Source organism: Ideonella benzenivorans, from assembly GCF_020387415.1.
Classification (GTDB): domain Bacteria; phylum Pseudomonadota; class Gammaproteobacteria; order Burkholderiales; family Burkholderiaceae_C; genus Ideonella; species Ideonella benzenivorans.
Map to the genome: position 1 here is coordinate 478,393 of NZ_JAGWCB010000008.1, position 54,441 is coordinate 532,833.

The 54,441-nt window shown below is 68.6% G+C and carries 54 protein-coding genes, 2 tRNA genes, 1 other RNA gene and 1 riboswitch (2 of these 58 cut by a window edge); of the genes, 28 read left to right on the plus strand and 29 right to left on the minus strand.

What is annotated here, in order from left to right:
- Positions 1-256, minus strand: partial view of a Fur family transcriptional regulator gene (locus tag KGA65_RS07855; protein WP_225862584.1) — the 5' portion only. It extends 122 nt beyond the left edge of the window; only the first 256 of its 378 coding nucleotides appear in the window; its start codon is at positions 254-256; its stop codon lies off the left edge, out of view.
- 46 nt (positions 257-302) lie between these two features.
- Here KGA65_RS07855 and KGA65_RS20915 point away from each other — a divergent pair, with 46 nt between their 5' ends.
- The 4 genes from KGA65_RS20915 to KGA65_RS07870 are packed head-to-tail and all read left to right on the plus strand — an operon-like array spanning position 303 to position 2,953.
- The gene (locus tag KGA65_RS20915; protein ID WP_255650470.1) at positions 303-431 is read left to right on the plus strand and encodes a hypothetical protein; all 129 of its coding nucleotides are present in this window, start codon (positions 303-305) and stop codon (positions 429-431) included.
- Positions 421-1,155, plus strand: coding sequence for a zinc ABC transporter ATP-binding protein AztA (aztA, locus tag KGA65_RS07860; RefSeq protein WP_225862585.1), 735 nt, complete (start codon positions 421-423; stop codon positions 1,153-1,155). The genes KGA65_RS20915 and aztA overlap by 11 nt, the downstream gene beginning before the upstream one ends.
- Positions 1,152-2,048: a metal ABC transporter permease gene (locus tag KGA65_RS07865; RefSeq protein ID WP_225862586.1), complete on the plus strand. Its 897-nt coding sequence runs from the start codon at positions 1,152-1,154 to the stop codon at positions 2,046-2,048. Before aztA ends, KGA65_RS07865 begins: the two co-directional genes overlap by 4 nt.
- Positions 2,045-2,953: a metal ABC transporter substrate-binding protein gene (locus tag KGA65_RS07870; RefSeq protein WP_225862587.1), complete on the plus strand. Its 909-nt coding sequence runs from the start codon at positions 2,045-2,047 to the stop codon at positions 2,951-2,953. The genes KGA65_RS07865 and KGA65_RS07870 overlap by 4 nt, the downstream gene beginning before the upstream one ends.
- Positions 2,954-3,003: 50 nt before the next feature.
- Here the strand turns inward: KGA65_RS07870 and KGA65_RS07875 are convergent, their stop codons facing one another.
- The 3 genes from KGA65_RS07875 to KGA65_RS07885 form a co-directional block, all read right to left on the minus strand.
- A complete protein-coding gene (locus KGA65_RS07875) occupies positions 3,004-4,155 on the minus strand; it encodes a branched-chain amino acid ABC transporter substrate-binding protein (protein ID WP_225862588.1) in 1,152 nt (383 codons plus the stop codon).
- Positions 4,156-4,354: 199 nt separating this feature from the next.
- Positions 4,355-4,780, minus strand: coding sequence for a DNA polymerase III subunit chi (locus KGA65_RS07880; RefSeq protein ID WP_225862589.1), 426 nt, complete (start codon positions 4,778-4,780; stop codon positions 4,355-4,357).
- A gap of 17 nt (positions 4,781-4,797) precedes the next feature.
- Complete coding sequence (locus KGA65_RS07885; RefSeq protein WP_225862590.1) at positions 4,798-6,261, minus strand: leucyl aminopeptidase; 1,464 nt, start codon at positions 6,259-6,261, stop codon at positions 4,798-4,800.
- Positions 6,262-6,289: 28 nt separating this feature from the next.
- Between KGA65_RS07885 and lptF the strand changes: the two genes are divergently transcribed.
- From lptF to KGA65_RS07910, 5 genes are read left to right on the plus strand one after another with little or no spacing between them, the layout of a single operon-like run.
- The gene (gene lptF / locus KGA65_RS07890; RefSeq protein ID WP_225862591.1) at positions 6,290-7,396 is read left to right on the plus strand and encodes an LPS export ABC transporter permease LptF; all 1,107 of its coding nucleotides are present in this window, start codon (positions 6,290-6,292) and stop codon (positions 7,394-7,396) included.
- Positions 7,393-8,508 carry an LPS export ABC transporter permease LptG gene (gene lptG, locus KGA65_RS07895; RefSeq protein WP_225862592.1) on the plus strand — a complete coding sequence of 372 codons (1,116 nt, stop codon included), beginning with the start codon at positions 7,393-7,395 and terminating at the stop codon, positions 8,506-8,508. The genes lptF and lptG overlap by 4 nt, the downstream gene beginning before the upstream one ends.
- A gap of 13 nt (positions 8,509-8,521) precedes the next feature.
- Positions 8,522-8,896, plus strand: a complete 375-nt coding sequence (locus KGA65_RS07900) for a sirohydrochlorin chelatase (protein ID WP_225862593.1) — start codon at positions 8,522-8,524, stop codon at positions 8,894-8,896.
- 12 nt (positions 8,897-8,908) lie between these two features.
- Positions 8,909-9,853: a CysB family HTH-type transcriptional regulator gene (locus KGA65_RS07905; RefSeq protein ID WP_225862594.1), complete on the plus strand. Its 945-nt coding sequence runs from the start codon at positions 8,909-8,911 to the stop codon at positions 9,851-9,853.
- Entirely contained in the window at positions 9,843-11,006 is a 1,164-nt protein-coding gene (locus tag KGA65_RS07910) for a pyridoxal phosphate-dependent aminotransferase (protein WP_225862595.1), read from the plus strand. The genes KGA65_RS07905 and KGA65_RS07910 overlap by 11 nt, the downstream gene beginning before the upstream one ends.
- A gap of 1 nt (position 11,007) precedes the next feature.
- On the opposite strand, the gene KGA65_RS07915 is transcribed toward KGA65_RS07910, so the two are convergent.
- On the minus strand, positions 11,008-12,801 hold the full coding sequence (locus KGA65_RS07915) for a hypothetical protein (protein ID WP_225862596.1): 1,794 nt from the start codon (positions 12,799-12,801) through the stop codon (positions 11,008-11,010).
- 282 nt (positions 12,802-13,083) lie between these two features.
- Entirely contained in the window at positions 13,084-13,791 is a 708-nt protein-coding gene (locus KGA65_RS07920) for a hypothetical protein (protein ID WP_225862597.1), read from the minus strand.
- Between the two features lie 141 nt (positions 13,792-13,932).
- On the opposite strand from KGA65_RS07920, the gene KGA65_RS07925 reads away from it, so the two are divergent.
- Positions 13,933-14,009, plus strand: a tRNA-Arg gene (locus KGA65_RS07925).
- 33 nt (positions 14,010-14,042) lie between these two features.
- Positions 14,043-14,214, plus strand: a riboswitch (yybP-ykoY riboswitch).
- A gap of 9 nt (positions 14,215-14,223) precedes the next feature.
- Positions 14,224-14,796 carry a TMEM165/GDT1 family protein gene (locus KGA65_RS07930; protein ID WP_225862598.1) on the plus strand — a complete coding sequence of 191 codons (573 nt, stop codon included), beginning with the start codon at positions 14,224-14,226 and terminating at the stop codon, positions 14,794-14,796.
- Between the two features lie 15 nt (positions 14,797-14,811).
- On the opposite strand, the gene KGA65_RS07935 is transcribed toward KGA65_RS07930, so the two are convergent.
- Positions 14,812-16,053, minus strand: coding sequence for a DUF1501 domain-containing protein (locus KGA65_RS07935; protein ID WP_225862599.1), 1,242 nt, complete (start codon positions 16,051-16,053; stop codon positions 14,812-14,814).
- 17 nt (positions 16,054-16,070) lie between these two features.
- A complete protein-coding gene (locus tag KGA65_RS07940) occupies positions 16,071-17,477 on the minus strand; it encodes a DUF1800 domain-containing protein (protein ID WP_225862600.1) in 1,407 nt (468 codons plus the stop codon).
- 109 nt (positions 17,478-17,586) lie between these two features.
- On the opposite strand from KGA65_RS07940, the gene KGA65_RS07945 reads away from it, so the two are divergent.
- Positions 17,587-17,663: transfer RNA gene (locus KGA65_RS07945), tRNA-Pro, on the plus strand.
- A gap of 45 nt (positions 17,664-17,708) precedes the next feature.
- Here KGA65_RS07945 and rraA read toward each other — a convergent pair.
- Positions 17,709-18,209, minus strand: coding sequence for a ribonuclease E activity regulator RraA (gene rraA, locus KGA65_RS07950; RefSeq protein WP_225862601.1), 501 nt, complete (start codon positions 18,207-18,209; stop codon positions 17,709-17,711).
- A gap of 107 nt (positions 18,210-18,316) precedes the next feature.
- Between rraA and yedA the strand changes: the two genes are divergently transcribed.
- Positions 18,317-19,213 (plus strand): drug/metabolite exporter YedA, encoded by an 897-nt coding sequence (gene yedA, locus KGA65_RS07955; RefSeq protein ID WP_225862602.1) that lies wholly within the window; start codon positions 18,317-18,319, stop codon positions 19,211-19,213.
- Positions 19,214-19,220: 7 nt separating this feature from the next.
- Here yedA and KGA65_RS07960 read toward each other — a convergent pair whose 3' ends face one another.
- On the minus strand, positions 19,221-19,880 hold the full coding sequence (locus KGA65_RS07960; RefSeq protein ID WP_225862603.1) for a glutathione S-transferase family protein: 660 nt from the start codon (positions 19,878-19,880) through the stop codon (positions 19,221-19,223).
- 101 nt (positions 19,881-19,981) lie between these two features.
- On the opposite strand from KGA65_RS07960, the gene KGA65_RS07965 reads away from it, so the two are divergent.
- Positions 19,982-21,259 (plus strand): polyhydroxyalkanoate depolymerase, encoded by a 1,278-nt coding sequence (locus KGA65_RS07965; RefSeq protein WP_225862604.1) that lies wholly within the window; start codon positions 19,982-19,984, stop codon positions 21,257-21,259.
- 1 nt (position 21,260) lies between these two features.
- On the opposite strand, the gene KGA65_RS07970 is transcribed toward KGA65_RS07965, so the two are convergent.
- On the minus strand, positions 21,261-22,523 hold the full coding sequence (locus KGA65_RS07970; RefSeq protein ID WP_225862605.1) for an MFS transporter: 1,263 nt from the start codon (positions 22,521-22,523) through the stop codon (positions 21,261-21,263).
- Positions 22,524-22,603: 80 nt separating this feature from the next.
- Between KGA65_RS07970 and KGA65_RS07975 the strand changes: the two genes are divergently transcribed.
- From KGA65_RS07975 to KGA65_RS07990, 4 genes are all read left to right on the plus strand, one after another.
- Positions 22,604-23,467, plus strand: coding sequence for an AraC family transcriptional regulator (locus KGA65_RS07975; protein ID WP_225862606.1), 864 nt, complete (start codon positions 22,604-22,606; stop codon positions 23,465-23,467).
- Positions 23,468-23,519: 52 nt separating this feature from the next.
- Entirely contained in the window at positions 23,520-24,632 is a 1,113-nt protein-coding gene (gene nadA / locus KGA65_RS07980) for a quinolinate synthase NadA (protein ID WP_225862607.1), read from the plus strand.
- A gap of 20 nt (positions 24,633-24,652) precedes the next feature.
- A complete protein-coding gene (nadC, locus tag KGA65_RS07985; protein ID WP_225862608.1) occupies positions 24,653-25,525 on the plus strand; it encodes a carboxylating nicotinate-nucleotide diphosphorylase in 873 nt (290 codons plus the stop codon).
- An 85-nt stretch (positions 25,526-25,610) separates the two neighbouring features.
- Entirely contained in the window at positions 25,611-25,895 is a 285-nt protein-coding gene (locus KGA65_RS07990) for a late competence development ComFB family protein (RefSeq protein ID WP_225862609.1), read from the plus strand.
- 6 nt (positions 25,896-25,901) lie between these two features.
- Here the strand turns inward: KGA65_RS07990 and nadB are convergent, their stop codons facing one another.
- The 10 genes from nadB to KGA65_RS08040 all read right to left on the minus strand — a co-directional run bounded on the left by nadB (position 25,902) and on the right by KGA65_RS08040 (position 37,536).
- Positions 25,902-27,527, minus strand: coding sequence for an L-aspartate oxidase (gene nadB, locus KGA65_RS07995; RefSeq protein WP_225862610.1), 1,626 nt, complete (start codon positions 27,525-27,527; stop codon positions 25,902-25,904).
- Between the two features lie 177 nt (positions 27,528-27,704).
- Positions 27,705-30,293, minus strand: a complete 2,589-nt coding sequence (gene clpB, locus KGA65_RS08000; protein WP_225862611.1) for an ATP-dependent chaperone ClpB — start codon at positions 30,291-30,293, stop codon at positions 27,705-27,707.
- A 130-nt stretch (positions 30,294-30,423) separates the two neighbouring features.
- Positions 30,424-30,906, minus strand: coding sequence for a flavin reductase family protein (locus tag KGA65_RS08005; protein WP_225862612.1), 483 nt, complete (start codon positions 30,904-30,906; stop codon positions 30,424-30,426).
- Positions 30,903-31,418, minus strand: coding sequence for a molybdenum cofactor biosynthesis protein MoaE (locus KGA65_RS08010; RefSeq protein WP_225862613.1), 516 nt, complete (start codon positions 31,416-31,418; stop codon positions 30,903-30,905). Before KGA65_RS08010 ends, KGA65_RS08005 begins: the two co-directional genes overlap by 4 nt.
- 4 nt (positions 31,419-31,422) lie before the next feature.
- A complete protein-coding gene (gene moaD / locus KGA65_RS08015; RefSeq protein ID WP_310740943.1) occupies positions 31,423-31,677 on the minus strand; it encodes a molybdopterin converting factor subunit 1 in 255 nt (84 codons plus the stop codon).
- Between the two features lie 10 nt (positions 31,678-31,687).
- The gene (locus tag KGA65_RS08020; protein WP_225862614.1) at positions 31,688-32,959 is read right to left on the minus strand and encodes a molybdopterin molybdotransferase MoeA; all 1,272 of its coding nucleotides are present in this window, start codon (positions 32,957-32,959) and stop codon (positions 31,688-31,690) included.
- Positions 32,952-33,491 (minus strand): molybdopterin-guanine dinucleotide biosynthesis protein B, encoded by a 540-nt coding sequence (mobB, locus tag KGA65_RS08025; protein WP_225862661.1) that lies wholly within the window; start codon positions 33,489-33,491, stop codon positions 32,952-32,954. Before mobB ends, KGA65_RS08020 begins: the two co-directional genes overlap by 8 nt.
- A gap of 23 nt (positions 33,492-33,514) precedes the next feature.
- Complete coding sequence (thrC, locus tag KGA65_RS08030) at positions 33,515-34,930, minus strand: threonine synthase (protein WP_225862615.1); 1,416 nt, start codon at positions 34,928-34,930, stop codon at positions 33,515-33,517.
- Between the two features lie 17 nt (positions 34,931-34,947).
- Positions 34,948-36,258, minus strand: coding sequence for a homoserine dehydrogenase (locus KGA65_RS08035; protein ID WP_225862616.1), 1,311 nt, complete (start codon positions 36,256-36,258; stop codon positions 34,948-34,950).
- A gap of 51 nt (positions 36,259-36,309) precedes the next feature.
- On the minus strand, positions 36,310-37,536 hold the full coding sequence (locus KGA65_RS08040; RefSeq protein ID WP_225862617.1) for a pyridoxal phosphate-dependent aminotransferase: 1,227 nt from the start codon (positions 37,534-37,536) through the stop codon (positions 36,310-36,312).
- Positions 37,537-37,638: 102 nt separating this feature from the next.
- On the opposite strand from KGA65_RS08040, the gene KGA65_RS08045 reads away from it, so the two are divergent.
- From KGA65_RS08045 to moaA, 5 genes are all read left to right on the plus strand, one after another.
- Positions 37,639-38,007, plus strand: a complete 369-nt coding sequence (locus KGA65_RS08045; RefSeq protein WP_225862618.1) for an Mth938-like domain-containing protein — start codon at positions 37,639-37,641, stop codon at positions 38,005-38,007.
- An 84-nt stretch (positions 38,008-38,091) separates the two neighbouring features.
- Positions 38,092-38,568, plus strand: a complete 477-nt coding sequence (locus KGA65_RS08050; protein ID WP_225862619.1) for a peroxiredoxin — start codon at positions 38,092-38,094, stop codon at positions 38,566-38,568.
- Positions 38,569-38,705: 137 nt separating this feature from the next.
- Entirely contained in the window at positions 38,706-40,364 is a 1,659-nt protein-coding gene (locus KGA65_RS08055; protein WP_225862620.1) for a PhoH family protein, read from the plus strand.
- A 118-nt stretch (positions 40,365-40,482) separates the two neighbouring features.
- On the plus strand, positions 40,483-41,193 hold the full coding sequence (locus KGA65_RS08060) for a C40 family peptidase (protein WP_225862621.1): 711 nt from the start codon (positions 40,483-40,485) through the stop codon (positions 41,191-41,193).
- Positions 41,194-41,241: 48 nt separating this feature from the next.
- Positions 41,242-42,381, plus strand: coding sequence for a GTP 3',8-cyclase MoaA (moaA, locus tag KGA65_RS08065; RefSeq protein ID WP_225862622.1), 1,140 nt, complete (start codon positions 41,242-41,244; stop codon positions 42,379-42,381).
- A 21-nt stretch (positions 42,382-42,402) separates the two neighbouring features.
- Here moaA and rnhA read toward each other — a convergent pair whose 3' ends face one another.
- Together rnhA and KGA65_RS08075 are read right to left on the minus strand one after the other, a co-directional pair.
- The gene (rnhA, locus tag KGA65_RS08070; protein WP_225862623.1) at positions 42,403-42,843 is read right to left on the minus strand and encodes a ribonuclease HI; all 441 of its coding nucleotides are present in this window, start codon (positions 42,841-42,843) and stop codon (positions 42,403-42,405) included.
- Positions 42,840-43,742 carry a class I SAM-dependent methyltransferase gene (locus KGA65_RS08075; RefSeq protein ID WP_225862624.1) on the minus strand — a complete coding sequence of 301 codons (903 nt, stop codon included), beginning with the start codon at positions 43,740-43,742 and terminating at the stop codon, positions 42,840-42,842. Before KGA65_RS08075 ends, rnhA begins: the two co-directional genes overlap by 4 nt.
- On the opposite strand from KGA65_RS08075, the gene gloB reads away from it, so the two are divergent.
- Together gloB and KGA65_RS08085 are read left to right on the plus strand one after the other, a co-directional pair.
- On the plus strand, positions 43,741-44,514 hold the full coding sequence (gene gloB, locus KGA65_RS08080) for a hydroxyacylglutathione hydrolase (protein WP_225862625.1): 774 nt from the start codon (positions 43,741-43,743) through the stop codon (positions 44,512-44,514). The two genes, KGA65_RS08075 and gloB, sit on opposite strands and share 2 nt — an antisense overlap.
- A complete protein-coding gene (locus KGA65_RS08085; protein WP_225862626.1) occupies positions 44,511-46,367 on the plus strand; it encodes a transglycosylase SLT domain-containing protein in 1,857 nt (618 codons plus the stop codon). The genes gloB and KGA65_RS08085 overlap by 4 nt, the downstream gene beginning before the upstream one ends.
- 18 nt (positions 46,368-46,385) lie before the next feature.
- Here KGA65_RS08085 and recR read toward each other — a convergent pair whose 3' ends face one another.
- From recR to dnaX, 3 genes are read right to left on the minus strand one after another with little or no spacing between them, the layout of a single operon-like run.
- Positions 46,386-46,973: a recombination mediator RecR gene (gene recR / locus KGA65_RS08090; protein ID WP_225862627.1), complete on the minus strand. Its 588-nt coding sequence runs from the start codon at positions 46,971-46,973 to the stop codon at positions 46,386-46,388.
- Between the two features lie 10 nt (positions 46,974-46,983).
- Positions 46,984-47,310, minus strand: a complete 327-nt coding sequence (locus KGA65_RS08095; protein WP_225862628.1) for a YbaB/EbfC family nucleoid-associated protein — start codon at positions 47,308-47,310, stop codon at positions 46,984-46,986.
- Between the two features lie 32 nt (positions 47,311-47,342).
- Positions 47,343-49,355, minus strand: coding sequence for a DNA polymerase III subunit gamma/tau (gene dnaX / locus KGA65_RS08100; protein ID WP_225862629.1), 2,013 nt, complete (start codon positions 49,353-49,355; stop codon positions 47,343-47,345).
- 61 nt (positions 49,356-49,416) lie between these two features.
- On the opposite strand from dnaX, the gene KGA65_RS08105 reads away from it, so the two are divergent.
- From KGA65_RS08105 to KGA65_RS08115, 3 genes are all read left to right on the plus strand, one after another.
- Entirely contained in the window at positions 49,417-50,541 is a 1,125-nt protein-coding gene (locus tag KGA65_RS08105) for an AIR synthase-related protein (protein ID WP_225862630.1), read from the plus strand.
- A 45-nt stretch (positions 50,542-50,586) separates the two neighbouring features.
- Positions 50,587-50,683: signal recognition particle sRNA small type (gene ffs, locus KGA65_RS08110), an RNA gene on the plus strand.
- 76 nt (positions 50,684-50,759) lie between these two features.
- Complete coding sequence (locus KGA65_RS08115; protein WP_225862631.1) at positions 50,760-52,424, plus strand: NAD(P)/FAD-dependent oxidoreductase; 1,665 nt, start codon at positions 50,760-50,762, stop codon at positions 52,422-52,424.
- Here the strand turns inward: KGA65_RS08115 and KGA65_RS08120 are convergent, their stop codons facing one another.
- From KGA65_RS08120 to KGA65_RS08130, 3 genes are all read right to left on the minus strand, one after another.
- The gene (locus KGA65_RS08120) at positions 52,425-52,976 is read right to left on the minus strand and encodes a glutathione peroxidase (protein WP_225862632.1); all 552 of its coding nucleotides are present in this window, start codon (positions 52,974-52,976) and stop codon (positions 52,425-52,427) included.
- Positions 52,977-53,072: 96 nt separating this feature from the next.
- Entirely contained in the window at positions 53,073-53,687 is a 615-nt protein-coding gene (locus KGA65_RS08125; protein ID WP_225862633.1) for a DinB family protein, read from the minus strand.
- Positions 53,677-54,441: the 3' portion of an SDR family oxidoreductase gene (locus KGA65_RS08130; protein ID WP_225862634.1), read on the minus strand. 21 nt of this gene lie beyond the right edge of the window; the window shows 765 of its 786 coding nt (coding positions 22-786); the start codon falls outside the window, past its right edge; its stop codon occupies positions 53,677-53,679. Before KGA65_RS08130 ends, KGA65_RS08125 begins: the two co-directional genes overlap by 11 nt.

Sequence of the window (54,441 nt, forward strand, 5' to 3'; positions counted from 1 at the left end):
GCTGGCACTGCGTGCACTGGAAGTGGTGGTGGTGGTCATGGCCCGCCAGTTCGTAGCGCACGTTGTCGCCTGGCAGGTTGACACCTTGGATCTCGCCATCCTCCAGCAGCAGGCGCAGGTTGCGGTAGACCGTGGCCAGCCCCAGCGCCGGCACCTCCGTCCGCGCCTGATCCAGCACCTCTTGCGGGGACAGGGGCCGCCCCGCCGCCGCAATGGCGGCGCGGATGGCGGTGCGCTGGCGGGTGGATCGTTGCATGTCAAAGATTCTGGCATACTTCAATTTTGAAAACTCATTCTCAATAATGACTTCCCCATCGCATGGCAGCCACTGGCTGATGGCCTCCAGCCTGAAGGCACGGGTGATCCTTGCCCTGCTGGTGCTGCTGGTGCTGTGGTTGGCCGTGGCCTGGGCCCTGAACGATGTCGCCTGAGACCACCGCCAGCCCCCCCTCCCTGCAACTGGAACAGGTGCGCCTGTGCCGCGAGGGCCGCACTGTGCTGTCCGCCCTGACCGGGTCCTTCCTGCCCGGCACCCTCACCGCCGTCATCGGCCCCAATGGCGCGGGCAAGTCCACGTTGCTTGAGGCGCTGGCGGGCGAACTGGCCCCCAGCGAAGGCCGCATCGTCCGGGCCCCTGGCCTGCGCCTGGGCTACCTGCCCCAGGCCACCCGCCTGGACCGTCAATTCCCCCTGCAGGTTCAGGAGGTGGTGGCACTGGGGCTTTGGCCGCACATCGGCCCCTGGGGCGGACTGGATGGCCGCGCACGCCAACGTGTGGACCAGGCACTGACCGAGGTGGGCTTGGCCGGGCTGGGGCAGCGCCCCCTGCAGACCCTGTCCACGGGGCAGTTCCAGCGCATGCTGTTTGCCCGACTGCTCGCGCAGGAAGCCCAGCTGCTGCTGCTGGACGAGCCATTCGCCGCCATGGACGAACGCACCACGGTGGAACTGCTGGGCCTGCTCCAGCGCTGGCAGGCCCAGGGCCGGACGGTGGTCGCAGTGCTGCACGACCTGACGCAGGTGCGCGAGCATTTCTCGCACACCCTGCTGCTGGGGGGGGCCCAGCCTGTCTGGAGCACCACCGCGGCCGCCCTGCAGCCCGCTGCGCTGATCCAGGCGGGCTACGCCTCGGCCCAGGAGGCACGTTGCGCATGAGCACCCTCCCCCTGCTGCACGAACTGCTGATCCAGCCGTTCACCGAGTTCGGCTTCATGCGCCGGGCCTGGATTGCCGGCTTGGCGTTGAGCCTGAGCACCGGCCCGGTGGGCACGCTGCTGATCCTGCGTCGCCTGACGCTGATGGGCGATGCCATGTCGCATGCCCTGCTGCCCGGTGCGGCGCTGGGCTTCATGCTGGCAGGCCTGTCCCTGCCTGCGCTCGGCCTGGGAGCCTTTGTCGCGGGCCTGCTGGTGGCCGCGCTGGCGCACCAGGTGGCCCGCCTCACCGCCCAACGCGAGGAATCGGCGCTGGCCGCCTTCTACCTGATGGCACTGGCCTCCGGCGTGATGCTGGTGTCCCTCAAGGGCACCAGCGTCGACCTGATGCACCTGCTGTTTGGCAATATCCTGGCGGCCGATGCCCAGACGCTGCCATTGGTTGCGGGCGTGGCCAGCCTCACCCTGCTGCTGCTGGCCATCTTCATCCGCCCCCTGGTGGCCGACACGCTGGATCCCGGGTTCCTGAGACTGGTCTGGCCCAGCGGTGCCGGGTGGATGAGGCCCTTGTACATGCTGCTGCTGGTCACCAACCTGGTGGCAGGCTTTCTGACGCTGGGCACCCTGATGTCGGTCGGGCTGCTGGTGCTGCCCGCTGCCGCGGCCCGCTTCTGGTCACGCAACCTGGGCACGCAGATGGTGCTGGCCACGCTCATTGGCGCACTTGCCAGCACGGCCGGCCTGCTGCTGTCGTACCACGCACAGCTGCCCACCGGGCCCGCCATCGTGCTGAGTGCCGGCGCGGTCTACCTGGGCTCGCTCATCCTGGGCCGGATCGACAGCCTGCGGGCCCGCCACCTGGCCCCTCTGACCTCTCAAGGAGACTCCCGATGAAACGATCCACCGTCCTCGCGGCCCTGGCCAGCCTGTGTGCCACCCCTGCGCTCTGGCCCGAAATGGCCCATGCGGCGGCCCCGGGCAAGCCACTGCGCGTCGTGGCCAGCTTCTCGATCCTGGGCGACATGGTGCAGCAGGTGGCTGGCCCCCTGGCCGAGGTTCACACACTGGTCGGCCCGGGTGGTGATGCCCATGTCTTCGAGCCCCGCCCCGCGGATGCCCAGCGCCTGGCTTCCGCCGACCTGGTGGTCATCAACGGCCTGCACCTGGAGGGCTGGATCGACCGCCTGATCCAGGCCTCCGGCTTCAAGGGCCGCGTGGTCGTGGCCAGCCAGGGCATCACGCCCCGGCTGCTCGACGGCCACCCGGATCCACACGCCTGGCAGAGCCTGCGATGGGCCGCCACCTACGTGCGCAACATCCAGGCCGCCCTCAAGACCGCCCGGCCCGCCCAGTCGACGCAGCTGGACCGGCAGGCCGAGGCCTACCTGAAGCAACTGCAGGCTCTGGATCAACGCACGCGGGCACAGCTCGCCGCCATCCCCGCAGCGCAGCGCCGCGCCGTCACGACGCACGACGCCTTCGGCTACTTTGCCGCCGAGTACGGGGTGACTTGGCTGGCACCGCAAGGCTGGACCACGGCCGAGGATGTGTCGGCCAAGGACGTGGCGCGAGTGGTGCGCGAACTCAAGGCCCAGCACGTGCGCGCCCTGTTTCTGGAAAGTGCCGGCGACCCGCGCCTGATGCAGCAGATCGCCCGCGAGGCGGGCGTGCACATCGGCGGAGAGCTCTATGCCGACACCCTGTCACCGGCGGGTGGCCCGGCCGACAGCTACCTCAAGCTGTTCGAATACAACGTGCGTACCATCGTCCAGGCGCTGCAAGCATCTGCCCGACCATGAAAAAGGCCGCCCGAAGGCGGCCTTTGAGGGCTGTGTGAACAGCCTGGCGATCAGTGCACCACGCCCAGGGCGGTCTTGGCACCGCCCTTGTAGGTGTACAGGGTCAGGGCGCCGTTCTTGATGTCACCCCTCTCGTCGAAGGCGATGGTGCCCGTCACGCCCTTGTAGCCCGTGGTCTTGGCCAGCACCGGCAGGTACTTGGCCGGCTCAGCCGAACCCGCCTTCTCCATCGCAGCGGCCATCACCATCGTGGCGTCATACACGTAGGGCGCGTAGATCTGCACGTCGGCGTTGAACTTCTTCTTGAACTTGGTGCGGAAGTCTTCCATCGCCTTCACGGCCACCTTGTCCTTCTCGTCGATACCGCCGGCTTCGGCGCACACCACCTGGCTGTCGGCGATCGTGCCGGCCGCCAGCTTGGGCAGCTCGCTCGTGCAGATGCCATCACCACCCATGAACTTGGAGGTGATGCCCAGTTGCTTCATCTGGCGCAGCATCGGGCCGGCCACGGCGTCCATGCCGCCGTAGAAGACGATCTCGGGCTTGGCACCCTTGATGGAGGTCAGGATGGCGGTGAAGTCGGTCGCCTTGTCGTTGGTGAACTCGCGCTTGACAACCTTGCCGCCAGCAGCCTTCACGCCCTTTTCGAACTCGTCGGCCACGCCCTGGCCGTAGGCGGTGCGGTCGTCGATCACGGCGATCGTCTTGCCCTTGAGGGTTTGCACCGCGTACTTGCCCAGCGTGCCGCCCAGGTGCACGTCATCCGCCACCACGCGGAAGGTGGTCTTGAAGCCCTGGCGGGTGTACTTCGGGTTCGTGGCCGACGGCGAGATCTGCGGAATGCCCGCGTCCGAATAGATCTTCGAGGCCGGGATCGTGGTCCCCGAGTTCAGGTGGCCGATCACGCCGTTCACCTTTTCGTCCACCAGCTTCTGGGCGGCGGCGGTGCCTTGCTTCGGATCCGCGGCGTCGTCTTCCGTCAGCAGAACAAACTTCGCCTTCTTGCCACCGATCATCACGCCCTTGGCATTCAACTCGTCGATGGCCATGCGGGCACCGTTCTCGTTGTCCTTGCCAAGGTGGGCGATGCTGCCGCTGGTCGGGCCGACGTGACCGATCTTGACCACCAGGTCCTCGGCATACACCGAGCCGGCCATCAGGGCCACAGCGGCCGAAACGATCACATTCAGTTTGACTTGCATAGGTTCGAACCTCTTCAAAGGGTGAGTTGAGATGTCAATGGGGTCACAGCGCTCAACGAGCGGGCAACGATACTCCAAAAAGATCGCTGCGAAACCGGTGCTCACCGAGGGCTTCCCCCCAGGCCGACCGGCCGTTCGTCAGCAGCCTGCCACAGCCCACGCAATCCCCATGCCAAGGGCGCAGACACCCCGCTCGACATCACCCTCCGGCGTGGTGGACCAGCGCATGCCCGGCCCGCTCATAGGCCTTCCAGCGTTGGCGGCCGGCCCGCTGGTCCTCGTCATCCAGGCCGACGATCTCGGCCACACGCTCGAAGCGACCGGTCCAGTCGACCAAGTCCACGCCGAGGTTGATCACACTGTCGCAGGCCAGGCCTTCGACCGCCTGCTCGATCAGCCACACCGGGGTCAGCTCCTGCACCAACGGAGCCGGTGGCACGCGGGTGTGGACATGGGGCAGAAAGTCCAGCTGAGGCTCGGTCCACAGCGCCGCACTGAGCCGGCGCAGGTCCGGGGTGGCGCCCAGCACGCAGACGCGCCCCCCCGCGTGGACCTTCTTGCGCACCAGGCGCTGGGCCAGGGCAATCCGGTCCTGCACCCCCGTCAGAAAGACGATCTGTGCCATCGGTCCGCCTGCTGGTCTCAGCGCTTGGCGGCGCGCGACAGCACGAAGTGCGTCAACAGACCCACCGGCCGACCCGTGGCCCCCTTCTGGGGCCCGCTGCGGTAGGCGACGCCCGCGATGTCCAGGTGGGCCCAGGGGTACTGTTTCGCATAGCGCTGCAGGAACTTCGCCGCCGTGATCGCCCCGCCCGCGCGCGCGCCCACGTTGGCCATGTCGGCGAAGTTGCTCTTCAGGGCTTCGTCGTATTCTTCGTCCAACGGCATGCGCCAGCAAGGATCCAGCGCCACCGTGGAGGCCGTCAGCAGATCGGCGGCCAGGGTGTCGTCAGCGGCAAACAGGCCGGCATGGTGGTGGCCCAGCGCCACCACGCAAGCGCCCGTCAGCGTCGCCACATCCACCACAGCCGCCGGCTTGAAGCGTTCAGCATAGGTCAGCGCGTCGCAGAGGATCAGGCGCCCCTCGGCATCGGTGTTCAGGATCTCGATGGTCTGGCCGGACATGCTGGTCACCACGTCGCCCGGCTTGACGGCCACGCCACTGGGCATGTTCTCGCAGGTCGGGATCAGCGCCACCAGGTTGACCTTGGGCTTGAGCTGGGCCACGGCACGCACCGTCCCCAGCACGCTGGCCGCGCCGCACATGTCGAACTTCATCTCGTCCATGTCGGCACCGGGCTTGAGCGAGATGCCGCCGGTGTCGAAGGTGATGCCCTTACCCACCAGCACCAGCGGAGCCTCCTTCTTGGCGGCCCCCTGGTACTCGATGACGATGAAGCGCGGCGGCTCCTCGGAGCCCTTGGCCACCGCCAGGAAGGAGCCCATGCCCAGCTTCTCGATGGCCTTGCGGTCCAGCACCTGGACGCTCAGATCAAACTCGCTGCCCAACGCCTTGGCCTGCTCGCCCAGGTAGGTCGGCGTGCAGACATTGGCCGGCAGGTTGGCACAGTCGCGCGCCAGACCCACGCCGGCGGCAATGCCCTCACCCAGCGCCAAACCGGCCTTGACGGCCGGCATGCTGGCCTTCTCCGCCAGCATCGACACCTTGACCGGCAGCACCGGCTTGTCGGCCGAGGGCTTGGTGGCCGTGTAGAGATAGGCGTGCTGGTCCACGGCCAGCACCAGGGCTTCGGCATGTCCGGCCTCCGGCGCGACACCTGCCAGGGTCACGGCCAGGTGCTTCACGCCACGCCCCTTCAGCAGGGCCAGGGCACCCGACACGGCGGCGCGGAAGGCCTTGGCGGACCCGTTCTTGGCCACCGAAAGCACCAGCCGGACGGCCTTGAACCCCTCGGGGGCATTCAGGTACAGCGTGCGCCCGGCCTTGAATTCGAGATCACCTTGCTTGACCAGTTGGGCCAGCACGGCATCCAGGGCAGCGTCGCCCGTCTTCCCTTCACCATCCGCCAGCAGGACCGCGATCAGCGTGTCCGCCGCGACGGTGGCAAGTCCATCGGCGGTGGCCGCCAGAGCTTGAAAGTTCATAATCCGTCTCGATTGAAATGAGCTTTTGATGTTATTCGATTCATCCGTCCGCAAGGAGTTGGCACGCAGCTTCGGCGCCACCCTCGTCGTCATCCTCACGATCGTGATGACGATGATGCTGATCCGCACCCTGGGCCTGGCCGCCAACGGCTCCGTCTCGCCCCAGGATGTGGCGATGGTGCTGGGGTTCAACGCGCTGGGCCAGTTGCCGCTGATGCTGGCCCTCTCGCTGTTCGTGGCCGTGGTGCTGAGCCTGGGCCGCATGTACCGCGAAAGCGAGATGTCCATCTGGTTCACCGCGGGCGTGGGGCTGGGCCGCTTCATCCGGCCGGTGGTGCGCATGGCCTGGCCGGTCTATGCCGGGCTGGCGGTGCTGGTGCTGGCGGTGTGGCCCTGGGTCAACCAGCAAACGGCCGAGATCAAGTCCCGCTATGAACAGCGCTCGGATCTCTCCCGGGTAGCCCCCGGCAGCTTCCAGGCCTCGGGCGATGGCAGCCGCGTGTTCTTCATCGAGCGCAATGGCGACATTGCCGGCGTGGCGCGCAACGTGTTCCTGCTGACCAACAAGGGCAGCGTGGAATCCGTGACCACCGCGCACAGCGGCCACATCGAGAACGGCACCGAAGACCGCACGCTGGTGCTGGATGTGGGCCATCGCAATGAGCATGACGAAAAGAGTGGCGTGAACAGCCGCATGGAGTTCGAGCGCTTCCGCCTGCTGGTGGACACCAACCGCGCACCCAACCCGTCCTCGCTGCCGCCCAAGGCCCTGGACACCTTTCAACTGCTGATGGACCGAACCCCCGCCAACATGGGTGAGCTGACCTGGCGCCTGGGCCTGCTATTGGGCGGCATCAACCTGTCGCTGCTGGGCATCGGCGCGGCGGCCACCAACCCGCGTCGCCCCGGCAACTGGAACCTGCTGCTCGCGCTGTTGGGCTTCCTGGTGTACTTCAACCTGGTGAACCTGAGCCAGGCCTGGGTGAACGCCGGCAAGGTCCATATCGTGCCCACACTGCTGGTGCTGCACGGCCTGGCCCTGGCAGGCGCGATGGCCCTGATCTGGTGGCGCGACCACGCCAGCGTCATGCACTGGCGCCTGCCCCGGCCTTCGGCCACGGGGGCTGGCGCATGAAGACCGTCCGCAAGCTGATCTACCGCGACGTGCTGTGGTCGGTGTTCTTTGTCGCCCTGGCCTTCCTGGCCCTGTTCTTCTTCATCGACTTCCTCGACGAACTGGGTCGCGTGGGCCGGGACGGCTACACCCTGGGCCGGGCCATGCTGTCGGCGGCCCTGTCCATGCCGGGGCGTTTGTACGAACTGGGCCCCATTGCGGTGCTCATCGGCACCATTTATGCGATGGCGCGCCTGGCCCAGTCGTCCGAGTACACCATCCTGCGCACCGCCGGCCTGGGGCCTGAACGCGCGCTGACCCTGCTGCTGGTGCTGGGTCTGGTGCTCGGCGTCTTCACCTTCGTGGTGGGCGAGTACATCGCCCCGCTGAGCGAGCAGCAGGCCAGCGCGCTGCGCTCCAAGCAGCGCGGCACCAGCGTCTGGAACTCCAAGGCTGGCGCTTGGCTGAAGGAACACCGCGAAACACCCGAAGGCGAGCGCAACTACTCCATCAACGTGCGACGTGCCGAGGCCCATGAGGTGATGCGCGACATCCGCATCTTCGAGCACGACGCCAACGGCCAGTTGCTCTCCCGCATCGAGGCGGACAAGGCCACCGCCGGCAAGGGCCCCCATGGCGCGGTCTGGCACCTGGAGAAGGTCCAGATCACCGACTGGCCGCCCACTTTCGACCGGCCGTTGACCGTCAAGGAACTGCCCACCCTGGACTGGGCGACCACGCTGGACACCGGCCTGGTCTCGGCCGCCATCTCACCCATCGACTCCATGTCCACGGTGGAGCTCTGGCGCTACAGCCGCCACCTGAGCGACCAGGCCCAGACCTCCCAGCGCTACGAGCTACAGTTCTGGAAACGGGTCTTCTACCCCTTTGCCTGCATCGTGATGGTGGCACTGGCCCTGCCCTTTGCCTACCTGCATGCGCGCTCGGGTGGCATCAGCCTGAAGGTGTTCGGCGGCATCATGCTGGGCATCAGCTTCGTGCTGCTCAACAACGTGGTGGGCCACCTGGGCCTGCTGCATGCCTGGACTCCGTGGTTGGCCTCGTCGGTGCCCAGCCTGATCTACCTGGGCCTGTCACTGGCGGCCTTCTGGTGGTTGGTCCGCTACCGGTGAGGGAGTGCCTCGCATGCGTGGACTGATTCTCTTCGCACACGGCGCACGCGACCCCGGCTGGGCCGCGCCGCTGCAGGCCACCGTGGCCCGCGTGCAGGCCCTGCAACCCGACGTGCCCGCCACCCTGGCCTTTCTGGAATTCCTGGCCCCCACGCTGGAAGCCGCAGCGGCCCAACTGGCCGAGCGGGGCTGCACCCACATCGAGGTGCTGCCCCTGTTCCTCGGCGCTGGCGGGCATGTCCGCAAGGATTTGCCCGAACGCCTGAATGCGCTGAAGTCCCAATACCCCGCGCTGCACTGGCAGCTCCGCCCGGCCGTGGGTGAATCGCCCCGGCTGATCGAGGCGATGGCCCTCGCGGCCCTCGACGCACCGCCCCCTCAGCCCTGAATCTCCCTGCCGATGAACCTGCACCAGTTCCGATTCGTCCAGGAAGCGGTCCGCCGCAACCTGAACCTGACCGAAACCGCCAAGGCGCTCTACACCTCGCAGCCCGGCATCTCCAAGGCCATCCTCGAGTTCGAGGAAGAGTTGGGCGTCGACATCTTCGTGCGCCACGGCAAGCGGCTCAAGCGGGTCACCGAGCCCGGCCTGGCGGTGCTGAAGTCGGTGGACATCATCCTGCGCGAGGTGGCCAACCTCAAGCGCATCGGCGAGGAGTTCTCCAAACAGGATGCCGGCCGGCTGTCGATCGCAGCCACCCACACCCAGGCCCGCTACATCCTGCCCGAGGCCGTGGCCCAGCTGAGCAAGCGCCTGCCCAAGGTGAAGATCAGCCTGCACCAGGGCACCCCGGAGCAGGTGGCCCAGATGCTGCTGGACGACACGGCCGACATCGGCATCGCCACGGAATCGCTGGCCGAGGTGGACGAGCTGGTGACGCTGCCCTGCTACGAATGGCAGCACGTCGTGGTGATGCCGCAGGACCACCCGCTGGCGACGGTCGAGCGGCTGACGCTGGAACAGCTGGCCGAGGTGCCGCTGATCTCCTACCAGCCGGCCTTCACCGGCCGCAAACGCATCGACCAGGCCTTTGCCCAGCGCAAGCTGACCCCCAACATCGTGCTGGAGGCCATCGACTCGGACGTGATCAAGACCTATGTGCGCTCCGGCCTGGGCGTGGGCATCGTGGCCGAGATGGCGATGAGCTCCGAGCCGGCCGGCGGTGAGCTGATCAGCAAGCCCGCGTCGCACCTGTTCGGCACCAACACCACCCGCGTCGCCTTCCGGCGCGGTGCCTATCTGCGCAGCTACGTCCTCCAATTCGCCGAACTGCTGTCCGACCGGCTCTCACGTCAGTTGATCGAGCGGGCCATGAACAGCACCGGAGACAGTTATGAGCTTTGAACCCCGCACGCCCCTCGTGTCCTCCCGGCTGCCCCAGGTGGGCACCACCATCTTCACCGTGATGTCCGCCCTGGCGCAGCAGCACCAGGCCGTGAACCTGGGCCAGGGCTTCCCCGACTTCGAAGGTGATCCGGCTCTGATCGATGCCGTCACCCAGGCCATGCGGGACGGCCTCAACCAGTACCCTCCCATGGCAGGCGTGCCCGCGCTGCGGGAAGCCATCGTGGGCAAGATTGAGCGGCTGCACGGCCACCGCTACGACCCCGCCAGCGAGGTCACCATCACGGCCGGGGCGACCCAGGCCCTGCTGACCGCGGTGCTGGCCCTGGTCCAGCCGGGCGATGACGTCGTCGTGCTCGAACCCTGCTACGACAGCTACGAGCCCGCCATTGCCCTGGCCGGTGCCCGCACCGTGCGGGTGCCGCTGAACCCGCAGACGCTGCATGTGGACCTGGACCGGCTGGCCGCGGCGCTGACGCCACGCACCCGGCTGCTGATCATCAACACACCCCACAACCCATCGGGCATGGTGTGGACGGCGCAGGAACGCGACCAGCTGCGCGACCTGCTGCGCCCCACCGACATCCTGGTCCTCTCGGACGAGGTCTACGAGCACATGGTCTATGACGGCCGCCCCCATGTCAGCGTCAGCGGCGACCCCGAGCTGGCCGCGCGCAGCATGGTGGTGTCCAGCTTCGGCAAGACCTTTCACGTCACCGGCTGGAAAGTGGGCTATGTGGCGGCCCCGGCCTCGCTGATGGCCGAGTTCCGCAAGGTGCACCAGTTCAACGTCTTCACGGTGAACACGCCGATGCAGCACGGTCTGGCCCGCTACCTGGCCAACCCGGCGCCCTACCTGGACCTGCCGGCCTTCTACCAGCGCAAGCGCGACCTGTTCCGTGCTGGCCTGGCCAGCACGCGCTTTGAGCTGCTGCCCTGCGAAGGCACCTACTTCCAGTGCGTGGACTATTCCGCCATCAGCGATCTGGACGACGCCAGTTTCTGCCGCTGGCTCATCGAACACGCGGGTGTGGCGGCCATTCCGCTCTCAGCCTTCCATGCCGAAGCGCCCCAGCGCCAGCTGGTCCGCTTCTGCTTTGCCAAGCGGGAAGAGACGCTGCAAGCCGCGCTGAGCCGCTTGCAGGCGCTCTGACTCAGGCCTTGGGCGGCGCCGCGTCGGGCGAGACGGCGCCAGGCCCCCCCGGGCTGGGCGCCAGCTCCAGGTCGAGGTCCAGATGTTCCGAGTCGGGAGGAAGCCCCACGGGGGTGCCATCCAACATCGGCAGCAGCAGGTCCACTTGATCGTGTTGGCCCCCGGCGGCCTGCCACAGATCCCGCGCCACGGCGTAGAGCATCAGCAGGTCCCGGTAGGCGGGCAGGTCGAACAGTTCGCGGCTCTCATCGCGCCGGAACAGCATCGCCTCCAGCACGGCCATCGCATCCAGCGGTGACGCCCAGGCGGCCTGGACCTCCTTCACGGCTTCGGGATAGTCCTCCAGCACGCGGCCGTGCATCGGCCCGATGTCCCAGTCCGGCGCATAGGCGTTGAAGCGTCGGTTGAAGCGGGCGCGGACCCGCTCGTAGGCACCGCGGTCGCCCTGCCGGCGGTAGATCTCCAGCAGCTTGGTGTATGGCAGCGGACTCTGCCCGCCGGTGCCGCGCAGGTGCGACATCAGCACCTCAATGGCCGCATCCTCCTGCCCCAGGGCGATGAAGAAATCCGCCTGCTGTTCCAGATCCAGCAACTCCTCCACCGAGACCTCGCGTGGGGCCTCCGCCGGGCCGAAGGTCATCGTGGCCGAGGGATTGAACGGAGCCGCCGGTGTGGCCGCGGCGGACGGCGGGGGTGAGACCACCTCGGGGGCCACAGGCATTTCAGGCAGCGGCACCGTCTCGTCGGCCGCAGCAGGCGCCACCGGCGCCCAGTCGCTGGGGGGCGCAAAGGTGGAGTTCCCCGCCTTCACCAACGGATGCGCCGGCTCGGCCGCCAGCCAAGCCTCTTCTTCCTCGTCATGCTCGAAAGCGCTGTCCTTGCGGCCGGCCGTCCGGGGGCGGTCCTCTGTCCACCAGGGGCGAGCCCGCAGCAGTTCGCGCTGGCGGCGCCACAACAGCAGCCCGCCCAGCCCCATGGCCAAGACCACGCCCCCCAGCCCCAGCAGCAGCCAGTTGTTGCGCCGTTCGGCGGCATCCAGGCGTTGGCGCAATTCCTCGTTGGCCATGCGCAGCACATCGCTGTTGTGGCGCAAGGCCAGCAGAGCGGCATCCCCACCCATCGCAGGCACCGAAGCGGCAGAGGCCGCTGCGGCCGCGGGACTGGCCGCCGATGCGGGTGCCCGCACCACTGGCGCCGCACTGGCCGCCTGCGATGCCGCCAGGACCGAAGGCTCGACCACATCGAGTTGCAGACGCGGGCGCACCGGCCCGGTGTTGGAGGCGTGCTGCTCCACCCTGGCCTCGGCCGTGCGCGCCGGCACCGGCGCCGCCACATGCCGCCGGGCCGAGCGCCGAGGCGCCGCCGCGGAAGACGGTGCCGCATGGGCCAGTGCCTCCGCCTGCAGTGTGCTGCGGCTCACCGGTGACGCCACCGTTGCAGTCTCGGCCATGGCGCCCGGGGGGTCGGCCAACAGCACGAACTGACGCGAAAACTTGCCACTGCAGCCGGCCGACACGGTCACCCGGAGCACCGGCTCCTCGACCGGCGAGGTGGTCGAAATGCGGGCCAGCCACTGTCCCGGCACATTGCGGGTCAGCACCTGCACACGCACCTGATTGGATGGCAGGGACACATCACCCGCCATCACATCCGCGGTCACACAGCCGGGCGCGATCGGACTGTCACCGTCGCCCTCCAACGGCACCCAGACGAGGAGCGGCTGGCCCAGCACCGTCTGGCCCTGAGGATGGCCGAAACTGGCACCATGCGCCGCCATCGCGGCGGACAGGGCCATGCAAGTCAGCAACAGCTCCGGAACCCTATTTTTTTTCATCTCGTGTGGGCCATCGTGGCCTTTCGCGGTCTGACTCTAGCATGCAAGTAGACGTAACAGACCTGACTGAGCCTGATCCCGTGCGCCCCATGCAACGCATGCCATCCGATCCTGTGCGGACTCCGAGACTGCAAGTCCGCCCCTCACCTTGATTGTGCGGTATCCCCCGGCCCGGCCGATCTGTCAAACACCGCAGTGCAAACCCGGTAGACCAGCGCACCGCGTGATCATGATGGCGCCCGATCAGCCGTCCAGCCCGGGGGCGTCGGGCGCCACCTGGATCCGGCGGGCTTCTTCCAGCGCCAGCTCGAACAACCCCAGAGCCTCCCGCACCGCCACCACATCGGGCACCGACAGCGCCCGCCGCATCACCAGATGGCCCCGGTAGACCAGCAAGGCGAAGGTTGGCAACTGCCCCACCGAGGAACCTGCCGCATGGGCCTCGTCGGCCAGCCGCCCCCAGTGCAACAGGCGGTCCCCCATGGAGCTGTGGAGCCACGCCATCAGCCAATCCACCCCATTGCCGACCGCCGCGAACCAGCCACGCAGCGGCCCCAGCTGTGTCGCACCGAGACGGGGGCTCATGGCCAGCCAGCGCATCTCCTCCGGGGTCTCCTCGTCCAGCCGGGTCTGCACGCCGCCGGTGAACTGCACAAAGACCTCGCGCTCCAGGCCGTCCATCAGGGCCTTGGGCATCAGGAGGGCGTAACACTGGGGATCCAGCCCGGTCTCGGCCCGCAACCGCAGCTCATGGCGGCCCAAATAACGGCGCTGTGACGGCCCCCACTCGATGCGGATGTCTTTTCCGGGGCCTGCCTGCTCGACCACGAACCCATCGTGCTCGCGTGTGGTCTTGAACACCCAGCCCTGGGCTTCGCACCACTGCGCCACCGCCTGCCAGCGGGCAGCCCCCCGACGGCCCAGGAACCAGTCACGCAGAGACAGGCTCATGGTGTGCCAAGCCGGTGAGAAAGCGAAACGGAAGAGCGCCGGAACATGCAACAAGTGTATGCGGGCCCTCCATCAGCCGTGCGAGGGATGTCACGCAGCACCGGACCGCCGTGGACAGGGCCTTAGAATCGCGCGGCGCTGCTGCCCGTAGCTCAACTGGATAGAGCAGCTGCCTTCTAAGCAGCAGGTCGGGGGTTCGAGTCCCTCCGGGCAGGCCAACCGTCCCGCGCCATGCGCATCGGCTATAGTCGCCGCTCGTCATTGGGGAGTAGCCGCCCTGCATCACCTGCAGGGGTCGACGTCAACACACTTGGCCGTGAGGCCATGGCGTCGACAGCCCAACCGCCTGGCAAGACCTTTGACCACGTGACCTCCGACAGGGCCGGGGATGGTGCGTGGTCTCTGGTTTTCTCACCGGCCCCTGGACCTCTCATGGAAGCCTTCCTGATCTCGACCGGGGTTGTCACCCTGGGTGAAATGGGTGACAAGACCCAGCTGCTGGCCTTTTTGCTGGCGGCCAAGTTCAAGCGTCCCGTGCCCATCATCCTGGGCATCCTCACCGCCACCGTGCTCAACCATGCGGCCGCAGGCGCCGTGGGCACCTGGCTGGCCGCGCTGATGGGCCCGCAGGTGCTGCGCTGGGTCATCGGCCTGGGCTTCATCGCGATGGCTGGCTGGATGCTGGTGCCCGACAAGGCCGACGACGAGGCGGCCGAAGGCCATCAGCGCTTTGGCGTGTTCGGCACCACGGTGCTCGCCTTCTTCCTGGCCGAGATGGGTGACAAGACCCAGATCGCCACGGTGGCCCTGGCCGCCCGCTATGAGCACCTGCTGCCGGTGGTGGCCGGCACCACGCTGGGCATGATGCTGGCCGACGTGCCGGCCGTGTTCCTGGGCGACAAGCTGGCCAAGAAGCTGTCGATGACGCTGGTGCATGGCATCGCCGCGCTGATCTTCCTGGTGCTGGGGCTGCTGACGCTGTTCAACGTGGGGCATCTGTTCTGAGCTGGATGGGCGCGCTCAGGCGCGCCACAGGGGCAAGGGCTTGAGCCCGGCGCTGCCGGGAAACACCTGTTCGGACAGCCCCCGTTCGCTCAGCCCCAGTTGCGGCCCCAGCACGCTCTTGAGCACGGCCCGCAGATCGGTGGTGATCCGCAGGTCGCGGCCTTCGAAGCGGTTCGCCGGGGCCAGCCCCGGCCAGTCGCTCAGCACCTGACCGCCCCGCACCCGGCCGCCCAGCACCCAGGCGGCGCCACCGGTGCCGTGGTCCGTGCCGCGGGTGCCATTGATCTCGACAGTGCGGCCGAACTCCGTGGCCACCACCACGACTGTGCGCTGCCAGGCGTCACCGGCGGCCGGTGCCGTCAGCGCCATGCGCAAGGCTGCCAGCCCCTGGTCAAGCTCGCGCAGACGCTGCGTCAGTGGCGCATGTTCGCCCGCCTCGTCCACATGGCTGTCCCACCCCGGCAGGTCCAGCACGGCAGCCTGCGGTCCGTCCGGCCGGGCCAGCAGCGCCCCGGCACGTTGGCTCAAGGCCACAAAACTCCCTGCCGCCTGCCGTGCCTTGCCTGGCGGCATCGGTGCACTGGCCGCCGACATGGGCTGCGCCATCGTCTCGGGCATGGCCGCCGCGGCCACCTCGGCCTGGACGCCCCGCGCCCGCGCCAGCGCATGCGACAGCGCGGCATCGTCCGCATACAGCCGTTGCAGCCGTCCCAACAGGTCGTCGCTTGGCAAGGGCAGATAGGACGGCGCCCAGGTGTCCACCCCGCGCCAGCCCCGCAGCACCAGCGGCACCGCGGTGCTCAGCGCCAGGCCGCTCTGGTGCGTGAGTGCGAGGGCGCGACCAAGCCAGCCATCGCGCAGCTGGCCGGGCTGCACGCCGCCGGATTCCAGCACCTGCTGCGCATCGAAGTGCGAACGCTCGTGGTAGGGCAGCCCCACCGCATGCACCACCAGCAGTTCGCCGCGTCCGTAGGCGGCATGCATTTGGGCCAGCGCTGGGTGCAGGGCGAATGTGCGGTCCAGCGGCAGCGCGGCCCCCGCCAGCTCGGTGAAGCGGTCCCGTGCGGTGGCAAAGGCCGGGTCCCCTGGTGCAGGCACGGCGAACAAGCCGTCCAGACCGCCGCGCAGGATCACGAACACGACCCGCCCACCGCCGGCCTGCCCCTGGCCTGCCAGCACCAGACGGCTGCCCAGACCCGTGGCCGTGCCCGCCAGCAAGCCCAGCCAACGACGGCGATTCCACAAAAGTTCAGCCATGGGAGGCCTCCAAAGGCTCAGCGGCGCTGGAATTCGGGCGACATCATCAGCAGCACCAGCGCCTGGGTGCCGTCCGCCGCGCGTTCGATCTGGGTGCGGGTGGCGGCGCTCAGCAGCGGCCCCAGCGAGGCCTCGGCCAAGGCACGGGCGTCCAGCCCTGCGCCAAAGCGTTCGGCCAGCCGCTGGGTCCACTCGATGCGCTTCCACACCCCGTCCGGCGCCAGCCAGTCCTCGGCGCGGTCGGGCCAGCCCGCCGGCGAAGTGGCCCGCTGAAGCGCCTGCCCCATGCTGCCGATGCCGCCATCGGGAGCCGGCTGCAGCCAGCGAGCCCCCAGGCCCAACAGGCGGGCGCAGGACAGCGCATGTTCCTGTGGCGTCTTCAGCTTGCGCTGCGGCAGGGTCCAGGCCGGTGGGGCGTCGATCAGCGCCTGGTACAGGGCCATCAGCTGCCCCTGGCTGTCCAGGTAGGCCCGGCGCAGCCGCTCCACCAGCGCCGCTGGCGGGTCGTCGGCCACCACATGCCGTGCCAGTTTGAGGGCCAGATGCCGCGCCGTGGCCGGGTGCAGCGCCAGGTCCTGCAGCACCCTGTCCAGGGCCTGCGGCCCTTCCGGATAGGTGTGTCCCAGCAAGGTCTTGGGGCCCGGCTGATGGCGCTTGGGTTCGAAGCGGGTCACGCCCTGCGGGCCCTCCGGACCGCTGGTCCAACCGGTCAGTACCTGGGCAAAGGCCGTCACATCGGCCTGGCTGTAGCCAGCGCCGGCCGGTTCAGGCCTGCGGCTGACCTCGGCCCCCAGCGTGTGCAACTCCAGCACCTCGCGCGCGAGGTTCTCGTTCAGGCCCAGGTGGCGGTCGGCATGCCGCTGTGCCGCCAGCGATGCCGGCCCCACCGAGCGCTGGTTGTCCAGGTAGCGCAGCATGGCCGGATGCAGCGTGGTGGCCCGCAGCAGTTCCTGAAACGAGCCAGCCAGATGGGGGCGGATCGCCTCGCGCTCGAACGTCCCTGCCAAGCCAAACAGCTTGCCGGAGGCCTCGGAGACCGTGAAATGGTTGGCCCAGAACATCACCAGCCGTTCCACCCAGGGCCGGCGACTCTGGGCACCAGCCGCCAAGCCGGCACGCAGGTTGGTGTCCTGCAGCTGCCGCTGTTGCTGTCGCACCGCCTGGGCGGCCGCCTCGGCCTCCCGGGCCAGCGCCTCCTCGCGCGCCTGGCCCCGGGCCGCCTTGCGCTGGGCCACGGCCTGGGCGCGCTGCTCGGCCAGCGCCAGCACGGCCGGCGTGTCCGCCAAGCCCTCCACCGGCGGCGGATCGGCCGGACCCAGCTGCGCCATCAGCCAGCGCCGAGGATCCGCCCCCACCACCGACAGACTGGCTTCCCCCAGGCCGAAGCGATGGGCGGCCAAGGCAATGTCCACGGACGTGCGCATGTAGAGGCCCTTTCGTTTCTGGTTCAACGCGGCGGCCGATGCCGACGACGACACCCCGGCACCAGAAACCGTGCCATGCGTTTCTCCACGCTACAATCGCGGCCTTCGTCGGGGTGTAGCGCAGTCTGGTAGCGCATCTGCTTTGGGAGCAGAGGGTCGAAGGTTCGAATCCTTTCACCCCGACCAGTTCCATGGACGGCCTGGCGCGCACCGCGCCCAGGCCGTTGTCGTTCAGGCCGGTTGCGCCATCACGACAATGCCGTCCTCGTCGGCATAGAGCCAGTCCCCGGGGCGGACCCAGACGCCGTCGATCTGCACCGGCACGTCCCGCAGCCCCTGGTCCCGACGGTCAGTCGGCAGCGGCATCAGTGCCAGGGCCCGGATGCCCACTTGGCAAGCCCGCAACTCGGCGGCGTCGCGCACGGCCCCATGGACCAGCACGCCCGCCCAGCCGTTGTCCTGCGCCGCCTGGCCCAGGTTGCCGCCCACCAGGGCACGGCGCAGCGAGCCGCCCCCATCCACCACCAGCACCCGCCCCTGGCCGGGCGAATTGACCGCCTCGCGCACCCGCGAGTTGTCGTCCAGACACTGCACGGTGCTGACCGGGCCGGCAAAGCGGGTCAGGCCCCCGAAATCCCGGAACAGCGGCGGCAGCACGCGGAACTGGCCATCGCTGTCGCCCTTGTGGGCATCGCAGAGATCGCAGGTGGAAAACTCGGTCGGGGTGCTCAAAAAAGTCTCCTCAGGGTGGGCCGCAACCGGTTCCGGTCCGCCCTGCGCAGCCGTCCGTCGACCCTGCCCGCCAGCCTAGCACGCGGGGGCCCGTAACATGCCGCCCCATGTCCACGGTTTCTCTTCCCAACCCGGCCGGCCCGTCGCGCCTGAGCCCGCTCATCCTGGCCTGTCTGGCCGCCACCTGGCTGGTCTGGGGCTCCACCTACCTGGTGATCAAGTACGCCCTGATCAGCTTCCCGCCCTTCTTCCAGATGGGCACGCGCTTTGTCGCCGCCGGCGCCCTGCTGATGGCCTGGACACGCTGGCGCGGCCAGCCCTGGCCCACTTGGCGCGAATGGCGCCACGCCCTGATCGTCGGCAGCCTGATGCTGGGCGGTGGCATGGGCGGCACCGCCGTGGCCGAAGAGACCGTGGGCTCGGGCCTGGTCGTGGCCTTCATCGCGGTGGTGCCGATGATGATCGCGCTGGCCAACCTGGCCTTCGGCGTGCGCCCGGGCCGGCTGGAGCTGGCCGGCATCTGCGTGGGGCTGGTGGGGGTGCTGATGCTCACCCAGGGGGCGGGCTTCCAGGCCTCGCCGCGCGGGCTGCTGGCCATCACCGTGGCCTGCGTGACTTGGTCGATCGGCAGCGTGCTCAGCCAGTTTCGCCTGCCGCTGGCCCCCGGGGCCACCGGCTTTGCCAGCGAGATGCTGTGCGGCGGCGTGGTGCTGCTTGGCCTGTCTGCCTGGGCCGGCGAGGCGCCGCACCGGCCCCCGCAACCGGTGGCTCTGGCCTCCTGGGCCTATCTGGTGGTCTTCGGCTCGCTGATCGCCTTCAACGCCTACATGGTGCTGCTGGCCCAGGCGCCGGCCGGCCTGGCCTCCAGCTACACCTTCGTCAACCCGGTGATCGCGATGCTGCTGGGCGTTGCCGTGGCCGGCGAGACCGTGTCATCCTTTGAATGGATGGCCGTCGGCGTGGTGCTGGCCGGGGTGGTGCTGCTGGCGGCCCGGCGCGGCTGAACCGCGCTCAGAACTCCGCTTCGAGCTCGTCGATCTCGTCGGGCTCCTGCTGGGCCGCCGCCGTCCATTCCTGCAGTTCGGACATGGCCAGCACCCGCTCACAGTAGGCGGCACACACGGGGTCCTCGACCCGGACGTCGTAGGTCTTCAGGCGGGTCACCACTGGGGCGTACATCGCATCGGCCATGCCGCGGTCTGCGCCAAACAGCCAGGGGCCGCCATAGGTGTCCAGGCAACTGCGCCAGATCTCCAGCACATGCTGGATGTCGGCCTGGGCCCGGCTCCAGACCTTGAAGCCCGGGAAGTGGCCCTTCAGGTTCATCGGCAGGGCCGAGCGCAGCGAGACGAAGCCGGAGTGCATCTCGCCGCAGATGGCGCGGCAGTGCGCGCGGGCGGCCCGGTCGGCGGGCAACAGCCCCGCCTTGGGCTTGACCTCGTGCAGGTACTCGGCAATCGCCAGCGTGTCCCACACCCGGATGCCGTTGTGCTGCAGGCAAGGCACCAGGATGCTGGGCGCCAGCAGCAGCATCTCGGCCTTCGCATTCGGGTCGTCGGCCGGCACCATCACCTCTTCGAAAGGCAGGCCGGCGAACCGGGCGAGCAGCCAGCCCCGCAGGGACCAGGACGAGTAGTTCTTGCTGCTCAGCGTCAGGGTGGTCTTGGACATCCGGTGTCTCCTCGGTAGGGGACGTGGTGCAAGTGCTGTGCCCGTGTCGGGCCGGCCCACCGGCCCGTTCGGATGGCCCGCAACTTGCCTGAGCCCGCCTCATGAAGACCTCTGCCCTGCCCTCCCCGCACGGCTGGCTCTACAGCGGCTACCAGATGCAGAGCGACTGGCTGACCCCGCTGCAGACCGGTGCCCGTTGGTCCTCGGATTGGCTGGACGGCTGGGACCGCCAACTCGGGCTGCCGCCGTTGTGGCGCTCCTGGGGCGCGGCGCTGGAGGTCTTCTCCCGCCTGCGCCTGTCCCACCGGCGACCGGATTTCGGCATCCGCCAGGTCAGCGCGCCCCAGGGTGAGTCAGAACAAGCCATTCCTGTGCATGAGCGCACGGTGCTGCGCCGCCCCTTTGCCAGCCTGGTGCATTTCCGCCGCGATGACCTGGATGCACGGGCGCAGGCCCCGTTGCCCCGGGTGCTGGTGGTGGCACCGCTGTCGGGCCATTTCGCCACCCTGCTGGTGGACACAGTGCGCACCCTGCTGCAGGACCACGATGTCTACATCACCGACTGGCACAACGCCCGCGACGTGCCGCTGCGGGCCGGCCGCTTCGGCCTGGACGAGTACGTCGAGCAGGTGATCGACTTCATCCAGTTCCTCGGTCCCGACACCCATCTGCTGGCCGTCTGCCAACCCTGCGTGCCCACGCTGGCCGCCGTGGCCCTGATGGCCCAGCGCAACGACCCGGCGCAGCCCCGCAGCATGACGCTGATGGCCGGCCCGATCGACACGCGCATCAACCCGACCCAGGTCAACGAACTGGCCACCTCGAAGCCCATCGAATGGTTCGAGCAGAACCTGATCTCGCGCGTGCCGCTGCGCTACCCCGGGGCCATGCGCCGGGTCTACCCCGGCTTCCTGCAGCTCACCGCCTTCATGAGCATGAACCCGGACCGGCACCGCCAGGCCTTCGTCGGCCTGTACAAGGCCCAGATGGCCGGCGACGACAGCAAGGCCGAGGTCACCCGCCGCTTCTACGACGAGTACTTTGCCGTCAACGACCTGCCGGCCGAGTTCTACCTGGAAACGGTGGCCAAGGTGTTCCAGACCTGGGATCTGGCCCGGGGAGAACTCGTCGTGCATGGCGAAAAGGTGGACACCGGCGCCATCCGCAAGACCGCCTTGTTCACGGTGGAGGGGGAACGCGACGACATCTGCGCCGTCGGGCAGACGGTGGCCGCCCACGATCTGTGCCCCGGCATCCGCCCCTACATGAAGGCCCACCACGTCCAACTGGGCGTGGGCCACTACGGCGTCTTCAGCGGCAGCCGCTGGCAGCGGCAGATCTACCCCCGCGTGCGGGAGTTGATCCACAGCCACAGCTGAATCAGCCCCCGCGGCGGGCCACGATGCCCCGCCCCACGGCCGAAGCGACCACCACACCCAGCAGCAGCATCCCGGCCGAGCCCAGGAAGACCGCGCCCGGCCAGTGGTGGTCCATCAGCGCGCCAAACGCGGGCGCGGCCAGCGCAAAGCCCAGGTCCAGGCCCGAGTACACCAGGCCGTAGACCCGGCCGGTGGCGCCGGCGGGGGCGGCCTGGCGGATCAGCATGTCGCGCGAGGGACCGGCCAAGCCGGTGCCGAAGCCAGCCGCCGCCGCGCCCAGGGCCGCGGGCCAGGCCGGCAGCCAGCCGGTGCCCGCCAGCGCCAGCAGCACCGCCGCCAGCATCATCGCGGCGGCGATGTTGCGCTCCAGCCGCTCGGTGCGGGTCAGCAGAAAGCCACCCAGCACCATGCCCACCGCGCCGCAGAGCATGTAGCCCGTCACGACGAAGGCCGTGCGCTCCAGGGGCAGGCCGTACAGCATCGTCAGCGCCGGACTGGCAAAGCTCTGCACCGCCGCCAGCGCGGCCGTGGTGAAGAAAAAGAACGAGAAGCACAGCCACACCGACGGCAGCCGCAGAAAGGCCAGCGGATGCTCGCGGTCCTGCGCCGTCGGTCCGGCCGGGGTTCGGGCCGGGGTCGCGGTCGGGACACGGTCATCCAGCAGATCCCGCTGCCAGACCACCAGCGCCAGCACCCCCAGAGCCACCAACGCCATGCCCACATAGGCGGCACGCCAGTTGCCGAAAACCGTGGCCAGGCCGATGCTGAACACCGGTGCGGCCGCCCAGCCCAGGTTGCCGGTGAGGCCATGGACGGAAAAGGCATGCCCCAGGTTGCGCGGCGACACCCGTTTGTTGAGGATGGTGAAGTCCACCGGATGGAACGGCGCATTGCCCAGGCCGGCGAAGATCGCCGCCAGGGCCAGCCCCGCCATGCCATGGGCATTGGCGGCTGCCAGCGAAGCGGCCACGAAGCTGCTCAATGCCGCCCACAGCACCGGCCGCGCCCCAACACGGTCGACCAGAAAGCCCGCCAGTGCCTGGCCGATGCCCGAGACCACGAAGAAGGTCGTGACCAGCAGGCCCAGTTCGGCATAGCTGAAACCGAATTCCCGGATGAAGGCCGGGAACAGCGGCGGCAGCAGCAGGTGAAAGAAGTGCGAGGTGCCGTGGGCCAGGCCGATCAGGCCGATGATGCGGACGTCCTGGCGCGGCGCGTCCGGGCGGTCCGGGGCGGCACCGGGGTTCAGGGTGGTGGTGGTCATGGCCGCCATGGTGGCAGCACTGCCACGGCAAAGTGGCGATACTGGGCCAACTTCTGTCGAAATCCAGCCAAGCCCCCGCCATGGCCCTGTCGCCTCGTCCCGACCGCCGGACCAGCCTGCCCCCGCTGGATCCCCAACGTTTTGCGCCCACGCCGGCCCGGCCGCTGCGCGCCAAGGCCCGGCCCCTGGCGCGGCAGGCCGACATCCAGCCGCACCAGCACGATTGGGCCCAGTTGGTCTTCTCGCTCGACGGCACGCTGCGCGCCAGCACGCTGCGCCCCGACGGCAGCGGCACCAGCTACCTGGTGCCGCCATCCCAGGCGGTGTGGATTCCGCCCGGGCGCATCCACACCGTCACCGCGGTGGAACGGGTCGAGCTGCGCACGCTCTACCTGGCCACCCCGGCCAGCCCGCTCGGTGCGGCGGCGCCCGCCGAACGCGATGCCTGGCGGGAGGGCCGGGTGCTGGCCGTCAGTCCGTTGCTGCGGGAGTTGGTCCAGGCCCTGGCGGTGCTGTCCGAACGATCCAGCCTGCGTCCGGGTGAACAGGCGCGCGAACAGGCCCTGGCCCTGCTGGTGCGCGACGAGCTGATCCAGGCCCGCCCCGTGCCCCTGGGCTTGGCCCTGCCGGGCGAGCGGCGGCTGCGCCGGCTGTGTGAACAGATGCTGGCCCAGCCCGGGCGCCACGCCGACCTGGCCGGGTGGGCCGGCGAGGTCGCGGCCAGTCCACGCACCCTGGCCCGCTTGTTTCGGGAGCACCTCGGCACCACCTTCGGTCAATGGCGCCAGCAACTGCTGCTGGCCCAGGCCCTGACCCTGGCCGCACGCGGCCAGTCCATGCACCTGATCGCCGCCGAGCTGGGCTACCGCAGCCCCAGCGCCTTTGGTGCCATGGTCAAGCGCATGGTGGGCCAGCCCCCGGGGCAGTTCCTGGCCCGCGCCTGAGCCAGAGGCCCTGCCCGCCAACCCTGCACACCAACGAACCTAAAATCCTGCCATGAGCGAAGTTCAGTTCGACTACACCCGCCAGGACGCCAGCGGCGCCAGCTGCACCGCCCACGCCTGGGCCAAGGTGCCCGCCCCGCTGACGCCCGCGCAGCGGGACGACCTCAAGCAGCGCGCTGCCGCCCTGCTGAAGGCCCGCAACGCGGTGCTGGTGGCCCACTACTACGTGGACGGCGACCTGCAGGACCTGGCCCTGGAGACCGGCGGCTGCGTGGCCGACTCGCTGGAGATGGCGCGCTTCGGCCGTGACCACGCCGCCCAGACCCTGGTGGTGGCCGGCGTGCGCTTCATGGGCGAATCGGCCAAGATCCTCTCGCCCGGCAAGACGGTGCTGATGCCCGACCTGGACGCCACCTGCTCGCTGGACCTGGGCTGCCCGCCCGAGGACTTCGCCGCCTTCTGCGACGCCCACCCCGACCGCCAGGTCGTGGTCTATGCCAACACCAGCGCCGCGGTGAAGGCCCGCGCCGACTGGATGGTGACCAGCTCCTGCGCGCTGGCCATCGTGCGCCACCTGAAGGAACAAGGCCAGAAGATCCTCTGGGCGCCGGACCGCCACCTGGGCCGCTACATCCAGGAAGAAACCGGCGCCGACATGCTGCTGTGGAACGGCGCCTGCATCGTGCACGACGAGTTCAAGGGCCTGGAGTTGGAGCTGCTGAAAGCCCAGCACCCCGACGCGCTGGTGCTGGTGCACCCCGAATCTCCGCGCAGCGTGGTGCAGCTGGCCGACGTGGTGGGCTCCACCTCGCAGATGCTCAATGCGGTGATCCACGGCAGCGCCAAGGAATACATCGTCGCCACCGACAACCTGATCATGCACCGCATGCGCCAGCTGGCGCCGGGCAAGGTGCTGATCGAGGCCCCCACCGCCGGCAACAGCGCCACCTGCAAGAGCTGCGCGCACTGCCCCTGGATGGCCATGAACGGCCTGCAAGGCGTGGTGGACTGCCTGGAGCGCGGCGTGGGCGAGATCACCGTCGATGCAGCCACCGGCGAGCAGGCGGTGCATTGCATCACCCGCATGCTGGATTTCGTCGCCGCTCACCCCTCGGCCCTGGCGCCCAAGGTGCAGGGCATGGTCCGCGGCATCGGCGCCGCCTGAACCCGAGGCCCTCTTTCCCGATGTACGACCACGACGAAACCCTGGAAGAAGCCCGCGCGCGCAACGTGCGCGACGCGCTGTTCGAAGACATCGGCCGCGCCGACTGGACGGGGCTCTTGGTGCCGGCCGGCCGCCGGGTGGCGGCCCGTGTCACCGTGCGGGAAGATGCCGTGCTCTGCGGCCGCGACTGGTTCGCGGCCTGTCTGGCCACGCTGGACCCAGCCGCCACGGTGCAGTGGCATTACGCCGAGGGCGATCGCATGGCCGCCAACACCCCGGTGTGCGAGATCCAGGCCGACGCCCGCGCCCTGCTCTCGGCCGAGCGGCCGGCGCTGAACTTCCTGCAGCTGCTCTCGGGCACCGCCAGCATCACCCGCCGGCATGTGGAGGCGATCGAGGGTGCCTCGCCCAACCCGCGCGGCTGCGCGGTGCTGGACACCCGCAAAACCCTGCCCGGTCTGCGCCAGGCGCAAAAGTACGCGGTGCGGGTGGGTGGCGGCCAGAACCAACGCCTGGCGCTGTGGCACGGCATCCTGATCAAGGAGAACCACATCGCCGCGGCCGGCGGCATCCCGCAGGTGCTCCAAGCTGCCGCCGAGCTGAACGCCGGGGTGGAGATCCAGATCGAGGTGGAAAGCCTGGCCCAGTTGCAGGAAGCCCTGGACCACGGCGCCACCAGCGTGCTGCTGGACAATTTCAGCCTCGAGATGATGCGCGAGGCCGTGACCTTGACCGCTGGCCGTGCCTTGCTGGAAGCCTCGGGCGGCGTGACGCTGGACGGCCTGCGCGCCATCGCCGCCACCGGGGTGGACCGCATCTCCGTCGGCAAGCTCACCAAGGACGTGGTGGCCACCGACTACTCGATGCGGGTGCTGGATCGACTGACAGCGTGAGACGGCACTGACGCGGTGATGAAGGCCCGCCCTGGCGGGCCTTTTTCACGCCCGGAGTCGGCCAGAACAAGGCAGACTCTCACCCATGGACATCGCCTCGATCCACAACTGGTACGAAAAGGCCGTCTTCGCGACGGTCATGCAGCAGGCCCAGAACTTCCCTCACCTGCTGGAGAACGACGACGCGCTGGCGGACATCGCCTGCGTGGCGTTGAACCGGCTGCCGCCGCGCTACATCCGCCACGACGTGGACCTGGCCTTCTTCCAGACCGAGCAGGAACGCACGGAGTCGGAGCGGGCGGTGGAAGAAGCCGTCGAATTCGCGATCGGCTTCGTCCAGGCCCGCAACGCGATGCGCGCCCGCCGCTGAACGCGCTCAGCGGCTCCTGGCCTTGCGCGTCAGCACGGTCGGGAAGCTGACCGGCAGCGTGTGCGGGAAGTCGCGGCTGTAGTGCAGGCCGCGGCTTTCGTGCCGCATCAGGGCGGAGCGGACGATCAGCTCGGCGCTCACCACCAGATTGCGCAGCTCCAGCAGGTCGCGGCTGACGCGGAAGTTGGCGTAGTAGTCGTCGATCTCGTCCTTGAGCAGCTTGATGCGGTGCAGCGCCCGTTCCAGCCGACGGGTCGTGCGCACGATGCCGACGTAGTTCCACATCAGCAGGCGCAGCTCGTCCCAGTTGTGGGCGATCACCACCTGCTCATCGGCATCCTCCACCAGGCTTTCATCCCAGGCCGGCAGCTTGGGCAGCACCGGCTCAGCGGCCTGCAGGATGGCGTCCACGCAGCTGTGGCCCAGCACCACGCATTCCAGCAGCGAGTTGCTGGCCAGGCGGTTGGCGCCGTGCAGGCCGGTGTAGGTGGCCTCACCCACCGCGTACAGGCCCGGCAGGTCGGTGCGGCCCGCCAGGTCGGTCACCACGCCACCGCAGGTGTAGTGCGCGGCCGGCACCACCGGGATGGGCTGGCGCGCGATGTCGATGCCCAGCTCCAGGCAGCGGGCGTAGATGGTCGGGAAGTGTTCCTTCAGGAAGGCCTCGCCCAGGTGGGTGGCGTCCAGCCACACATGGTCCAGGCCATGCTTCTTCATCTCGAAGTCGATGGCGCGGGCCACGATGTCGCGCGGGGCCAGCTCGGCCCGGGCGTCGTGTTCGGGCATGAAGCGCAGGCCCCAGGGCGAACCGTCGGTCGAAGGCACGTTGGGCAGACGCAGCAGGCCGCCCTCGCCCCGCAGCGCCTCGGTGATCAGGAAGCTGCGCTCCTGCGGGTGGTACAGACAGGTCGGGTGGAACTGGATGAACTCCATGTTCGCCACCCGGCAGCCGGCCCGCCAGGCCATCGCGATGCCGTCGCCGGTCGAGGTCTCGGGGTTGCTGGTGTAGCGGTAGACCTTGCCCACCCCGCCGGTGGCCAGCACCACGGCCCGGGCCGGCAGGGTCTCCACCTTGCCGGTGTCGATGTCCAGCGCATACACCCCGTGGCATTGCGGGCTGCCATCGGACTTTTTCACGTGCCGGTTGGTGATCAGGTCGACCGCCATCCAGCGCGCCCGCAACTCCACGTTCGGATGGGCGCGCGCACGTGCCAGCAGGGCTTCATGGATGGCCTTGCCGGTGGCGTCGGCCGCGTGGGCGATGCGCCGCACTGCATGGCCGCCTTCCCGGGTCAGATGCAGCCCCAGCGGGCCGGCCGGGTCCGGCGAAAACGGCACGCCCTGGGCCACCAGCCACTCGATGGCCTGTGCGCTGTTCTGGGCGATGTAGCGCGCGGTGTGTTCATCCACCAGCCCGGCACCGGCCTCCTGGGTGTCGCGCACATGGGACTCGACGCTGTCGTCCGACCCCAGCACCCCCACGATACCCCCCTGGGCCCAGGCGGTGGCCGCCTCACCCAGATCGCGCTTGGCCAGCACGACCACCTTCTGGCCCTTTTCGGCCAGGTTCAGGGCCACCGTCAGGCCACCCAATCCGGCCCCGACGATCACCACCGGGTTTTCGCTCGTCATCACCCGTCCAACTCATCAAAGTGTCACATGACACCAAGGGGGATTCTACGAACTTGTGCCCGCCAGGGGGCGCCGTAGGCCATCCCTGTGAGCGCCCAGATGGCACACAGCCCGCAGGAGACTTGCGGCTCCCCGGGCTGTGTGTGGACACAGGGGCCGGCTCGCGACCCCTGAGGCTCAGTGCACCACGCGACCGAAGGTCAGCGCGCCGCCGTCGACGTCGATCGGGATCACGTCCTTGGGCCCGAACTTGCCTTCCAGGATCAGCTTGGCAACCGGGTTCTCGATCTGGTGCTGAATGGCCCGCTTGAGCGGACGCGCCCCGAACACCGGGTCGAAGCCCGCCTTGGCGATCTCGGCCAGCGCCGCCGGCGACACCTCCAGCCGCATGTCCATCTTGGCCAGCCGCGCCTCCAGCCCCTTGAGCTGGATCTTCGCGATCGACGCGATGTTGGCCTGGTCGAGGGCGTGGAACACCACCGTCTCGTCGATCCGGTTCAGGAACTCCGGACGGAAGTGCTGCTTGACCTCTTCCCAGACCGCGGCCTTGATCACATCGTTCGCCTGACCGGTCATGGACATGATCAGCTGCGAGCCCAGGTTGCTGGTCATCACGATCACGGTGTTCTTGAAGTCCACCGTGCGGCCTTGACCATCGGTCAGGCGGCCATCGTCCAGCACCTGCAGCAGCACGTTGAACACGTCCGGGTGGGCCTTCTCGACCTCGTCAAGCAGCACCACGCTGTAGGGCTTGCGGCGCACGGCCTCGGTCAGGTAGCCGCCTTCGTCATAGCCCACATAGCCCGGAGGCGCGCCGATCAGACGGCTCACGGAGTGCTTCTCCATGAACTCGCTCATGTCGATGCGGATCATGTGGTCCTCGCTGTCGAACAGGAAGCCCGCCAACGCCTTGCACAGCTCGGTCTTGCCCACGCCGGTGGGGCCCAGGAACAGGAAGCTGCCCAGCGGCCGGTTCGGGTCGGACAGGCCGGCGCGGCTGCGGCGGATCGCATCGGACACGGCCACGATGGCCTCGTCCTGCCCCACCACGCGCTCGTGCAGCTTGGTCTCCATCTGCAGCAGCTTGTCGCGCTCGCCCTGCATCAGCTTGCTGACCGGGATGCCGGTGGCGCGGCTGACCACCTCGGCGATCTCCTCGGCACCGACCATGGTGCGCAGCAGCTTGTTGGCCGCGCCCGCGGGCTTGCCGGCCTCCTTGGCCTGGGCTTCCTTCAGGCGCTTTTCCAGCTCCGGCAGCTTGCCGTACTGCAGCTCGGCCACCTTGTTGAAGTCACCCTTGCGCTTGAACTCCTCGATCTGGAAGCGGATCTTGTCGATCTCCTCCTTGACCTGGGCGCTGCCCTGGGCGGTGGCCTTCTCGGCCTTCCAGATCTCTTCGAGGTCGGCGTACTCGCGTTCCAGCTTGGTGATCTCTTCCTCGATCAGGCCCAGGCGCTTCTGCGACGCCTCGTCGGTTTCCTTCTTAACCGCCTCACGCTCGATCTTCAGCTGGATCAACCGGCGGTCGAGCTTGTCCATCGATTCCGGCTTGGAGTCGATCTCGATCTTGATCTTGGCCGCGGCCTCGTCGATCAGGTCGATGGCCTTGTCCGGCAGGAAGCGGTCGGTGATGTAGCGGTGGCTCAGCTCGGCCGCAGCCACGATGGCGGGGTCGGTGATCTCCACGCCGTGGTGCACCTCGTACTTCTCCTGCAGGCCGCGCAGGATGGCGATCGTCGCCTCCACGCTGGGCTCATCGACCAGCACCTTCTGGAAGCGGCGCTCCAGTGCGGCGTCCTTCTCGACGTACTTGCGGTACTCGTCCAGCGTGGTGGCGCCGATGCAGTGCAGCTCACCGCGCGCCAGGGCCGGCTTAAGCATGTTGCCGGCGTCCATCGCACCCTCGGCCTTGCCGGCACCCACCATGGTGTGCAGTTCGTCGATGAACAAGATCACGCGGCCCTCTTCCTGGGCCACTTCCTTGAGCACGGCCTTCAGCCGTTCCTCGAACTCGCCGCGGTACTTGGCCCCGGCCAGCAGGCCGGCCATGTCCAGCACCAGCACCTTCTTGTCGCGCAGGGTGTCGGGCACTTCGCCGTTGACGATGCGCTGGGCCAAGCCCTCGACGATGGCGGTCTTGCCCACGCCCGGCTCACCGATCAGCACCGGGTTGTTCTTGCTGCGGCGTTGCAGCACCTGGATGGCGCGGCGGATCTCGTCGTCGCGGCCGATCACCGGGTCGAGCTTGCCCTGGCGGGCGCGCTCGGTCAGGTCCAGGGTGTACTTCTTCAGCGCTTCGCGCTGGCCTTCGGCCTCGGCCGAATCGACCTTCTGGCCGCCGCGCACCGCCTCAATGGCAGCCTCCAGGGCCTTGCGGGTCAGACCATGACCGCGCACGACGCCGCCCAGATCGGACTTGGCATCGGCCAGGGCCAGCAGGAACATCTCGCTGGCGATGAAGCTGTCGCCACGCTGCATGGCCTCCTTGTCGGCCTGCTGCAGCAGTTGCACCAGATCACGACCCGCCTGCACCTGGCCACCGCCCTGCACCTGGGGCAGGCCGCCGATGGCGGTGTCCATCGCGGTCTTCAGGGCCGCGGTATTGGCTCCGGCACGCTCCAGCAGAGCCTTGGGGCCGTCCGGCTGAGCCAGCATGGCGGCCAACAGGTGGGACGGCTCGATGTACGGGTTGTCCTGCGCCACAGCCAGGCTCTGGGCCTCGGCCAGGGCTTGCTGGAACGCAGTGGTGAGCTTGTCAAGACGCATGAATGTTTCCTCCGATTGCGAAGGCACATGGGCGCCGCCCCCGCGATTTCAAGAGGTTGACCGACATGGCCGGCCCACGACTTGACTCACATCAAGCCAATCGAGTCGCCCGCGGCCCGGGGTGAGCCATTCAGAGGATGTCGCCCAGCGCCCGGTAGCAGCCGGCGTGGTAGACCAGGGGCTCGCCCTCGCCCTGGTGCACCTGCAGCACCCGGCCGATGAAAAGGCGGTGGTCCCCGGCGACCTGCACACTCTCGCGGGCGCACTCGAAGCTGGCCAGGGCGTCCCGCAGCAGCGGCGCCTCGGTGAGGCCCTGTCCCCAGGCCCCCACCGCGAAACGGTCGCCGCTGCGGCCGGCAAAGGCCTGCGAGACGTCCATCTGCGTCTGCCCCAGCACATTCACCGTGAAATGCGCCGCCTGCTCGAACGCCGCCACGCTGGGGCTGGCGTTGCGCAGCGACCAGAGAATCAGGGCCGGCTCCAGCGACAGCGCGTTGAAGGAGTTGACGGTCAGGCCAATCGGGTCGCCCTCGGCCGTCCGACAGGTCACGATGGTGATGCCGGTCGTGAAGCGCCCCAGGGCGCCCCGCAGTTGCTTGGCGTCCAGGCTCATGCCGTACCCGCCTCGCCCGCGTTGGCCGAGGGCAGCCCCCAGCGGGCCAGCGCCGCGTCGTCGGCCACCCGGGCGTCCACCCAGCGCGCCCCGTCCGGGGTGGTTTCCTTCTTCCAGAACGGCGCCTGGGTCTTGAGGTAGTCCATCAGGAACTCGCAGGCCTGGAAGGCCTCGCCCCGGTGGGCCGAGCTGACGGCCACCAGCACGATCTGGTCGCCTGGGGCCAGTCGCCCCACCCGGTGGATCACCCGTGCGCCGCGGATGTCAAATCGAGCCAGGGCCGCATCGATCATCGCCTCGATGGCCCTTTCGGTCATGCCGGGGTAGTGCTCCAGCTCCATGGCCGAAACCTCTCCCGGCTGGGCCCCGTGGCGGTCGCGCACCGTGCCGACGAAGCTGACCACCGCCCCCACCCCGCCGTCGCCAGCGCGCAGCGCGGCCACGGTCTGGCTCAGGTCGAAATCGGCCGTCTGGATGGCGACGCGGGTGGCGGGACGCTGTGCTTGCGACATCGCGTCAGCCCCCCGTCACCGGCGGGAAGAAGGCCAGCTCGTCTCCTTCGGCCAGCACCGTCTCGCCCGCGGCCAGCGTCTGGTTGACGGCGGCCCGCACCGGCCGCCCGGGTGCCAGTGCCGCGGTGGCGGCCTCGCTCTCGGCAGCCAGGTGGGCCCGGGCCTGGGCCACGGTCGCGCCAGCGGGCAGTTCCAGCGCCCGGCTGGCCCCCAAGGTCTCGCGCAGCGAGGCAAAGAACAGCACCTGAATCCGCATCATGGCCCCTGTCTCAGGCCCCCGCGGCCAACACGGGCAGCGGGTAATAGTCCACCACATCCCCGGCGGCGATCATCTGCCCGCCCGGGTTGTCCAGCAAGCCGTCGGCCCACACCGCCGAGCTCAGCACGCCCGAGCCCTGGTTCGGATAGGGCTGCAACCGCCCGTCATCGCCCACCCGCACACGCAGGAATTCGCGCCGACGATCGGGCCGCGGCCAATCGAAGCCGGCGGTCAGTCGCAAGGGCCGCGGCAACGCGCAGGCGCCCCCTTGCAGGGCCCGCAGCAGCGGCGCCACGGTGAGCCAGAAGGTCACGAAGCTCGCCACCGGATTGCCCGGCAGGCCCATCAGCAGGGTCTCGCCGCCCATGGCGCGGCGCACCGCCCCCACCGCCAGCGGCTTGCCCGGTTTGGCGGACAGCTGCCAGTGGTGCAGCCAACCTTCGGCCTGCACCGCGGGCCGCAGGTGATCCTCTTCCCCGACCGAGGCCCCGCCCGAGGTGACGATCAGGTCATGGCCCGCTGCCGCCTCGCGCAGGCTGGCCTGCACACGCGCCCGCTGATCGGGCACGGCGCCCAGGTCGGTCACGTCACAGCCCAGCGACTGCAGCAGGCCGCGCAACATGAAACGGTTGCTGTTGTAGATCGCGCCGGGTTTGAGCGGCTCGCCCGGCAGCACCAGCTCGTCCCCGCTGCACAGCAGGGCCACGCGGGGCCGACAGTGCACGGTCAGCGTGGACACGCCCACGGCGGCGGCCAGGCCCAGCGCCTGCGCAGTCAGCCGCTGGCCGGCGGCCAGCACCTCGGTCCCGCTGGCCACGTCCTCGCCGCGCCGGCGCACCCATTGCCCGGACGGCACGCATTCCTGCACCTGCACCCGCCCCCAGGGTGTGCCCGCCTCCGGCTGGGCCAGGCAGGCCTCCTGCATCACCACGGCATCGGCGCCCTCCGGCAAGGGGGCCCCGGTGAAGATGCGCGCGGCCGTGCCGGCTGCCAGCGGGGTGCCGGCATGGCCGGCGGCGATGCGCTGGCTCACCGGCAGCACGGTGCCCGCTTGCGGCACATCGGCGCTGCGCATGGCGTAGCCGTCCATCGCGCTGTTGTCGCAGGGCGGCACATCCACACGGGCCCGCACGGGGGCCGCCAGCACACGCCCCAGCCCATCGAACAGCGACACCGTCTCGGTCGCCTGGCATCGATGGCTGTCGGCCAACTCAGCCAGTTGCGCCAGCACCGCTTCCAGCGCCAACAAGGGCGGCCGGGCGGAAGGAGATGAATCAGCCATGGTGGGGAGGATGGTAGAGGTAGCGTTCACCGCTGGCCAGCAGATGGCGCACCAGCAACGCGGGTTCGTTCAGGTCCAGCACCGGCACCCGGGGCACCTCGGGCAGCGAAGCCGGGTCGTCAGTGATGACGGCCACCACCTGCGGGTCGTGCAGGAACAGCGGCTCGCGCCCCGCCGGCCCCACCCCGTCACGCCACACCTCGACCTTGGGCAGGTCTTCGTGCTTGAAGCCTTCGACCAGCACCCAGTCGCAAGGGCTCAACTCGGCGATCAACACATGCGGATCCAGCACCTGCGGCTGCGCGAACTCCCGCATCAGGGCCAGACGGTGGCTGTTGGCCACCAGCACCTCGCCGGCCCCGGCCTGGCGGTGGCGCCAGCTGTCCTTGCCGGGGTGGTCGATGTCAAAGCGGTGATGGGCATGTTTGATCACCGACACCCGCTGCCCCGCGGCACGCAGGCCGGCGATCACGCCTTCCAGCAGCGTGGTCTTGCCCATGCCGGATGCACCGCAGACGCCGATCACCCGCATGGCCGCGCCGAGGTCCTGGGGCCTCAATCCTGGCAATGCTCGGCCACGAAGGCCTTCACCACGTCGACCTGGGCCGGCACCACGGTGAAACGCTTGGGCAAGGCCTCCAGGCCCGCCAGCACGGCCGGCCGTTCGGGTTCGCGGCCCAGAGCCTCGCGGATCGTCGCGGCGAACTTGGTCGGCAGCGCCGTCTCCAGCACGATCATCGGCACGCCCGCCTCGACATGCTCGGCGGCGACCTTCACGCCATCAGCGGTGTGCGGATCGACCAGGGTGGCAAAGCGCGCCCAGGTGCTGCGGATGGTGGACAGCCGGTCGGCATGGGTGCTCTTGCCCGACTGGAAGCCGAAGTCGGCCACGTGGGCGCGCTCCTCGGCGTTCAGTGTGAACACGCCTTCGCGGGCCAGGGTCTCACCGAACAGGGTCCGCACCCGCGCGCCATCACGGCCCAGCAGGTCGCAGACGAAGCGCTCGAAGTTGGACGCCTTGGAGATGTCCATCGACGGGCTGCTGGTCTCGTGCGTCTCGGCGCTGCCGCGCACCCGGTAGCTGCCGGTGCGGAAGAACTCGTCGAGCACGTCGTTCTCGTTGGTCGCCACCACCAGGTGCTTCACCGGCAGGCCCATCATGCGGGCCACATGGCCGGCACAGACGTTGCCGAAGTTGCCCGAGGGCACGCAGAAGCTGACCTGCTCGCTGTTGTCCTTCGTGGCTTGGAAGTAGCCGGCGAAGTAGTACACCACCTGGGCCAGCAGGCGCGCCCAATTGATCGAGTTGACGGTGCCGATCTTGTACTGGCGCTTGAAGGCCAGGTCGTTGGACACGGCCTTGACGATGTCCTGCGCGTCGTCGAACACGCCTTCCACCGCCAGGTTGTGGATGTTGGCGTCCTGCAGGCTGAACATCTGGGCCTGCTGGAACGGGCTCATGCGGCCGTGCGGGCTGAGCATGAAGACCCGCACGCCCTTCTTGCCGCGCATGGCGTATTCGGCCGCGCTGCCGGTGTCGCCCGAGGTGGCACCCAGGATGTTGAGCTGCTCGCCGCGGCGGGCCAGTTCGTACTCGAACAGGTTGCCCAGCAGCTGCATGGCCATGTCCTTGAAGGCCAGGGTCGGCCCGTTGGACAGCGCCTCGATCATCAGGCCCGAATCACCCAGGCGGCGCACCGGCACGATGGCCTCGCTGCCAAAGACCTCGGCGGTGTAGGTCTTGTCGACCAGGGCCTTCAGATCGGCAGCCGGGATGTCGTCGATGTAGAGCGAGAGGATCTCGAAGGCGAGCTCTGCATAGCGCAGGCCGCGCCAGCGCGCCAGCGTCGCCGCGTCCACCTTCGGGTAGGCCAGCGGCAGGTACAGGCCGCCATCCGGCGCCAGGCCTTCCAGCAGGATTTCGCAGAAGCGGCGCTCGGTGCGGTCGCCGCGGGTGCTGATGTACTTCATGATCGCTCCCGGGCCGTTCAGGCCAGCTCTTCCTTGCGCAGGCTGACGATGGGGGCCAGCACGGTCGGCAGGGCCTGCATCTTGGCCTGGGCGGCGCGCAGCCGACCTTCGATGGTCTTGTGCGTCAGGATGATCAGGTCGGTCTGACGCTCGCCGTCCTCGGATTCGCGCTGCAGCACCGCGTCGATCGAGATGCCGTTGTCGGCCAGGATGCCGGTGATCTCGGCCAGCACGCCGGCCTCGTCGGCCACCCGCAGGCGCAGGTAGAACGAGGTCTGCACGGCCTCGATCGGCAGGATGGGCGTGTCGGCCAGCGCGTCAGGCTGGAAGGCCAGCGACGGCACACGGTGCCCCGGCTCGGCGGAGGCCAGGCGGGTGATGTCCACCAGGTCGGCGATCACCGCCGAGGCCGTCGGCTCGGAGCCAGCGCCCTTGCCGTAGTACAGCGTGGTGCCCACCGCATCGGCCTGCACCAGCACCGCGTTCATCGCCCCTTCCACATTGGCGATCAGGCGCTTGGCCGGGATCAGCGTCGGGTGCACGCGCAGCTCGATGCCGTCATCGCGATGCTTGGTGATGCCGAGCAGCTTGATGCGGTAACCGAGTTGCTCGGCATAGCGGATGTCCAGCGCCTGCAGCTGGGTGATGCCCTCGACATGCGCCTTGTCGAATTGCACCGGGATGCCGAAGGCCAGCGCGCTCATCAGCGTGACCTTGTGGGCCGCGTCCACACCCTCGATGTCGAAGGTCGGATCGGCCTCGGCATAGCCCAGCCGCTGGGCCTCCTTGAGCACCACGCTGAAGTCCAGACCCTTCTCGCGCATCTCGGAGAGGATGAAGTTGGTGGTGCCGTTGATGATGCCGGCGATCCACTCGATGCGGTTGGCGGTCAGGCCCTCGCGCAGCGCCTTGATGATGGGGATGCCGCCAGCCACTGCGGCCTCGAAGGCCACCGTGACGCCCTTCTCCCGCGCGGCGGCGAAGATCTCGCTGCCATGCACGGCCAGCAGCGCCTTGTTGGCGGTGACCACATGCTTGCCCGCGGCGATGGCCTCCAGCACCAGGGTCTTGGCCACGCCGTAGCCGCCAATCAGTTCGACAACGATGTCGATTTCGGGGTTGGCAATCACCTCCCGCGCATCGCCCACCACCTTCACGCCCTCGCCCACGATGCTGCGCGCACGCTCGGTGTCCAGGTCGGCCACCATGGTGATCTCGATGCCCCGGCCGGCGCGGCGCCGAATCTCCTGCTGGTTGCGCTGCAGGACATGGAAGGTACCGGAACCAACGGTGCCGATGCCGAGAAGGCCGACCTGGATGGGTTTCATGCGATGACTCAGTCTGTGGAACGCGGGAAAGGAATTGTCAGCGACCGCGGGTCAGGTGCCGTGACGCTTGCGATAGCGGTCGAGGAAGCGCGCGATGCGCCCGATGGCCTCGGTGAGGTCGTCGGTGTTGGGCAGGAACACGACGCGGAAGTGGTCCGGGTCGGGCCAATTGAAGCCGGTGCCCTGCACGATCAACACCTTCTCCTGGGCCAGCAGATCGTAGGCGAACTGCTGGTCGTCGGCGATCGGATAGATCTTCGAATCCAGGCGCGGGAACATGTAGAGCGCCGCCTGGGGCTTGACCACGCTGACGCCCGGGATCTGGGTCAGCAGGTCGTAGGCCAGGTCGCGCTGACGGGCCAGCCGGCCGCCCGGCGCCACGAGGTCCTTGATGCTCTGGTAGCCGCCCAGCGCGGTCTGGATCGCCAGCTGGCCGGGCGTGTTCGCGCACAGGCGCATCGAAGCCAGCATGTTCAGGCCTTCGATGTAATCCTTGGCGCGCTTCTTGTCGCCCGACACCACCATCCAGCCGGAACGGTAACCGCAGGAGCGGTAGTTCTTCGACAGCCCGTTGAAGGTCAAGAACAGCACGTCCTCGGCCAGCGAAGCGATGCTGGTGTGGGACACGCCGTCGTAGAGCACCTTGTCGTAGATCTCGTCGGCGAACACGATCAGGCCGTGCTCACGCGCGATGTCCACAATGCCCTGGAGGATCTCCACCGGGTACAGCGCACCGGTCGGGTTGTTCGGGTTGATCAGGACCAGCGCCTTGGTGTGCGGCGTGATCTTGGCGCGCATGTCGTCCAGATCGGGCAGCCAGCCGCTGCCTTCATCGCAGCGGTAGTGCACCGGCGTGCCGCCCGACAGCGACACCACGGCCGTGTAGAGCGGGTAGTCGGGCGACGGGATCAGCACCTCGTCGCCAGCATCCAGCAGGGCGTTCATGCTGAAGGCGATCAGCTCGGACGCGCCGTTGCCCAGGTAGACATCATCGACCGTGACGCCCTTGATGCCCTTCTCCTGGCAGTAGTGCACCACCGCCTTGCGCGGCGCGAACAGGCCCTTGCTGTCGGTGTAGCCGGCTGCGTCGGGCAGGTTGCGGATCATGTCCTGGATGATCTCGTCAGGCGGCAACAGGCCGAACGCGGCCACATTGCCGATGTTCAGCTTGATGATCTTCTGACCTTCATCTTCCATCTGGCGGGCCTTGTCCAGCACAGGCCCCCGGATGTCATAACCTACGTTTTCAAGCTTGCTGGACTTGGCTATCGGTTTCAAACCGCAATCTCCTGCAATGCCCCTGCACTTGGGTGTGCTCTTAGGTCGGGGAAACCTATAATTAAAACATAGGTAGCCCCCTCAGATCGCGCAGGAGCATTCGTGAAATTCCAACCCGACACGCTGGAGGGCGTCAATGCCATTGCCCGCATCGAGCCCGGCCGGGTCTGGGTGCGGCAGGCACAGTTCGAGCACAGCGTGCTGGTGCCCTGGCAGGGCCAGGTGCAGGCCTGGGACGCCCGCCAGCCCAGCGACCTGACCAGCACACATTTCGAGCCACTCGTGGCGCTCGCGCCCGAGCTGGTGATCTTCGGCAGTGGGCCGCGCCACACCTTCATCTCGCCGCAGCTCTATCGCGCCCTGATCGAACAGCGCATCGGCATCGAAACGATGGACACCGCCGCAGCCTGCCGCACCTACAACGTGCTGGTCAGCGAAGGCCGCCGGGTCGTGGCCGCCTTGCTCCTCTGAGCCAACGATGCGAAGGGACTTGACGGTTCAACTTATAATTCGAAGTTGTGCCTTTCATAGGCACCCTGCTGAACACCCATTCTCATGACGCCAGCCCTCAACAAACCTCTGCCGGACATTGAAGCGCAAGCGACGGGTGGTGTGAAGTTCACACCCCAATCGTTTCATGGTCAAACTGTGGTGCTGTACTTCTACCCCAAGGACAACACGCCCGGTTGCACGACCGAAGCAATGCAATTCCGGGATCATCACGAGGAATTCGTGAAAGCCGGCGCCGTGGTGTTTGGCGTCTCGCGCGACAACATGGCCTCGCACGACAAGTTCAAGCAGAACCTGGAACTGCCGTTCCAGCTGATCGCCGACACGGAAGAGAAACTGTGTCACATGTTCGGCGTGGTCAAGAACAAGATCATGTACGGCAAGAAGGTCAAGGGCATTGAGCGCTCGACCTTCCTGATCGACAGCCATGGCGTGCTGCGGGCCGAATGGCGCGGCATCAAGGTGGCAGGCCATGTCGACGAGGTTCTCAAGGCCGTGCAGGAACTGAAAGTCGCCGCCTGAGACACCGGTTTGCACAGCGCGCGAGTTGTGCATAATGGGTCCATGCCCGAGCAATTTCCGTCGCGCATCCCCCGAAAAGCCGCACAGTCGTCTGTGCGGCTTTTTTGTTTCTGAAATTCAGTTCAGGCCCTTCGTCCATGCCCCTGCCCAAGCCTCCTGCCCATCGCGCTGTCATCCTTCCCGCCACGGCTTACGACACCCAGGCCGCCCCCAAGACACGCCGCAGCACCGCCAAGGCGGCACCCGCCCAAGCTGACGAGCCCCACCCCGCCCTGGAATTGCGGCCTGAAGCCGCAGAGATTCCCGCCGCCCGCCCATCGGCGCTGCCGGTCAAGGCCCCCGCCCAGCCGCGCCCGCCGCAAGCCGCCACGCCTCCGCGCCCCCGCCCCCGCAAGCCCCGCGAGGCCGGCCCGGCCAAGCTCTTCGTGCTGGACACCAACGTGCTGATGCACGACCCGATGTCGATCTTCCGCTTCGACGAGCACGACATCTACCTGCCGATGATCACGCTCGAAGAGCTCGACGGCCACAAGAAAGGCATGAGCGAGGTGGCTCGCAACGTGCGCCAGGTGAGCCGCGAACTGGATGCCCTGGCCGCCGACGCCGGCCCGGATGCCGCCGCCGGTGTGCCGCTGGCCAAGTCGGGGCACCGTGAAGCCGGCGGCAAGCTGTTCTTCCAGACGACGTTCCTTGATGTGTCGCTGCCAGCCGGCCTGCCACAGGGCAAGGCCGACAACCAGATCCTGGGCGTGGTCCAGTCGCTGCGCGAGCAGTTTCCCCAGCGTCAGGTCGTGCTGGTGTCCAAGGACATCAACATGCGGGTCAAGGCCCGTGCGCTCGGCCTGGCCGCCGAGGACTACTTCAACGACAAGACCCTCGACGACGGCGACCTGCTCTACACCGGGGTGCTGCAGTTGCCAGCGGACTTCTGGGAGCGCCATGGCAAGACCATGGAGAGCTGGAGCCAGGCCGGCCACACCTACTACCGCATCACCGGCCCGCTGGTGCCGGCCCTGATGGTGAACCAGTTCGTCTACCTCGAAGCCGCGGGAGAGGCGCCACTGCATGCGCGCGTCACCGAAATCACCGGCAAGACCGCCGTGTTGAAGACGCTGCGCGACTACACGAGCGGCAAGAACGCCGTCTGGGGCGTGGCCGCCCGCAACCGCGAACAGAACTTCGCCCTCAACCTGCTGATGGATCCCGAGGTCGATTTCATCTCCCTGACCGGCACCGCCGGCACGGGCAAGACGCTGATGACGCTGGCTGCCGCCTTGTCGCAGGTGCTGGAAGACCGTCGCTACAGCGAGATCATCGTCACCCGCGTGACTGTGCCGGTGGGCGAGGACATCGGCTTCCTGCCGGGCAATGAGGAAGAAAAGATGGGCCCCTGGATGGGGGCCCTGGACGACAACCTGGAAGTCCTGGCCCGCAGCGACAGTTCGGCCGGCGAATGGGGCCGCGCCGCCACCAACGACCTGGTGCGCAGCAAGATCAAGATCAAGAGTCTGAACTTCATGCGCGGTCGCACGTTCTTGAACAAGTTCGTGCTCATCGACGAAGCCCAGAACCTCACCCCCAAGCAGATGAAGACCTTGATCACCCGCGCCGGCCCCGGCACGAAGATCGTCTGCCTGGGCAACCTGGCCCAGATCGACACCCCCTACCTGACCGAGGGCAGTTCGGGCCTGACCTACGTGGTGGACCGCTTCAAGGGCTGGCCCCACTCGGGCCATGTGACGCTGGCCCGCGGCGAACGCTCGCGTCTGGCGGACTTCGCTTCGGACGTCCTGTGATGCATGGGCCGGCCATCCCCTGTCGGACACCATCCGCAGGGGAAAGCTGGTCTTTTCACGCTCTTCTCGTACCTCTTGAAACTTGACACCCTGCTGTCTTCTCGCCTATTCTCGACCAGTGCATCATCGACAGAAGCATTTCCCTCACCACCATGCCATCACGGGCCGCCTGCCGGCCCTGCATCAGGCCAAGCGGTTGGGTCGTTGGGTTCGACACTCCTCACTGATCACCGCACTGGCGCTTGCCGGTGTGACGGTGCATGCCGCCCCTGATGTGGGCGGTGCCGGTGATCCGGTGATGCGACTGCTGGAGCAACGCGGGTTGTTGCCGGTGAATGCCACGCCAAATACGGTGGCCCCAAGCGCTGCAGAACCCACCTCCGGCAATTCCCTGCTGAATCAGGTGCGGAACCGGGCCTCCGATTTGGTCGTGTCGGCGATGGACTTCATCGGCGTGCGCTACCGCCGCGGTGGCAACAATGCCTCCGAAGGTTTTGATTGCTCCGGCTTCACTCGCCATGTGTTCGAGAACAGCATTGGCTTGGTGCTGCCGAGGCGTGCCGAAGAGCAGGCTCGCGACCCGAGCCTGCTGAAGATCAACGCCACCGATCTGCGCCCTGGCGATCTGGTGTTCTTCAACACGCTGCGCGCCACGTTCTCGCACGTGGGCATCTACGTCGGTGACGGCAAGTTCATCCATGCCCCGCGCACGGGCAGCGAAATCCGCATCGACGACATGCGGCAGTCGTACTGGGTCCAGCGCTTCACCGGTGCCCGTCGGGTTCCCCAGGTGAACGGCTCCGAGCTGAACAACAACCCGACGCCCTGAAGGGTGTCCCCCCAGGCGTGGCCTGGGCTTGCGCACAATAGGCGCGTCATGAAACGCAAGGTCATCCTGTTGCGCGACGCGTCGAGCCATCAGGTCGAGCCTCCGGCCGCCGCGCCATCCCCACTCCCCGCCGCGTCATGGGGCGCCCACACGCCCCCGCTGGTCGACGGCCTGGGCAGACCCCTGCGTGACCTGCGCATCTCGGTCACCGACCGCTGCAACTTCCGCTGCAGCTACTGCATGCCCAAGGAGGTGTTTGATGGGCACCAGTTCCTGCCCCACGCCTCGCTGCTCAGCTTCGAAGAGATCGCACGCACGGCACGCGTGTTCGTGCAGCTGGGCGTGCGCAAGCTGCGCTTGACGGGCGGCGAGCCGCTGCTGCGGCGGCAGGTCGAGCAGTTGATCGAACCCCTGGCTGCGCTGCAGACGCCAGACGGGCGCCCCGTCGACATCGCCCTCACCACGAATGGGTCCGTCCTGGCGCGCAAGGCCGCCGCCCTGAAATCCGCCGGGCTGCGCCGCGTGACGGTGAGCCTGGATGCGCTGGACGACGCCGTCTTCCAGCGCATGAACGACGTGGGCTTCCCGGTGGCCGAGGTGCTGGACGGCATCGACACCGCGCTGGCGGTGGGCCTGGGGCCGGTCAAGGTCAACATGGTGGTCAAGCGCGGCACCAACGACCAGGAGATCCTGCCATTGGCCGGCCATCTGCGCGACCGCTATGGCGACCAGATCCGTCTGCGCTTCATCGAGTACATGGACGTGGGCGCCACCAATGGCTGGCGCATGGACGAGGTGCTGCCCTCCACCGAGGTGCGCACCCTGATCCAGTCCCGCTGGCCGCTGGTTCCCCTGGAGGCCGAAACCCGTGGCGAAACCGCCGAGCGCTGGCGCTATGCCGACGGCCGCGGCGAGGTCGGCTTCATCTCCAGTGTCACCCGCGCCTTCTGCCGGGGCTGCAACCGCATCCGACTCTCCACCGAGGGGCGCCTCTATACCTGCCTGTTCGGCAGCCAGGGGCATGACCTGCGCGGCCTGCTGCGCAGCGGGGCCGATGATGCCCAACTGGCCGAGCGCATCCACCAGGTCTGGCAAGGCCGAACAGACCGCTATTCGGAACTCCGCGGCAGCACCGAAGCCAGCGTCGCGACACAGCCCCGCATCGAAATGCACTACATCGGCGGCTGAACCGCCGATGCGCCCCCCCCTTCAGCGCGAACCCGCTGACGCCACCCCGCGGTTGGCCAATGCATCGGCACGTTCGTTGCCGGGGTCGCCGGCATGCCCCTTCACCCAGTGCCAAGCCACCTCGTGCTGGGCCACCAGCGTGTCCAGTTGCTGCCAGAGCTCCACGTTCTTGACGGGCTTGTTGTCCGCCGTGCGCCAGCCCCGACGCTTCCAGTTGTGGATCCAGCTGGTGATGCCGTTGCGCACGTACTCGCTGTCGGTGTAGATCGCCACCACGCAGCGGCGCTTGAGCAGCGACAGCGCCTGGATCACGGCCGTCAACTCCATCCGGTTGTTGGTGGTCTGAAGCTCGCCGCCCCAGAGCTCCTTCTCGTGATCCCCCCAACGCAGCCAGGCCCCCCAGCCACCCGGGCCAGGGTTGCCCTTGCAGGCGCCATCGGTGTAGATCGTGACCTCGCTCATTCCTTGCCTTCCAACTTGTGCGCCGACGGATGCCGGCCCGCACACCCGACGGAACGGCCCGCCGGCAGACGGCCGACCACGGTGGCCGAGGCAGCCACCGGCGCTGGCGCCCGCGACGAGCGCTCCAGCCCGACCAACCGCATGCCCCGCACCCGCTTGACGGCCACGATGAAGTACGCGGCGCCCAGCACGGGCCACCAGTGCGCTCCCACACGTTCCATCCAGGCGTAGCGCGCCAGCCAGCGTTCCGTCGAAAGGGGCGCACGATAGCAGCCCATGCGCCCGACTTCCAGCTCGAAGTTGAGCAGCCGCAGCCAATCCCGCAGGCGCCAGTAGCCAATGCGCTCCTGCGCTGCCGGCAGGTAGAGCGGCCGATGCCGGCACAAGCCCATCCAGCGCGCCCCATGCCCCAGGCGCTGACGCAGCCCCCACAGGCTGACGGGATTCAGGCCGAGGATCACCACGCGCCCCTCGGGCCGCAGCACCCGGTCCACCTCGGCCAGGCTGCGGTGTGGGTCCTCGGCCCGCTCCAGCGTGTGGGGCAACACCACCAGGTCCAGGCTTTGATCGGCAAACGGCAGGGCCTCCGGTGCGCAGCACAGCGAGGTGAGCCGCATGGGACGCTGCCCGCCCTCTTCGTTCACACACGCCACCCCAGCCAGGGTCTCGTCGCCACCCTCCATGCCTTCGGCCCCAAAGGTGCCGCAGGCCACCCAGCGGTCCGGCATCCGGTTGGCCCGCAAGGCCTGCAACTGCGGCAGCCCCATCTGCAGGGCGTGGAACCCGAACAGGTCGGCCACGGCCAGGTCCAGCTGAGCCTGCTCCCAGGCCAGCAGGCACTGGCCTGGGGGGGTCTGCAGCCACTGTGCCAACCCTATAATCGGGGCTTCACCAGCCATGGATCTCGTCGCACTCCCCGCCTTTGCCGACAACTACATTTGGATGCTTCACGATGGCCGCCAAGCCCTCGTGGTGGATCCGGGTGTTGCTGCGCCTGTGCGCCAAGCCCTGTCGGACCGGTCGCTGACGCTGACGGGCATTCTAGTGACCCACCATCATGCGGATCACGTGGGTGGCTTGGTGGATCTGTTGCCGGTGCTGCAGGGCCCCATCTGGGGGCCTGCCACGGAGGCCTTGCCGGTCCCCGTCACCCCCTGCCGAGAGGGCCAGACGGTGCTTTGGCAGGGTCTGCCCTACGAGGTGCTCGATGTCCCTGGCCACACGGCCGGGCATGTCGCCTACTTCCTGCCGGCCCAGGGCCGTCAAGCCCCGCTGCTCTTTTGCGGAGACACTCTGTTCTCTGCCGGGTGCGGCCGACTGTTCGAAGGCACGCCTGCCCAGATGGTCGACTCCCTGCAGCGCCTCGCCGCGCTGCCGGATGCCACCCGGGTCTGCTGCGCCCATGAATACACCCTGAGCAACCTGCGTTTCGCGCTGGCCGTGGAGCCCGGCAACGCAGCCCTGCAACGCCATGCCCATGTGTGCGAGGCCCTGCGCGCGGATGGCTTGCCTACCTTGCCCAGCTCATTGGCCCTGGAACGGGACATCAACCCCTTCTTGCGCTGCCGTCAACCCGAGGTGATCGCTGCAGCCCGTCGGCACGACCCAGCTGCCAACGACGACATCACCGTCTTTGCCGCCCTGCGCGGCTGGAAGAACAACTACCGATGAGAATCACCCTCAGCCTCGTGGCCGTGCTGGCCGCCCTTCTATCCGGATGTGCGACAACGACCTCGACCGATGAGGGTTTTGCCTCCACCAGCGGCCGCCCGGCCCTGGCCAGCGGCCGCAGCGGCCTGCCGCCGCTGGCCGACCTGAGCCCGGCCCTGGCTCCCGACCGCCGCGGCACACCACTCGCCGCCTTGGGTCCCGATGGCAAGCCTGCGGCCCTGACGCCTGTCGACCCGCTGGATGCTGACCGCCCAGTGGACACCCAGGCCGCGACCGCGCAGCAGGATCTCTGGCAACGCGTGCGCAACGGCTTTGCGATGCCCGATCTGGACAACGACCTGGTCCATGACCGCGAGGCCTTCTACGCGCGCAAACCAGACTACCTCCAGCGCATGACCGAGCGTGGCGGACGCTACCTCTACCACGTGGTGTCCGAAATCGAGAAGCGCCACATGCCCACCGAGCTGGCCCTGTTGCCCTTCGTGGAAAGCGCCTTCAACCCGCACGCGGTGTCCACGGCCAAGGCCTCGGGCATGTGGCAGTTCGTGCCGGCCACCGGCAAGACCTTCGACCTGAAGCAGAACATCTTCCGCGATGACCGGCGCGACGTCCTGGCCTCCACCCGGGCGGCGCTGGACTACCTGCAGAAGCTCTACGGCATGTTCAACGACTGGCATCTGGCCCTGGCCGCCTACAACTGGGGCGAAGGCAGCGTGCAGAAGGCCATCAAGCGCAACGAGGCCGCCGGACTGCCCACTGATTATGAGAGCCTGCGCATGCCGCAGGAGACGCGCTACTACGTCCCCAAGCTGCAGGCAATCAAGAACATCATCGCCCACCCGGACCAGTTCGCGATCGCCCTGCCGTCACTGAAGAACCACCCCTACTTCCTGAGCGTGCCGCTGGACCGCGACATCGACGTCAGCCTGGCCGCCAAGCTCGCCGGCGTCTCGATGGAGGAATTCCGCCAGCTCAACCCGCAGGTCAACAAGCCGGTGATGCTGGCCGCTGGCACGGACCAGCTGCTGCTGCCGTATGACGCTGCTGCCCGTTTCGTGAGCAACCTGCAAGGCTACCGCGGCCAGCTGGCCAGTTGGACGGCCTGGGTGGCCCCCCGCACGCTGCGGCCGGCCGAGGCGGCCAAGCTGGTGGGCATGGACGAGGACGAGCTGCGCAGCCTGAATCGCATCCCGGCCAAGATGCTGGTGAAGGCCGGTTCGACGCTGCTGGTGCCGCGCTCGGCCAACCGTGCGGAAGACGTCTCCGCCGAAGTGGCAGACAGCGGCATGATTGCGCTGGCACCCGATGTGCCGCCGCTGCGCAAGGTCTCGCTGACCGCCGGCCGCAAGGGTGAGACGGTGGCCGCCATCGCCCGCCGCTACAAGCTCAGCACCGCCCAGGTGGCCCAGTGGAACAAGACCTCGGCCAACGGCCGCTTCAAGCGCGGCACCAGCTATGTGCTCTACCTGCCGACCAAGGCGGCCGATGTGGCCGTGGCCAAGGCGGATGACGATGCGAAGAAGTCGGACAAGCAGGAGCGCAACGCCAAGGCCGACAAGTCGGACAAGAACGACAAGGACAGCAAGTCCTCCACCCGCAAGGCCAACAAGGCCGACAAGTCGGATGACAGCAGCGACCGCAAGAACGTGGCCTCGCGCAAGGGCAGCAGCAAGGTCGCTTCGCGCAGCAGCCGCCGCGACACGCAAGTGGCCGATGCCGCCCCGTCCAAGCGGGAGGCCAAGGCCAGCCGGGCCAAGTCGGTGAAGACCGCCTCGCGCGATGACGCCAAGCCGGCCAAGTCGAACAGCAAGGCCAACAGCGGCGGCAAGGCCGTCCGGGTGGCGCAGCGCTGACGCGCGCCGCCGCTGCGCTCAGCGGCGGTCCACCAACGCGTGGGCGATGGTGGACAGGTCCACGTACTCCAGTTCACTGCCCGCCGGCACGCCGCGGGCCAGACGGGTGACCTTCAGCCCCCGGGCGCGCAGGCTCTGGGCCAGCACATGGGCCGTGGCCTCGCCCTCGGCGGTGAAGCTGGTGGCCAGGATCACCTCTTCGACCACCCCGTCCAGTGCGCGCTGGACCAGGCCCTGGCTGCCCAGGTCGGACAAGCCCACGCCATCGAGCGGGCTCATCCGCCCCATCAGCACGTAATACAGGCCCCGGTAGCTGCCGGTACGTTCCAGCGCGGCCTGGTCGGCCGGGGTCTCCACCACACACAGTTGCCGCGCATCCCGCGTGGCATCGCTGCAAACGGGGCAGATCTCCCCTTCGGTGAAGGTGTAGCAGCGGGCGCAGTGGTGGACGGCGGCCAAGGCCCCGTCCAGCGCCCGTGCCAGGTCCGCCGCCCCCTGCCGATCATGCTGCAGCAGGTGAAAAGCCATGCGCTGGGCGGACTTCACGCCCACGCCCGGCAGGCGGTGCAGCGCGTCGATCAGCGTCTCAAGGGCGGTGCGGGACACGCCAGCCCGTTCAGAACGGCATCTTCATGCCGGGAGGCAGCGGCAGGCCTGCGGTCAGCTTGCCCATCTTCTCCTGGCTCAGCTGCTCGGCACGGCGCACCGCGTCGTTGAAAGCGGCGGCCACCAAGTCTTCCAGCATGTCCTTGTCGTCGGCCAGCAGGCTGGGGTCGATGGTCACACGCTTCACGTCGTTCTTGCAGGTCATCACAACCTTGACCAGACCGGCACCGGACTGGCCCTCCACCTCAATGGTCGCCAGTTCTTCCTGGGCCTTCTTGAGGTTTTCCTGCATGGCCTGGGCCTGCTTCATCAGGCCGGCGAGTTGACCCTTCATCATGGGCGGTTTCCTTTCAGGGATGTCGGTTCGGTTCAGACCGGCTTGATCGAGCCGGGAACGATGCGGGCCGTGCTGAACTGCGCCAGCAGCGACTGCACCAGGGGATCGGATTGGATCACTTCTTCGGCCTCGCGCTGGCGACGCGCCAGTCGCTCGACCTCCCGCAGGGCCGGCGAATCCTGCGCCACACCAGAAGCCGTGGTCAGGTGGATGGCCTGGCCGCTCCAGGCCTGCAGCGCCTTCTGCAGCTTCTCGACCAGGGGCGGCGCACGCAGCGGCTCACGCTCGACACGCAGCTGCCAGTGCTCCCCCTGCCCGTCGGCCGCGGTGTTCACCGCCACCAGTTCGGACTGCAGAGCCAGCTCGCGCACCAGGGCCACCAGGCTGTTGTTGGCCTGCATGCCCGCCACGGCCTCGGCCCAGCGGTCGCCCAGCGGCGTGCGCACCACCGCGGGCAACGCAGGTCGAAGCGGTGCGGCGGCCACTGCAGGCGGCGCCTCGGGAGTCAGGTCGATGTGGGCGGCCGGCTCGTCCCGCCAGCGGTCCTCGTCGGACACCTCCTGAGAGGCCGAAAGGGATGCAGGCTCGGGTTCCGGATCGGCCGCACGCGGGCTGCGGGCCGCAGGTCGGGCCACCACCTCACCCTCGAAGGGCGCCTCGTCCATCCAGGGGGGAGGCTCATCCTGAGGGGCCGGACGAGGTGCCGCCGGGGGCCGGGCGGCCGCTGCGGCCTCAGGGGCCGCTGGCCGGGTCACGGGCCGGGCCGGCACCGGTGTCGGCGCCACAGTCGGCGCGACAGCAGGTGCCGGTGCGGCTGCGGGTTGCGCCGGTGGCACGGGCACGGCAGCCGACGCCGCGGCAACGGCGGGCGCCACCAGGGCGGCACTGGGCCGGCCCCCCTGGGCGGCGCTCGGTGCCGGTGCGGCCGTCGGTCGGCCACCCGACTCCCCGGAGGGGAAGGCCAGGAAACGCAGCAGCACCATCACCAACCCGGCGTATTCGTCTGGTGCCAGTGGCAATTCGGCCCGCCCATGGACCACCATGCTGTAGAGCAACTGGGTCTCGTCGGGGGCCAGCACCGGCGCCAGTCGGCGGGCCGCCTCAGTGTCCGGATCGGTCTCGTCCAACGCACCGGGCACGGCCTGATCCACTGCCATCTGCTGCAGCAGCCGGGCCAGCTCTTCCAACGTACCGGCGGCCGACAGCCCGCGGCCGCGCAGGCCGTCCACCTCGACCAGCACCGCCTTGCCATCCCGGGATGCCAGGGCCTGCACGATGCGCTCGGCATGCCGCCGGTCCACCGTGCCCAGCATGGCGCGCACGCCCGCCTCCTGCAACTGGCCACCACCGTAGGCGATGGCCTGGTCGGTCAGCGACAGCGCATCGCGCATCGACCCCCGCGCCGCACGCGACAGCAGGCGCAGCGCGCCCGGCTCCACCGGCACCTGCTCGGTCTCGAGCACATGGGTCAGGTGCTCGGCCACCGTCTGCGGTGCCATCGGCCGCAGGTTGAACTGCAGGCAGCGGCTCAACACGGTCGGCAGCATCTTCTCCGGGTCGGTGGTGGCCAGCACGAACTTCAGGTAGTCCGGCGGCTCCTCCAGGGTCTTGAGCAAGGCGTTGAAGGCGTCCTTGGTCAGCTGGTGCGCCTCGTCGATCATGAAGACCTTGAAGCGTCCCACCGAGGGCTTGTAGGCGGCGCGCTCGATCAACTCGCGGATCTCGTCGATGCTGCGGTTGGAGGCGGCGTCCAGCTCCACGTAGTCGATGTAGCGGTCGGCGTCGATCTCCCGGCAGGCGGTGCAGACGCCGCACGGATGGGCGGTGATCCCGCCCTGCCCATCGGGGCCGGTGCAGTTCAGGCTCTTGGCCAGGATGCGCGAGACCGTCGTCTTGCCGATGCCGCGCGTGCCGGTGAACAGGTAGGCATGGTGCAGCCGCCCTTGCTCCAGTGCATGGGTGAGCGCACGCACGACATGGTCCTGCCCCACCATCTCCTCGAAGCTGCGGGGCCGGTACTTGCGGGCCAGGACGACATAACTCATGCGGCCATTCTAAGGAAGCGGCCAGCCGCTTCGCGGGCCGGGTGTCGGATAATCCCGCCCCATGAGTTCCTCCGCCTCCTCCAACCCGTCCACCCTGAGCTACGAGCAGGCTGGCGTCAACTACGACCTCATCGACCCGCTCAAGGTGGCGGCCCAGCACGCGGCTGCCGCGACGGCCGGCCATCTGGCCGGCCACGGCTTTTCCGAAGTGAAGGCCTCGCGCGGCGAATCCGCCTATGTGGTGGACGTGGGCCCGTTCTACCTGGCCAGCATCGTCGAATGCCTGGGCTCCAAGGCCCTGGTGGCCGACGAGATGAAGGCCCTGACCGGCAAGAGCTACTACGACAGCATCGCCCAGGACACCATCGCGATGGCTGTGAACGACCTGATCACCGTGGGCGCCACGCCCCTGGTGGTGCAGGCCTACTGGGCCGCCGGCGGCAGCGATTGGTTCGGCGATGCCCAGCGCGCCCAGGCCCTGGTGGAAGGCTGGAAGAAGGCCTGCGACACCTGCAAGGTGGCCTGGGGTGGCGGTGAGACCCCGGCGCTGGCCGGCATCGTCGAGGCCGGCCGCATCGACCTGGCGGCCTCCTGCACCGGCATCATCAGTCCCAAGAGCCGCCTGAGCGTCGGCGACAACCTCGCCCCGGGCAACGCCATCGTGCTGCTGGCCTCCAGCGGCATCCACGCCAACGGCCTGAGCCTGGCGCGCAAGCTGGTCGAGCGCCTGCCCCAGGGCTACCTGACCGAGGTGAGCCCCGGCCTGAGCTATGGCGAGGCCCTGCTGGCCCCGACCATTCTCTACAGCCCGGTCACCGAGGCCCTGGCCGCTGCCGGCATTGCGGTGAACTACAGCGCCAACATCACCGGCCACGGCTGGCGCAAGCTGCTGCGCCACGCCAGCCACCAGACCTACCGCATCCACACCGTGCCCCCGATCACCCCGGTGCTGAAGTTCATCCAGCAGCACGCCCAGCAGGACGACCGCGAGGCCTATTCCACGCTGAACATGGGCGCCGGCTTCGCGCTGTTCGTCAACGCCGCCGATGCGCAACGCGTGGTGGAGATCTCCCAGGCCCAGGGCGTGGACGCCTGGGTGGCCGGCCAGGTCGAGGAAGGCCCCAAGCAGGTCATCATCGAGCCCATCGGCGTGACCTTCGGTACCGAGGATCTGCAACTGCGCTGAGCCGCTGCGCGAAAGGCCTCGCGCCTTTCGCATACAATGGTCGATGACGGGCCTCCTCGCATGGAAGCACGGCCAACCGGGTCAGGTGGGGAACCAAGCAGCCCTAACCGTTGTGACCAGTGCCGAGTCCAGGCTCGTCACCCCTCTTCTTCAAGACCGCCGCAGCCTGGCTGCCAGGCGGTCTTGTGCTTTTGGGGCCCTGCCCGCCCCCACAGCCCATGCTCCGCATCACCGAACTGCGCCTGCCGCTGAACCATCCCGAGGAGGCCCTGCGCCCCGCCATCGTGGCGCGGCTGGGCATCCGCGACGAGGAACTGCGCGGCTTCAGCGTCTTCCGCCGCGGCTACGACGCCCGCAAGAAGACGGCCATCGTGCTGATCTACACCCTGGACTGCGAGCTGGCCGACGAGGCCGCCGTGGCCCGGCGCCTGGCCGATGACCCGCACATCCGCCCCACGCCGGACACCCGCTACCAGTTCGTCGGCCATGCGCCGGCCGACTTCTACGCGACCGAGCGGCCGCGCCCGGTCGTCGTCGGTTTCGGCCCCTGCGGCATCTTCAGCGCGCTGATCCTGGCCCAGATGGGCCTGCGGCCCATCGTGCTGGAGCGCGGCAAGGCCGTGCGCGAGCGCACCCAGGACACCTGGGGCCTGTGGCGCCAGAAGCAGCTCAACCCCGAGTCGAACGTGCAGTTCGGCGAAGGCGGCGCCGGCACCTTCTCCGACGGCAAGCTCTGGAGCCAGATCAGCGACCCGCGCCACCTCACCCGCAAGGTGCTGACCGAGTTCGTCAAGGCCGGCGCCCCGGAGGAGATCCTCTACGTCTCCAAGCCGCACATCGGCACCTTCCGCCTGGTCAGCATGGTCGAGAAGATCCGCGCCGAGATCATCGAACTGGGCGGTGAGATCCGCTTCCAGCAGAAGGTGACCGACCTGCGGGTGGAGACCCGTGACGGTGAGCGCCAGGTGCGCGGCGTGGTGCTGGAATCGGGCGAGGAGATCCGCACCGACCATGTGGTGCTGGCCCTGGGCCACAGCGCGCGCGACACCTTCACGATGCTGCATGGCCGCGGCGTGCAGATGGAGGCCAAACCCTTCTCGGTGGGCTTCCGCATCGAGCACCCGCAAAGCCTGATCGACCAGGCCCGCTTCGGCCCCAACGCAGGCAACGCCATCCTGGGCGCGGCCGACTACAAGCTGGTGCACCATGCCAGCAACGGCCGCGGCGTCTACAGCTTCTGCATGTGCCCGGGCGGCACGGTGGTGGCGGCCACCTCCGAGCTGGAGCGCGTCGTCACCAACGGCATGAGCCAGTACTCGCGCGCCGAGCGCAATGCCAACGCCGGCATCGTCGTGGGCATCAACCCCGCCGACTACCGGCAGGACAAAGACGGCAGCGGCCCGGTCAGCCCACTGGACGGCATGGCCTTCCAGCGTTTCTGGGAATCGCGCGCCTATGAACTGGGCGGCGGCGGCTACATCGCCCCGGCCTCGCTGGTGGGCGACTTCCTCAAGCGCCAGCGCAGCAGCGCGCTGGGCAGCGTCCAGCCCTCGTACAAGCCGGGCGTGCAACTGGTGCACCTGGACCAGCCCGGCCGCACCGTGCTGCCCGAGTACGTGCTGGACGCCATCCGCGAGGCCCTGCCCGCCTTCGAACGGCAGATCAAGGGCTTCTCGATGCGCGACGCGGTGCTGACCGGGGTGGAGACCCGCACCTCCTCGCCGCTGCGCGTCAACCGCGGCAAGGATTACCAAAGCCTCAACACCCGCGGCCTGTACCCGGCTGGCGAAGGCGCAGGCTACGCCGGCGGCATCATGTCCGCCGGGGTGGATGGCATCGAGGTGGCCGAGGCCGTGGGCCGCAGCCTGCTCGCCCTGGGCTGATCAGCCCAGGGCCTTCTCGATCGCGGCCTTCAGGGCCGGGTGATCGGGCGTCACGTCCGGCGAGAAGCGGGCCACCACGGTGCCGTCGCGACCGACCAGGAACTTCTCGAAGTTCCACATCACGTCGCTGTCGTGGGCCGGCAGCAGGTTCTTGGAACCCAGGCGCTCGCGGAAGGCGGTGCCGTTCGCGGCATCGGCCTTGGGCTGGGCCGCGATCAGCGCGGCGTACAGCGGATGGCGCGGGCTGCTGTTGATGTTGACCTTCTCGAACATCGGGAACTTCACGCCGAAGTTGGCGGTGCAGAAGCTCTGGATCTCCTCCGCCGTGCCGGGCTCCTGGCCCAGGAAGTCGTTGCAGGGGAAGCCCAGCACCTCCAGGCCCTTGGCCTTCTCGGCTTCGTACAGCGCTTCCAGCGCCTCGTACTGCGGGGTCAGCCCGCACTTGGAGGCCACGTTCACGATCAGCAGCACCTTGCCCTTGTACTCGCCCAGGGTGGCCGGGGTGCCGTTCAGGCGTTGCAGGGGAATGTCGTAGATCGCGGAAGTGGTCATGGTGGTGAACCGGCGGGGCCGGCCAGAGTTGAAAACTCCGGCCAGCTTAGCCGGCCGGGCCCAACCCCATGGCGCCAGGGGTGACCCGCAGACCGATCAAGGACCGTCGCCTGGGCCCCAGATCGCGGCTTCGTCCAGGCCCAGACGGGCCAGTTCGGCCGACCTCAACGGTGCCTCACCAGCGCAGTAGAACTCGTCGAGCTGCGGCGGCGCCACCGAGGTGGCCGACAGCATGGCATGGGCCTGCCCGCGGTGGTGGATCTGGTGCTGGAACAGATGGGCCAGGATGCGCTGACGGCTGTCCCGCTGCTCTCCCTGGGCGCGCCGGATGCACACCACCCCGCCCAGGTCCGCATCCTCCAGCCCCCGGCACAGGCCGATGAGTCGCAGGTCCACCGCCTGCTGCGCCGCCGCCAGCGCCCCCACATCGGCGCAGGGCTGCTCGGGCTCGAAGAACTGCGCGGGCGCCGGGTGCGGCGCCTCGCCGCGCAGGCTGCGCTCCAGCGCATCCACATAGAACCAGTCCACCGTCAGGTTGTGGTTCAGCGTGGCGCGCAGGCTGGGAAAGAAGCCGGTGCGCGGGGCCTCGAACTCGCCGGGCCGCAGGGCCGCGCAGGCGTCCAGCAGCCGCAGGTTGGCCCAGGCGTTGTTGCAGGCCTGGGTCTCCAAATGGTGGGCCAGCGGCCGGTCGGCCATGCGGTCAGCGGCCACCCGACACCTCCAGCACCGTGCCGGTGGTGTACGAGGAAGCCTCGGACAACAGCCACAGCACGGCCTGCGCCACCTCCTCGGGCTCGCCGCCGCGGCCCATCGGCACCGCCGCCGAGAGACGATCCACCCGGCCGGGTTCGCCACCGCTGGCGTGGATGTCGGTGCGGATCAGGCCCGGCGCCACCGCGTTGACGCGGATGCCCTCGGCGGCCACCTCGCGCGACAGGCCCAGCGTCATCGCGTCCACCGCGGCCTTGGAGGCGGCGTAGTCCACGTACTCGAAGGCCGCCCCCAGCTTGGCCGCCCGGGACGATAGGTTGACGATGGCCCCGCCTGTGCCGCCGGCCGAGCGCGCCATGCGGCGCACCGCCTCGCGGGCGCACAGGAAGCTGCCGATGACATTGGTGCGCAGCACCCGTTCCCAGCGGCCCGCGTCCATGTCCACCAGCTTGCGCTGGGTCTCCAGCACGCCCGCGTTGCTGACCAGGCCGGTGAAGGGCCGATCCAGTTCCGCGCGCCAGGTGTCCAGCGTGGCGAACATCGCCAGCACCTGGGCCTCGTCGGCCACATCGGCCGGCACCGCGCGAGCCCGGCCACCGGCCGCTGTGATGTCATGGACCACGGCGGCCGCCGCCTCGGCATCGCGCCGGTAGCTCAACAGCACGGCGTCACCGGCATCGGCCGCCAACCGTGCCACCGCCGCGCCGATGCCGCGTGACCCGCCGGTCACCAGCAGCACACCCCGGGGGGCGCC

Bases quoted from the DNA above. Each gene is read 5' to 3' on its own strand.
- KGA65_RS20915 (WP_255650470.1), top strand. From the start codon at position 303: ATGACTTCCCCATCGCATGGCAGCCACTGGCTGATGGCCTCCAGCCTG.
- aztA (WP_225862585.1), top strand. From the start codon at position 421: ATGTCGCCTGAGACCACCGCCAGCCCCCCCTCCCTGCAACTGGAACAG.
- KGA65_RS07865 (WP_225862586.1), top strand. From the start codon at position 1,152: ATGAGCACCCTCCCCCTGCTGCACGAACTGCTGATCCAGCCGTTCACC.
- KGA65_RS07870 (WP_225862587.1), top strand. From the start codon at position 2,045: ATGAAACGATCCACCGTCCTCGCGGCCCTGGCCAGCCTGTGTGCCACC.
- KGA65_RS07875 (WP_225862588.1), bottom strand. From the start codon at position 4,155: ATGCAAGTCAAACTGAATGTGATCGTTTCGGCCGCTGTGGCCCTGATG.
- KGA65_RS07880 (WP_225862589.1), bottom strand. From the start codon at position 4,780: ATGGCACAGATCGTCTTTCTGACGGGGGTGCAGGACCGGATTGCCCTG.
- KGA65_RS07885 (WP_225862590.1), bottom strand. From the start codon at position 6,261: ATGAACTTTCAAGCTCTGGCGGCCACCGCCGATGGACTTGCCACCGTC.
- lptF (WP_225862591.1), top strand. From the start codon at position 6,290: ATGTTATTCGATTCATCCGTCCGCAAGGAGTTGGCACGCAGCTTCGGC.
- lptG (WP_225862592.1), top strand. From the start codon at position 7,393: ATGAAGACCGTCCGCAAGCTGATCTACCGCGACGTGCTGTGGTCGGTG.
- KGA65_RS07900 (WP_225862593.1), top strand. From the start codon at position 8,522: ATGCGTGGACTGATTCTCTTCGCACACGGCGCACGCGACCCCGGCTGG.
- KGA65_RS07905 (WP_225862594.1), top strand. From the start codon at position 8,909: ATGAACCTGCACCAGTTCCGATTCGTCCAGGAAGCGGTCCGCCGCAAC.
- KGA65_RS07910 (WP_225862595.1), top strand. From the start codon at position 9,843: ATGAGCTTTGAACCCCGCACGCCCCTCGTGTCCTCCCGGCTGCCCCAG.
- KGA65_RS07915 (WP_225862596.1), bottom strand. From the start codon at position 12,801: ATGGCCCTGTCCGCCGCGATGGCGGCGCATGGTGCCAGTTTCGGCCAT.
- KGA65_RS07920 (WP_225862597.1), bottom strand. From the start codon at position 13,791: ATGAGCCTGTCTCTGCGTGACTGGTTCCTGGGCCGTCGGGGGGCTGCC.
- KGA65_RS07930 (WP_225862598.1), top strand. From the start codon at position 14,224: ATGGAAGCCTTCCTGATCTCGACCGGGGTTGTCACCCTGGGTGAAATG.
- KGA65_RS07935 (WP_225862599.1), bottom strand. From the start codon at position 16,053: ATGGCTGAACTTTTGTGGAATCGCCGTCGTTGGCTGGGCTTGCTGGCG.
- KGA65_RS07940 (WP_225862600.1), bottom strand. From the start codon at position 17,477: ATGCGCACGTCCGTGGACATTGCCTTGGCCGCCCATCGCTTCGGCCTG.
- yedA (WP_225862602.1), top strand. From the start codon at position 18,317: ATGTCCACGGTTTCTCTTCCCAACCCGGCCGGCCCGTCGCGCCTGAGC.
- KGA65_RS07960 (WP_225862603.1), bottom strand. From the start codon at position 19,880: ATGTCCAAGACCACCCTGACGCTGAGCAGCAAGAACTACTCGTCCTGG.
- KGA65_RS07965 (WP_225862604.1), top strand. From the start codon at position 19,982: ATGAAGACCTCTGCCCTGCCCTCCCCGCACGGCTGGCTCTACAGCGGC.
- KGA65_RS07970 (WP_225862605.1), bottom strand. From the start codon at position 22,523: ATGACCACCACCACCCTGAACCCCGGTGCCGCCCCGGACCGCCCGGAC.
- KGA65_RS07975 (WP_225862606.1), top strand. From the start codon at position 22,604: ATGGCCCTGTCGCCTCGTCCCGACCGCCGGACCAGCCTGCCCCCGCTG.
- nadA (WP_225862607.1), top strand. From the start codon at position 23,520: ATGAGCGAAGTTCAGTTCGACTACACCCGCCAGGACGCCAGCGGCGCC.
- nadC (WP_225862608.1), top strand. From the start codon at position 24,653: ATGTACGACCACGACGAAACCCTGGAAGAAGCCCGCGCGCGCAACGTG.
- KGA65_RS07990 (WP_225862609.1), top strand. From the start codon at position 25,611: ATGGACATCGCCTCGATCCACAACTGGTACGAAAAGGCCGTCTTCGCG.
- nadB (WP_225862610.1), bottom strand. From the start codon at position 27,527: ATGACGAGCGAAAACCCGGTGGTGATCGTCGGGGCCGGATTGGGTGGC.
- clpB (WP_225862611.1), bottom strand. From the start codon at position 30,293: ATGCGTCTTGACAAGCTCACCACTGCGTTCCAGCAAGCCCTGGCCGAG.
- KGA65_RS08005 (WP_225862612.1), bottom strand. From the start codon at position 30,906: ATGAGCCTGGACGCCAAGCAACTGCGGGGCGCCCTGGGGCGCTTCACG.
- KGA65_RS08010 (WP_225862613.1), bottom strand. From the start codon at position 31,418: ATGTCGCAAGCACAGCGTCCCGCCACCCGCGTCGCCATCCAGACGGCC.
- moaD (WP_310740943.1), bottom strand. From the start codon at position 31,677: ATGATGCGGATTCAGGTGCTGTTCTTTGCCTCGCTGCGCGAGACCTTG.
- KGA65_RS08020 (WP_225862614.1), bottom strand. From the start codon at position 32,959: ATGGCTGATTCATCTCCTTCCGCCCGGCCGCCCTTGTTGGCGCTGGAA.
- mobB (WP_225862661.1), bottom strand. From the start codon at position 33,491: ATGCGGGTGATCGGCGTCTGCGGTGCATCCGGCATGGGCAAGACCACG.
- thrC (WP_225862615.1), bottom strand. From the start codon at position 34,930: ATGAAGTACATCAGCACCCGCGGCGACCGCACCGAGCGCCGCTTCTGC.
- KGA65_RS08035 (WP_225862616.1), bottom strand. From the start codon at position 36,258: ATGAAACCCATCCAGGTCGGCCTTCTCGGCATCGGCACCGTTGGTTCC.
- KGA65_RS08050 (WP_225862619.1), top strand. From the start codon at position 38,092: ATGACGCCAGCCCTCAACAAACCTCTGCCGGACATTGAAGCGCAAGCG.
- KGA65_RS08055 (WP_225862620.1), top strand. From the start codon at position 38,706: ATGCCCCTGCCCAAGCCTCCTGCCCATCGCGCTGTCATCCTTCCCGCC.
- moaA (WP_225862622.1), top strand. From the start codon at position 41,242: ATGAAACGCAAGGTCATCCTGTTGCGCGACGCGTCGAGCCATCAGGTC.
- rnhA (WP_225862623.1), bottom strand. From the start codon at position 42,843: ATGAGCGAGGTCACGATCTACACCGATGGCGCCTGCAAGGGCAACCCT.
- gloB (WP_225862625.1), top strand. From the start codon at position 43,741: ATGGATCTCGTCGCACTCCCCGCCTTTGCCGACAACTACATTTGGATG.
- KGA65_RS08075 (WP_225862624.1), bottom strand. From the start codon at position 43,742: ATGGCTGGTGAAGCCCCGATTATAGGGTTGGCACAGTGGCTGCAGACC.
- KGA65_RS08085 (WP_225862626.1), top strand. From the start codon at position 44,511: ATGAGAATCACCCTCAGCCTCGTGGCCGTGCTGGCCGCCCTTCTATCC.
- KGA65_RS08095 (WP_225862628.1), bottom strand. From the start codon at position 47,310: ATGATGAAGGGTCAACTCGCCGGCCTGATGAAGCAGGCCCAGGCCATG.
- dnaX (WP_225862629.1), bottom strand. From the start codon at position 49,355: ATGAGTTATGTCGTCCTGGCCCGCAAGTACCGGCCCCGCAGCTTCGAG.
- KGA65_RS08105 (WP_225862630.1), top strand. From the start codon at position 49,417: ATGAGTTCCTCCGCCTCCTCCAACCCGTCCACCCTGAGCTACGAGCAG.
- KGA65_RS08115 (WP_225862631.1), top strand. From the start codon at position 50,760: ATGCTCCGCATCACCGAACTGCGCCTGCCGCTGAACCATCCCGAGGAG.
- KGA65_RS08120 (WP_225862632.1), bottom strand. From the start codon at position 52,976: ATGACCACTTCCGCGATCTACGACATTCCCCTGCAACGCCTGAACGGC.